Source organism: Enterobacter cloacae complex sp. P18RS, assembly GCF_014982105.1.
Classification (GTDB): Bacteria; Pseudomonadota; Gammaproteobacteria; order Enterobacterales; family Enterobacteriaceae; genus Enterobacter; species Enterobacter hormaechei_C.
Map to the genome: position 1 here is coordinate 56,633 of NZ_JADCKV010000006.1, position 57,671 is coordinate 114,303.

Genomic DNA, 57,671 nt, shown 5'->3' on the forward strand with positions numbered 1-57,671 from the left:
AGTGTGATGCCGCTCACTGACAGGACCGTTGCTGAACTATGGCAGAAGATCAAAACCCACCTGCTGACGAGCAGGATCAAAACAATAACGAGCGCAAGCGCCCGGGGAAAAAACCGTTAATTATCCTTGGCATCGTGGTCATCGTGATGGTGATTGTGGCGCTGGTCTGGTGGTTTTTAACCCGTAACGAAGAGACCACCGACGACGCCTTCACCGACGGCGACGTAGTGACCATTGCCCCAAAAACGGCAGGCTACGTCACCGAACTTCGCGTGCGGGATAACCAGCGCGTGAAGAAAGGGGATGTGCTGGTGGTGATCGATCCGCGTGATACCACCGCCCAGCGCGATCAGGCCCAGGCCCAGCTTGGGCTGGCGATTGCGCAGTTGCATCAGGCGCAGGCGCAGCTGGCGCTCTCGAAGGTGCAATATCCCGCCCAGCGCGATGAAGCCAAAGCCCAGGTACTGAAAGCCCAGGCGGATATGGCCAACGCGCAGGCGGAGTACCGCCGTCAGCGCGGCGTTGACCCGCGCGCGACCACGCAACAAAGTATCGATGCCGCGAACGCTCAACTGCGGAGTGCCCAGGCGGGTCTGGCCAGCGCGCAGGCGCAGCTGGAAGTGGCGGAGCAGGTTCAGCTGCAAATCCGCCAGCAGGAGACCAACGTCGAAGCCCGCGAACGGCAGGTCGATCAGGCCAGAGCGCAGCTGGAAACCGCCAACCTGAACCTCTCTTATACCGAAGTCCGCGCCCCGTTCGACGGTTTTGTCACCAAACGCAACGTCCAGCCCGGTACGCTGGTGCAGGCAGGTACGGCGCTGTTCTCGCTGGTTTCCCCGAACGTGTGGGTGGTGGCGAACTTCAAGGAGTCGCAGCTTGAGCGCATGAAGCCGGGCGACAAAGTGACCGTGTCCGTCGATGCCTGGCCGGATATGGAGCTGGAAGGCCATATCGACAGCATCCAGCAGGGCAGCGGCTCGCGCTTCTCCGCCTTCCCGTCGGAAAACGCCACCGGTAACTTTGTGAAGATCGTTCAGCGCGTGCCGGTGAAAATCGTCATTGATAAAGGGCTGGATCCGAACAAGCCGCTGCCGCTGGGGCTGTCGGTTGAACCGAAGGTCACCGTGGAATGACGGATCACAGCCACGATAACTGGAAGCCCGCCAGTAACCCGTGGGCGGTGGCGATTGTGGTCACCCTGGCGGTGTTTATGGAAATTCTGGACACCACCATCGTCAACGTGGCGTTGCCCCACGTCGCGGGGTCGCTCTCGGCCAGCTATGACGAATCCACCTGGGTGCTCACCAGCTACCTGGTGGCGAACGGCATCGTGCTGCCGATCTCGGCCTTTCTGAGCCGTCTGTTTGGCCGCAAGCAGTTCTTCCTGATCTGCATTGTGATGTTCACCATCTGCTCGTTCCTGTGCGGCATCGCCACCGAGCTATGGCAAATCATCCTGTTCCGCGTGATGCAGGGCTTCTTTGGCGGCGGGTTGCAGCCCACCCAGCAGTCGGTGCTACTCGACTACTTCAAGCCGGAGGACAGGGGTAAAGCCTTTGGCCTTTCATCCATTGCCATTATCGTCGCGCCAGTACTCGGCCCTACGCTGGGGGGCTGGATCACCGATAACTACTCCTGGCGCTGGGTGTTCTTTATCAATATCCCGGTAGGGATTGTGACGGTGCTGGCTATCTATCAGCTGCTGGAAGATCCGCCGTGGGAGAAAAAGTCGGAAGAGAAGCTCACCGTCGACTGGACGGGGATCGGCCTGATCGCCCTCGGTCTTGGCTGTTTGCAGGTGATGCTCGACCGGGGCGAAGATGATGACTGGTTCTATTCGAACTTTATCCGCACCTTCGCAGTACTGACGCTGGTCGGCATTATCGGCGCGATCTACTGGCTGATGTATGCCAGAAAGCCGGTGGTGGATCTGCACTGTATGAAGGACCGCAACTTTGCGATCTCCAGCCTGCTGATGGCGGGGATGGCGATGATCCTGTACGGCAGTTCGGTGGTTATTCCTCAGCTGGCGCAGCAGGATTTGGGCTATACCGCCACCTGGTCCGGGCTGGTGCTCTCGCCCGGCGCGGTGCTGATTGTGCTGACCATCCCGCTGGTGCTGAAGCTGATGCCGGTGGTGCAGACGCGCTGGATCATCGCCTTCGGCTTTACCTGTCTGGCGGTGTCGTTCTTCTGGTCCCGTACGCTGACGCCGGATATCGATTTCGAAACGCTGGTGCTGTTCCGCAGCGCGCAGTCGATTGGACTGGGGTTCCTGTTTGTGCCGCTGACCACCATCGCCTTTATCTCGATCCCGAGGCGGCTTAACGCCGACGCGGCGGCGCTGTTTACCATGTTCCGCAACGTGGCCGGCTCGATTGGGATTTCGCTCTCGACGGCGGCGATCACCGAGCGCTCGCAGGCGCACAGCGCGCATCTGGCTTACCACGCTTCGCCGTTTAACGAGCAGTTCCAGCTGGCGATTCGCGAAAGCGCCCAGGCGATCCAGAACTTCACCACTCAGGTGGGCGATCCGACCGGCATTGCCACCGGGCGGATGTACCAGACGATGATCGAGCAGTCGCGCTTTCTGGCCTACATCGACGTCTTCACCATTCTGAGCGCGGTGGCCCTATTACTGATTCCGTTTTGTTTGTTGCTCTCGCCGGTTAAGAGCGAGGGGAGTGCAGGAGCACACTGATGATACACAGACGTTTACACCCCCTGATGATAATGATGCTGCTGGTGGGCTGCGCCGTCGGGCCGGACTACCAACAGCCTGCACCGCCCGCCACCACGCACTGGAACGATAAGGGCGACAGCGCGGTGAAATCGCAAACTTCCTCCGCGGCCACTAACCCGCGCTGGTGGACAACCTTCGGCTCGCCGCAGCTCGACAGCCTGATTGAACGCGCCATCGCCGGGAATCTGACGCTACAGCAAACGGTATTACGCATTGCCGGCGCGCGCGAACAGATTAACCAGGCCGGCGGGGCGTTTTTCCCGTCGGTGAATGGCAATGTGCAGGCGACGCGCCAGCAGCTTGGGCTGGAAGGGGAGCTGAAATCCCACGGCGTGTATGACCAGTTGAATAATGTCGATCCTGAACTGCGGGGCGCGTTAGGCCCGCTGACGCAGCCGATAAACCTCTATCAGGGCAGCTTCGACGCCCAGTGGGAAATCGACCTGTGGGGCAAGGTGCGCCGTCAGGTAGAAGCGGCTGAGGCGCAGCAGCGGGCGGCGATCGAGCAGCGTAACGATGCGCTGGTCTCGCTGGAAGCCGAAGTGGCGCGGGCGTGGCTACAGCTGCGTGGGGCGCAGAGCATCATTGCCACGCTTAATACGCAAATTGAAAGCGCACAGCAGACGCTGGATCTGACCGAAAGCCGCCAGCGGGGCGGGCTGTCGCCGCAGATGGACGTGGAAAATGCCCGGGCGCAGCTGGGCAATCTTGAAGCGCAGCTGCCGCAGTATCAGGCGCAGGAACGCCAGGCGATGAACGGACTGGCGATCCTGCTCGGCAAACCGCCGGGCGCGCTGGATGCCGAACTGCAATCCGTGCAGCCGATGCCTGCCCTGCCAGATATTGTGCAGACCGGTATTCCGTCGACGCTGGCCCGCCGTCGCCCGGACGTGCGCGAAGCCGAGGCGAATCTCCATGCCGCCACGGCGCAGATTGGCGTCTCGGTGGCAGAGCTGTTCCCGAGCTTTACACTCTCCGGACAGTTTGGCCTGCGCAACAGTGAATCTAACTGGCTGACCGACTGGAGCAGCCACTTCTACAGCTTTGGCCCGCAGGTTTCCATACCGATTTTCCAGGGCGGTCGGCTGGTCTCCAGCGTCAAGGTGGCGCGCGCGCAGCAGGGGGCGGCAGTGCTGGACTATCGCCAGACGGTACTGACGGCGCTCGGCGACGTTGAAAACGCGCTGGTGAGCTATCGCACCGACCAGCAGCGTGAAGCGGGCCTGGCGAAAACCATCGACGCGCTGCAAAACGCCTTTGATCTCGCCAGCGACAGCTACCGGCAGGGGATCGCCAGCTTTATTGACGTGCTGGACGCCCAGCGTCAGCTCGCTCAGGCCGAACAGCAGCGGGCGCAGGCGCAGGTGCAGAGCGCGCTTGACCTGGTGGCGCTCTACAAAGCCCTCGGCGGCGGCTGGGAGCCGTATCAGCAGGTACGGCTGCCAGACTACAGCGTCTTTGGCGACGCCCCGCGCGGATAGATTCAGAGGATTGGGCAAGAAACGGACAGGAACGCCACATTCGCGATGGCTGGGGGGCGGGTATAACTAACAGACATCCAATCGACATGCGAGGAAAGCGTTATGCGTTATCAAAAACTGGGCAATACCGGACTGTTTGTTTCTGAACTCTGCCTCGGCACCATGACCTTCGGCGGTGAAGGCGGCATGTGGGGCAAAATTGGTCAGCTTCAGCAAAGCGACGCCGAGCAGCTGGTGGGCCGCGCGCTGGACGCCGGGATCAATTTTATCGACACGGCAGATGTCTACTCGGAAGGGCGTTCAGAGGAGATCACCGGGCAGGCGCTGAAGAACCTGAAAATTCCGCGCGAAAACGTGGTCGTTGCCACCAAGGTGTTCGGTGAAACCGGCACAGCGGGGGTGAACTCGCGCGGTAGCTCGCGCTATCACATCATCAGCGGCGTGAAGGAGAGCCTGCGTCGCTTGCAGCTGGATCATATCGATCTCTATCAGCTACACGGTTTCGACCCCGCGACCCCCATCGAGGAGACGCTTTACGCGCTGGATAATCTTGTGCAGCACGGTCACGTACGCTATATCGGCGTCTCGAACTGGGCGGCATGGCAGATTGCCAAAGCGCTCGGCATCTCTGAGCGTCTGGGGCTGGCGCGTTTTGCCTCATTGCAGGCGTACTACACCATCGCCGGGCGCGACCTTGAGCGCGAACTGGTGCCGATGATGCAGAGCGAAGGCGTCGGGTTGATGGTATGGAGCCCGCTGGCGGGTGGTCTGCTGAGCGGAAAATACGATCGCGACGGGCAGAGCGCGGCCGGTAGTCGTCGCCTGGCGTTCGACTTCCCGCCAGTGAATAAAGATCGCGCCTTCGACTGCGTGGACGTGATGCGTACCATCGCCGAAAGTAAAGGCGTTTCCGTGGCGCAAATCGCGCTGGCGTGGCTGCTGCACCAGAAGGCGGTGACCAGCGTCATCATCGGGGCGAAACGGGTCGATCAGTTGGATGACAACATTGCCGCAACCGGCATTCAGCTGAGCGATGATGAGCTGAAACAGCTGGATGCGGTCAGCGCGCTGCCGCGCGAGTATCCTGGCTGGATGCTGGAGCGCCAGGGCGAGTACCGTCGCAATCAGTTAGCGCAACAATAACCTTTCTTTCCCCGGTGGCGCTTGCGCTTACCGGGGCTGCGTTCCCTTGTAATGACATATTAACGTTATGTCACTACACGAAATACCAATGGGCTGTTCTCTTCTTCCGCTGTTTCAGTATGCCAGCTTTACGAACGCACAGGGCGGTACCCGGGAAGAATCACTCCGGGCCAATGCGTGCGTTTCATTAATGCGCGCATCCGTGTATTAAGGATTGCCTTAATCCTCTCCAAATGATACTAATTATCATTCTTATTATAAAAATAATGGCAGTTTAAAATATCTGGCAAGGATGTGAGCTTAACGATCGATCACTTTTACGTTAGGCATGTATTAGGGAATGGGTATGAGAATTATCAAGATCTTCTGGCCGCTCACTGCGCTCCTGGCAGGGTTGAACAGTCAGGTATCACTGGCAAAATCCTCCGATGATAACGACGAGACCCTGGTGGTGGAAGCCACCGCTGAGCAGGTACTCAAACAGCAGCCGGGCGTGTCGATTATTACCAGCGAAGATATTAAAAAGAACCCTCCGGTCAACGATCTCTCCGATATTATTCGCAAAATGCCCGGTGTCAATCTGACCGGCAACAGCGCCTCGGGTACACGTGGTAATAACCGCCAGATCGACATTCGCGGCATGGGGCCGGAGAACACCTTAATTTTAATTGATGGTGTGCCGGTGACGTCGCGCAACGCCGTGCGTTATAGCTGGCGTGGAGAGCGTGATACCCGCGGCGACACCAACTGGGTGCCACCGGAACAGGTTGAGCGTATTGAAGTGATCCGCGGCCCTGCGGCGGCACGCTACGGTTCGGGCGCAGCGGGCGGGGTGGTGAACATCATTACCAAACGCCCTACCAACGACTGGCACGGTTCGCTGTCGTTATACACCAACCAGCCGGAAAGCAGCGACGAAGGCGCTACGCGTCGCGCCAACTTCAGCCTTAGCGGGCCGCTGGCTGGCGATGCGCTGACCATGCGCCTGTACGGAAACCTGAATAAAACCGATGCCGACAGCTGGGATATTAACTCCTCGGCCGGTACGAAAAACGCGGCCGGGCATGAAGGGGTGCGCAACAAAGATATTAACGGCGTTGTCTCGTGGAAATTAAATCCGCAGCAAATTATCGATTTCGAAGCCGGATATAGCCGCCAGGGGAATATCTATGCGGGCGATACGCAAAACAGTTCTTCCAGTGCCGTCACTGAAAGCCTGGCGAAATCCGGCGAAGAGACGAACCGCCTGTACCGGCAGAATTATGGCATTACACATAATGGTATCTGGGACTGGGGTCAAAGCCGTTTTGGTGTCTATTACGAGAAAACCAATAACACCCGCATGAATGAAGGATTATCCGGAGGCGGTGAAGGGCGTATTTCGGCGGATGAAAAGTTCACGACCAATCGCCTGAGCTCCTGGCGAACCAGCGGCGAGCTTAATATTCCGCTGAATGCGCTGGTCGATCAAACGCTGACCGTGGGTGCGGAGTGGAGCCGCGATGAGCTCGACGATCCTTCCTCTACCAGCCTGACCGTGGATGACAGTGATATCGGCGGCATTTCTGGCTCGGCTGCGGATCGCAGCAGTAAAAACCATTCCCAAATCAGTGCGCTGTATATTGAAGATAATATTGAGCCGGTTCCCGGCACGAATATCATTCCCGGCCTGCGCTTTGATTATCTCAACGATTCCGGCGGTAACTTCAGCCCCAGCCTGAACCTCTCGCAGGAATTGGGGGATTACTTCAAAGTCAAAGCGGGGATTGCCCGAACCTTTAAAGCACCAAACCTGTATCAATCCAGCGAAGGTTATCTGCTCTACTCGAAAGGCAACGGTTGTCCAAAAGATATTACATCGGGCGGCTGCTACCTGATCGGTAATAAAGATCTCGATCCGGAAATCAGCATCAATAAAGAAATTGGGCTGGAGTTCGCCTGGGAAGATTACCATGCCAGCGTGACCTACTTCCGCAATGACTACCAGAATAAGATCGTGGCCGGCGATAATGTTATCGGGCAAACCGCTTCCGGCGCATATATTCTCCAGTGGCAGAACGGCGGGAAAGCGCTGGTGGACGGTATCGAAGCCAGCATGGCGTTCCCGCTGGTGAAAGATCGTCTGAACTGGAATACCAATGCCACCTGGATGATCACCTCGGAGCAAAAAGACACCGGTAACCCGCTGTCGATCATCCCGAAATACACCATTAATAACTCGCTTGACTGGACCATCACCCAGGCGTTCTCTGCCAGCGTCAACTGGACGTTATACGGCAGACAAAAACCGCGTACTCATTCGGAAACTCGTAGTGAAGATACTGGCGGTCTGTCAGGTAAAGAGCTGGGCGCTTATTCGCTGGTGGGGACGAACTTCAATTACGATATTAATAAAAATCTGCGTCTTAACGTTGGTGTCAGCAATATCTTAGATAAACAGATCTACCGATCTTCCGAAGGGGCGAATACCTATAACGAGCCTGGCCGGGCTTATTATGCCGGTGTTACCGCGTCATTTTGATCGTAGTGTTACAGGTGTACTGCCCGCGTCAAGGCGGGCAGTGTTTAGCGGCTTAATGAATGACAGCCTGCTGTGTTACCTGCGTTTTCACCACTGATATCTAACAGCGCTCCGCGGAAGGAGGCGTTGAACATCGGCCCGTGTCCCAGGTTTGGGAAATCCCAAAAGGCGGCATTGACGCCTTTATCTTCCAGCGTGGCGAGGGTGGCATGAATTTTCGTCAGCACTCCGGCAGCATGCGTTTCCCGGTTATCGCCCGGCGTCGCCGAACCTTCCATTATCATCAGGCGCCTGGCGCAGTATTGCGACGGCTCAACCGCCGTGATGCGGCTCAGTAGCGCATCATGGCCTCTGCCCAACGACGGGCTGGCGCTGTAATACGTCCGGAAATAAGGGGAAGACAGCCAGGCATCCAGCACGAACAGGCCGCCGTAGGAGTGCCCCCACAGGCCGCGACGCTGCCGATCGATATTCAATCCCTGTTCCACCTTTGGCGCTATACGCGTTTCCAGTAACTGGCGGAAGTCGTTGCTACCCCCACTCTTACGGCTAAAACGCCCGTTGCGGGTATCCGTTTTGCCGCTTTCTGCTGCTGGCGTATAGTCGTAGGCCCTGCCGTTGAGATCGAAGGGGAGGTTGGTCTGATACCCGACAGCCACAATCACCGGCGGTGATTTTTCTGCCAGCTGTTTGAGCAGGTCGTCGTTCAGGCGGTCCATAACTGCGTTGCCGTCGAGCATATATAAAATCGGGTAGCCCGACGCCGGTGCGGCTTTATTTGGCACGGCCGTCCATACCCGATAATGGCGGCTGCCATCGGCGGAGTCGAACGAGTTGACGCTGAAATGGTAAAACGCGGAGCCTTTATCGGCGATATTCGGCCCCAGTGGCTGCATATCCGGCTTTGCGAAAGCGTGCGCACTCCAGATAAGGGTGAGACCAGAAAGAAGAGTGACAAGCGCCTTGCGTGAGCGTGTTGGGCGATACTCGCGGGCATACATCTGATGTTTATTCCTTTTCCGCAGGTGACATTTTCTTTATTCAGGAAGACTGTACAGTTGCCTGAAAGTGTTCGCGGGTCAAGTCAACCCTGGAGTAAACCAAGCCCGTCAATCAGTGCGCCGCGCCACCATGCGTAATCGTGACCCCCGGTATACATTGCGCAATGGCTGTCGACGCCAGCGGTAAGCAACTGCTGATGCAGCCGCTGAACGTGGGGTACCGTCGAACCTTCCAGCGATCCTACGCACAGGCGGATGCGCACGCCCTGCGGCGGGGCAGAAAGCAGATGTTCGCTCACCCATGACGTATCGGTTTCGCTGAACACGTTTGGCCGGCTGGCACCCTCTGGCGTCCACCACATCGAAGGGGAGTGGCTGAGCGCCAGCCCGAACGTTTCCGGTGCGTAACGAGCGGCCATGAGCGCACTGACCCCGCCGAGGCTCTGTCCGGCCAGCACGGTGCGCGAACGGTCTGCCCATCGCCGCTGTGGGTGTTCGGCGCGGATCGTCGGCAACAACTGGCCGGCGATATCCTTTATCAGCTCGCTGCGCCCGCCGAGTATCGCAGTTCGCTCGTGTTCATCGATATTGTCGATGCCAAGTACAGCCACAGGCACGATGCGTCCGTTGTTTATGGCGGCGTCAATTGCCGCGCATACGCCAAGGTGATCGAACCAGGTTTCACCATCGGGCAGTACCACCAGGCCGAGGGGCTGCGAAACATCAACGTCCGGCAGATAGAGCCGAACCCGGCGCGATTCCCCGGCGAGAGTGCGCGCCGAGGTAAGCAATTGTCCGCTGGGTGACCCGCCGCGCCATTCGGACTGGGCGGGGGCTTTATCAAGCGCCAGCACCGACTCCTGTGTGCTTCCCCGAACGTTGATCCCCGGCGTTTTGTTTAGCGGATCGGCGTGCCCGACGAGGGTAGCAAAGCGGCCTCCGGACTGTGCAATCGTCTCGGCCGGGGTGCCGGGGGGGATTTCCACCAGCGAATAGGAGCCGCAGTAGCTTGCGGGTAAACGCAGTGTCAGAGTCCAGATATCCGTCGCGGGAAGGGCGGTCATCATCCCTTTCGCCACGTGCTCTTTATCCGTCACCCGATTCAGACGCAGATAAACGCCCTGTAGAGGGTGCCTGGCGCGCCATAGAAATGTCACATCACGCTCGTCTTTCGCTCCGTCGACTGGCGTCACCAGCGGTACATTTAGCGACTCAGCGTCTCGCCAGAAGTCAGAAAGGTTAGCAATGTGGCCTGCTGCCAGCTGGCTGCGCAGCCTGGCGATAGCAGAGGGATGTTGTTGCATGTTCAGCATTCACTCTCTTTGAATATGAAGGGTGTCAGTATAAATAGCTAAAGCGGCTATTCCGGGAACAGCCGCTTTAGCGCGTGTTTTGTAATGTCTTACGTGCGCAATTACTCTTCCACGATTTCCCCCGTGATGTCGTACTGGCGATGGGGAACAGAGCTGCCGACGCTGTCATGCCACAAGCGGGTGTAGAGGCCGCCGGCCGCTAACAGCTGTTCGTGGGTGCCGTATTCCGCAAGCTGCCCCTTATCGATAACGGCAATCAGATCGCAGCGCTGCGCGGTGGTCAGACGGTGCGCCACAATCAGCGCCAGGTGCTTCCCGGTGTGCGCGACGTCTGTTAACGATGACATCAATTGCTCTTCGGATGTGCGATCCAGGCGTGACGTGGCTTCATCGAGCAGCAGGATGTGAGCATTCGCCAGTTGTGCGCGGGCCAGCGCAATCAGCTGGCGCTGACCTGCGGACAGATCGGCACCGCCGTTATTCACCGGTGTGCGGAATCCCTGCGGCAGATTGCGCACCGTCTCATACAGCCCTGCCCGTTGAGAGGCAATCTCAACGTCGTCATTGGTACTGGATGGCCGTGAATAACGAATGTTTTCCGCGATATCACCACTAAATAACGCCACATCCTGATCGACCAGCCCAATCTGGCGACGGTAATCGGCAAGCGAGGCATCATCAATCATCCGATCGCCAATGCTGATCCTGCCGTGGGTGGGGGAATACAATCCGGCGATCAGCTTAATCAGCGTTGACTTACCCGCACCGCTGCGACCAACGACCGCGACGACCCTTCCCTCAGGGATTGTCAGGGTAAGTTTGTTCAGCGCGGGTTCAGGGCTGTCGGGATAACTGAACGTGACCTCATCAAGATGCAGCGCGCCGGTGGCGGGCGGTGCGGAAGAGGGCTCGATGTTCTCTGTGCCTTCGGTCGCCAGTAGTTCATTGATATGTTTGCCGCTGGCCGTCGCCTGCTGCCAGGCGTCGACAATTCCTGATAACTGCTGCACTGGCCCATAGAATTGCCCCAGCAGCAGGAAGAAAGCCGCCAGCACCCCGGCGGTCATTTCGCCTTCGGCGACCCGCGATGCACCCACCAGAAGAACGGCGGCATAGGAGGCCTCGGTGCAGAAGGTCAGGAACGGGAAATAGACGGCAAGGTATTTTTGCGCACGTACGCGGGTCGCACGGAACCGATCCGATAACGCGCGCAGCCGGGCGGCTTCCTGTTCCTGCTGGCCATGCGATTGCACAACGCGCAAGCCGGAGACTTTCTCCTGCAGGGTGCTGTTGACTTTGCCTATTTCCAGCCGCGCCTGCGCATAAGCAGGGGAGCTGAGGCGGCGATAAATCCAGGTTGCCAGTGCGACCACTGGCACCGCGCTTAATGCCGTCAGCGCCAGGAGCGGGTCGAGCCAGAACATGGCGGCGGCGATGGCGAACATTGTCACCAGGCTGGTGGCTGCACCGGCAAGGCCGTTTTGCAGAAAGCGGGCGAGAGAGTCCACATCTACGGTCATGCGGGTCAGACGCGAATCGACATGCTTTTCATGCCAGGGGAGACCAAGACGCAGCATATGGCCGAAGCTGCGCAAGCGCACCGTATGCTGGACTGACTCTGCCGCTCTGGCGGCGAAGACAGTCTGTAGTGAATAACAGCACCAGCTCACGGCCACCAGGCACAGGGCGAATAGGGCACAGAGGCCGATAGTCGACATATCGCCTGTGGCAACGCCGGAGTCAATGCCGCGCTGCAGCAGTATCAGTACCCCGACGCCTGCCGCCGAATCGAGGGCGATCAGCAGGGCGGCGATGACGAACATCCACGCCACGGGCTTCAGCAGCGACGTAACTTTGCGGCCTTTACCGGCCAGCGCCTGCTGTACTGCATTTTCCGGCACGCGCGTCATACGGGCGACAAAGCCTTTATCCCCCGTCTGCGCCGCATCGTCTTGTGCCGCTGGTACGGTCGGCCACAATCCGTTAGGCCCACTGTGGGAAGGCGCGAGGAAATCGCCGTCGCCGGTCATCAGCGCGCGGAACGCCGGACAGCGCGCTTCAAGTTCTGCCTGGGTTCCGGTGTCCACCACCCGGCCCTTATCCAGCACCACAATCCGGCTGGCTAACTGAAGCGTCGAACGGCGTCGGGCAATCACCAGCAGCATATGCTTTTCGTCAGCATAGCGACTCAGCGCGGTGTTGATCTCCGCTTCAGTACCGGCATCGACCGCCGAGGTGGTGTCATCGAGGATCAACACTTCCGGCGCGGTAATGAGCGCCCGTGCCAGCGCGATTCGCTGCCTCTGTCCGCCGGAAAGATTCGTACCGCGTTCGGTTAATTGGGTATCGAAACCTTTCGGCAGGGCGTTGATAAAATCGCTGGCTCCTGCTGCCCTCGCCGCGAGGCGAATGTCGTCCGCCGTTGCCTGAGGGTGCCCGTAGGCGATATTTTCCGCCACCGTACCGGCAAACAGAAAAGCATCCTCAAACACAACGCCTACCCGACGACGAAGCGCCTCCAGCCTGAGATCGCGGAGGTTCTGTCGGCCTGCGCTGGTGTTGAGCCATATCTCTCCGGCGCTGGGATCGTAAAAACGCGCCAGCAGCATCAGCAGCGTGGATTTCCCGGAACCCGATGCGCCCACTACCGCCACCGTTTCACCGGCGTGCAGGGAAAAGGAGACATCGCTGAGGATGCGTCTGCCGCCACGGTACTCGAAGCTCATATTCTCCAGTTGCAGCCCGATAACCTGACCGTTAACCGCCTCCGTCCCGTCTTCCATCTGCGAACGGGTGTCGATCAGAGCAAACACGCGCTCCACGGACGCCTGGGTGCGCTGGGCGATAACCAGAAACGATGCCAGTACACGGGTTGGCCCGGTCAGCATCGCGAGGAAGCTGGCAAACGCCACGAAGGTGCCGAGATCGATGCGCCCGTGCATAACCGACCAGCCGCCGTAGCACAGCAGGACGATTTGCCCGAGCACCGGTAGCGCCAGCATGGTGGCACCTGGCATCGCCTGCGAGATGGCCGCGCCGATGCGTACCCGCACCATCTGCCGCGACTGGCGATCCAGCCAGCGCGTTTCACGCAGCTCCGCCACGCAGGATTTTACCACTGAGATCTGCGCCAGCACCTCGCGCATATGTTCGGTGAGATTTGCCAGTCGGTCCGAGGCCAGCCCGGTTTGCGCAAAGACCCGGCGACGCGCGCGCAGCGCAGTGATAGCCAGGCATGTCAGTACGCACACGACGATGAGCGTCATGGCGGGTGACATCCACAGCATCACGGCAATGCCGGCAATGTAATAAGTGAACACCGCCAGCGGCACCGGGCACATCTGTAGCAGGGTATGCACCTGCTGCAGATCGCTGTTGGTCCGTGAAATCACCTGCCCGGTGCGCAGTGCGTCCTGGCCTGCGCCGTCAAGTTTTTGAATACTGTCGAATGCCCGTCCTCGCAGGGTGTGCTGCACCCAGAGCGAGAGCTCCCCGGCATAACCGCGGCGCACGTAGTTACCGATGAAATCAAAAAAGGCAATCAGCAATAGCCCGCAGGCCAGCCACGGCAGACGAGTCGGATTGCCCGCCAGCGCGTCGTTCACCGCTTGCCTTGTCAGCAACGGCGTCAGCGCGGCCAGCAGAATGGTCGAGACCGACGCTACCACTACGATGATGCTAAGTTTCTTACGTTCCCAGCACACGCGTGCCAGGCGAACTATCCAGGACCGCGCAGGAGTGGGAGAGTGAGTCGCAGGCATTAAGCCTCCTCCGTCTGTAAACAATAGGATCCAAGTCGGATCGCTGTGCAAAAAAAAGCGCCAGCCCGATCCGGTCCCGCATTGTTACGGGCGTATCTCCTGGATGCGTGCTGGCGTATGATCGTCATGACGGCGTAGTGGCTACCCTTTCTGTACCCTCGCGATCAGGCTTTTCGCCACCTCGCTCGGACAGGGTTGCGCTGCCATTTCCGCCGCTACCTCTTCAGAGGCGTCGCGAAGCGCGCGATTGTCGAGGAAAGCATTGATCATGCTGCTCGACAGGCCGTCGTCGCCGGGGATGATCCCGCAGCCGCGTTCGACAACAGCGCGGGCATTTACCGGGCGATCGGCACCCTGGCCGAAGACGATCTGTGGAATACCGGCGTGCAGCGCCGTCAGGGTATTGCCCGCGCCACCATGATGAATGAAGCCATCTGCGCCGTTCAGGAAGGCTCCCATGGGTATCCAGTCGACCAGGCGAACATTTGAGGGCAGTGAGCGCAGATCCGACCGCGCATTGGCCGAAAGATGCAGGATGATCTCGGCATCGACTTCACTGGCGGAATCCATCACCCAGGCGATCAGGTCAAGGCCGTCGACCATCGGTTTGACGGTACCGAGACTCACCAGCAGACGTTTACGGTCGGGCGTCCTCTCCCACCACGGTTCCCACACCGCGCCGCCGTTGTACGGGACGTACTGCATGGGAATAATGGGTTCTCCGTCGTTTTCAAGAATGCTCATGCTCGGTGGTGTTACGTCGATCCAGGCCATATCGCGCGGTGCGGCCCCAACGCCGTGGCGATGATAGGCGTCCGCGAGCGAACGCGTTACGCCTTTGATATGCCAGGGCGTATGGCCGAAGCCGACGGTTTGCATTACGACCGGTATATCGTATTTGGCGGCAATCAGAGGCCCGATGACGCCGAGCGGCGGGTAGATGATGAGATCGGGCCGCCAGTGTCCGGCAAACTCCACCAGGTGGTCGGCCATCTCTTCGCTGAAGAATGAGAAGTTGCCCATTTTTGTGCCGATGTTGCTTTCTTTTCGCTGTGCCTCGCGGCGGCGATAGTCAGCTTCAGAATCAAAACCGGGTGCGGCGTCAAATACCACCAGCCCTGCTTCTGCCGCTTTTTGGGCGAATTTTCCTCCGCTGGCGATCAGCACTTCATGGCCGTTAACGCGAAACGCCTGTGCCAGAGACAGCACAGGATACAGCAGCCCATAGAGAGGCGGGCCTACAAACAAAATACGCATGAGAAAATCCCTCTCCGCTTGACGAACTAAATCAGGAAGTCGACGCAGTCATATGCCAGCAGCAGGACGTTAATTTTCGTTAAGCCTGCTTTGACAGACGCTGCGTCCTTTTTGAGTTTCATCAGCCTTACGAACGGTCCTGTCGCTGACTATTCCGTGACGTAGGCTGGTGAATCGGGAATTCCTTGTCCCGGCTTCCATTAACGCTTACGCGCCGTTGTCCTTTTGAACAGCCCAGGCGGCGTCGTGATGCCACGCCGCGGTGTTCAGATGCATTTGTTGAGTGTGAGACCGTTCAACAAACCTGGAGAGGCTTGTTTCCTGATACCTCTGTATACCTTGCCAGATAAACCATCAGTGCAAATGCTAATGATAATAATTACTATTATCATATGTGAGTTGCAACTATAATTAAGCACTTAATGCACAATGAATCGATTATGGGAAAAATCGCAGGTGGGGCTCAGCAAAAGGGGACTCTGTGGATTTAGGCACAAAATCCCACGCTTGCGGCGGTTTACAGGCGGACCTGGTGATTCTGTGTAATTGATGGCGGGGGTCTACGATGACGCTACTTCACCAAATAGCGCGGGTTTACCTCCCGTAAATACTGGCGATGTTACTATGATGCCTGATTCACTGCTGTTTATCGTTATGGAAAACCTGCGTAATGTTAACAAAATTCCCTCCCCGACGCGTAATGACCTGTGCTGCGGCTCTGCTAATTATTTTTAGCATCGCCTTGTTCTTCTTCCTGAGAAGCCCCGAGGTTCCTGAGTATGTTACCGCTCCAGTACGCATCGGCGATATTGAAAACGCCGTACTTGCTACCGGTCGAATTGATGCGATTGAGCGGGTCAACGTTGGGGCACAGGTTTCTGGCCAGGTTAAGTCGCTGAAGGTGAAGTTAGGCGATCGTGTCACTAAAGGGCAGCTCATCGCTGAAATTGATGACGTGCCGCAGCGGAATGATTTACGCAACGCAGAAGCTGCTCTCAACGTGGTAAAAGCGGACCTTCAGGCTAAGCAGGCGCAGTTGAAGCAAGCCTCATTGCGTTTTAAGCGCCAGCGCCAGATGTTAAATGAGGATGCCAGCTCGAGAGAAGATTTCGAAACGGCTGAAACCACGCTGGCCAGTACCCGCGCTGAGCTATCGGCACTGAACGCCAAACTCGTCCAGGCGCAAATTGATGTCGACAAGAAAAAGGTCGATTTGGGTTATACAAAAGTTGTTGCTCCCATGGACGGCATTGTTATTGCCGTTGTCACCCAACAGGGCCAAACGGTTAACTCCAGCCAAAGTGCGCCGACCATTATCAAACTCGCACGTCTGGACGTGATGACAATTAAAGCCCAGATCTCTGAGGCGGATATCACGCGAATTTCACCGGGACAGAAAGCCAGATTCACCATTTTCTCTGAGCCGGATAAGCATTATGACGCCACGTTACGTACCGTTGAACTGGCACCTGAGTCGGTTATGAAAGATGATAGCCTTGCCAGCAGTAGCTCAGCCTCAGGGTCAGGCACGTCAAATGCTTCGGTGTACTACAACGCGCTGCTGGATGTCCCCAATCCAGAAAATCGACTGCGAATTGCCATGACAGCACAGGTGACCTTGCTGGCTGGAGAAGCTAAAAATACGTTACTGGTGCCGATTCAGGCTGTGCACAAGGTGAGTGGCAACAAACAGCAGGTGCAGATATTGACCAGTGATAACCGGCTGGAAACCCGTGAGGTCAAAACCGGCATTACTAACAGTGTGGATATCCAGATCCTGGACGGTGTAAAAGTCGGGGAACATGTTGTGTTATCGCAGCCGGGTGAAAAAGCGCCCGGGGAAGGGTTTGTATCTTGAGTAATATCATAGAACTCAAGGGCATCAGCCGCACCTACAGGAACGGTGGACAGGAGCTCACCGTGCTTAAAGGGATTGATTTGACTATCGCTGCTGGGGAGATGGTCGCGATCATCGGCGCCTCCGGTTCCGGTAAGTCAACCCTGATGAATATTATGGGCTGTCTCGATGTCCCTGATTGTGGCGATTACTTTATCAGCGGTCAAAATGCCGCCCAGCTTTCACCTGACGATCTGGCAAGGATCCGCCGTGAGCACATCGGTTTTATCTTCCAGCGTTATCATTTAATGCCCGACCTGAGCGCGTTAAGTAACGTTGAAATTCCGGCGATTTATGCCAATAGTGAGCGCGAAAAGCGCCGTCTGCGCGCGGCGACATTGCTTGGAAGACTCGGGCTGGAAGGTCGTGAACATCATAAACCGGGAGAGCTTTCAGGCGGCCAGCAGCAGCGTGTGAGTATTGCCCGCTCGCTGATTAACGGCGGTGAAATCATTCTGGCGGATGAACCCACCGGCGCGCTGGATACGCAGTCCGGTCAGGAGGTACTGTCAATACTCAGTGAACTGAATCAGCGTGGCCATACCGTGGTTATGGTGACACATGATATGAAGGTAGCGCAGCATGCTAACCGTATTATTGAGCTGCGTGACGGTGAAATTATTTCTGATACCGGCAGTCGTGTTACCTCCGGGGTTGCCCTTAAACGACCTGACAGCGTTCAGCAAAGCTGGTGGCAAAGTATTGTTGACCGTACCCGTGAATCCCTGCACATGGCGTTAAAAGCGATGAATGCGCATCGCCTGCGCACGACGTTAACCATGACGGGCATTATTTTTGGTATCGCCGCGGTTGTTACGGTGGTGGCACTGGGAGAAGGCGCGAAACAGCGAACCCTTGATAATATCAAGGAGCTTGGAACCAACGTGGTGAGCATCTACCCGGGAAGGGATTTCTTTGACGACAGCACTGAAGCCATTCGTACACTGGTCCCGGCAGACGCCGAAGCATTAGCAAAGCAGGGGTTTGTTGACAGCGTCAGCCCCGAAGTTAACGCTTCCGACAACATTCGCTTTCTGGGTAAATCCGCTACCGCCACGATCAATGGCGTTGGGCGCGATCATTTTCGCGTAAACGGTATTGAACTGTTGCAGGGATCAACTTTCCAGGACGATCGAAATGCCTCGCAGGAAGTCATCATTGATGAAAACGCCCGCAAGGCGTTATTTGACGATGCGGGACTCAAGGCACTTGGGCAAATCGTTTTTCTGGGTTCCGTGCCTGCACGGGTTGTCGGCATCGCCAAAGGGAACAGCCGAAGCTATGCGCCTAATCGCATTAACGTCTGGATGCCTTACAGCACGGTGATGTATCGAATGACAGGAAAACCGGTGTTGACCAGCATCAGCGTAAGGCTTAAGGATGATGTTGCCAACGAGGCAGCGGTCAGCGCTATTTCTCAGCTTCTCACTCAACGCCACGGCGTGAAAGACTTCCAGCTTTATAATTTCGAGCAGATTCGACAATCAATCGAACGGACCTCAATGACCTTTAGCATCCTGATTCTGATGGTGGCCTGCATCTCGCTGATGATCGGCAGCATTGGGGTGATGAATATCATGCTGGTGTCGGTCACGGAACGGACCCATGAGATTGGCGTACGAATGGCGGTCGGTGCGCGTCAGGGCGATATCATGCAGCAGTTTATGATTGAGGCTGTGCTGGTATGTCTAATAGGAGGAGTGTTAGGTATTGCACTGTCGTATGCCGCCGGAGCGCTGTTCACCGCGCTGGCAGGGGGCATTTTCACCGCCATTTATTCGTGGCAGGCCGCTGCTGCCGCATTCTTCTGCTCAACTTTAATCGGCATGATCTTTGGTTATCTCCCTGCCCGCAAGGCAGCAAGGATGGATCCGGTCGTTTCACTGGCCAGCGAGTAACCCATGAAAATATTATCCCCTTTAACGGTATGCCTTGCTGTCCTGCTTAGTGCTGGCTGCGCCGACTCTCTGAAAAGCGACTATCAGCCTCCTGAGGTGAAATACCCTGCCAACTGGTATCAGGCGGATGCTGCGGAGGAGAGGATGCCGTTCGACTGGCAGGCCTTTAACGATCCAGACCTCGACGGCTGGCTGCGGCAGGTGATGGTGCGCAATAACGATGTCGCTGGAGCGGTATTGCGTGTTTATCGCGCCCGCCTGGAAGAAGAGCGGATTGGCATCACAAACGATCCGGGACTAAAAGGTTCGCTCGCGCTTGACGGTAAAAAACAGCTGAACAGCTCAGCCCACTGGAGCAGGGGCAGCGTTGCCAGTATTAATACCAGCTATGAGCTGGATCTGTGGGGCAAAATAGCGCGGCAGCGCGATGCGAAGGCGTGGGCACGTTTTGCCTCGGAAGAGGATCTGCGTTCTGCACGCCTGACGCTGCTTTCAAATGCCAGTAATAATTACTGGCGCTTAGGCTTTATTAACCAGCAGTTGTCTGTCCTGCAACAAAGCATCGACTATGCAAAAGAGACGCTGCGCCTGGCTAACGCGCGCTATGCCGCGGGCGGTGCCTCCTCTCTGGATGTTGTGGATGCTCAGCAGGGCGTGCTTTCGCAGGAAAACAGGCTGGCGGCGTTGAAGAATGAACGTTTACAGGCGCTCAATCAGCAAGCCGTTTTGCTTGGAACCGCGCCGGGCAGCGCGATAGTCGAACCGAAAGCGTTACCAATGGGACCACTGCCGCAGGTCAGTGGAAAGATCCCGGTCAACGTGCTGCGGCATCGACCCGATATCAGCGCTAAAGAGTGGCGGGTACGGGAAGCATTGGCCACCGTTGATGTCCAGCGTACTGCATTTTATCCAGCGTTTAGTCTGACCGGCTCGCTTGGCACCAGCAGCAGCAGCCTTATGGCCTTCCTGGAAAATCCTGTAGGCTCTGTTGGAGCAAACCTGACCCTGCCGTTCCTGGAATGGAGAGAAAGGGGCATGGACGTGAAGATTGCCCGAAACGACTACGAGCAACGGGTTCTGGAGTTTAAACAGGAACTTTACAAGGCGATGAGTAGCATAGAAGATGCGCTTGCTTTGCGTCATCAACTCCTGGAACAGGAGACGCTTCTACGTGAAGGCCTGGAACTGGCGAAAAAATCAGAGAGGTTAAACGAAGTTCGCTATCGCCAGGGCGCGGTGCGAATTTCTTTCTGGCTTGATGCTCAGGAGAAACGCCGTCAGGCCGAACTGGCACTGTATGAAAATCGCTTTAACCAGTTAAATAATCTGGCAAAAATCTATATGGAGTTCGGCGGTTCGGTATCTTTCCCCTGAATTGCGCAGACTCATTTACGTCTGGCAGCAATATGACTTGCTGCCAGGGCGCAGTTCGCAAGACATCCCTCGTCATTATTCAAACCCATCTCACAAAAATCGTTCCTCCCCTTTGATCGAAATTTCATCTCCGGCTATATGACTAGTCATATCATTTAAATGACTAGTCATATAGGAGGAAACCATGAATCAATCACTGCCAGCCAACTTCTTATGGGGCAACTCGGTGTCGAGCATGCAGACGGAAGGGGCCTGGAATGAGGGCGGAAAGGGGATGTCGGTGTACGACATTCGCGAAGCCGGTGAAAATATCTCTGACTGGAAAGTGGCCACCGACTCCTACCACCGCTACAGGGAAGATTTCGACCTGATGCAGGATCTGGGCATGAACTGCTACCGCTTCCAGATCTCCTGGAGCCGCGTCTGCCCGCAGGGTGAAGGCGATTTTAACGACGAGGGTATCGCCTTTTACGACCGCTTTATCGACGATCTGATCGCCCGCGGTATCGAGCCGATGGTCTGCCTCTACCATTTCGATATGCCGCTGGCGCTGGCACAGGAGTACAACGGATTTAACGATCGTCGCGTCGTGGAGGCGTTTATCCGCTACGGCAAAAAGATGATCGACTGCTTTGGTGACCGGGTGAAGTACTGGCTGACCTTTAACGAGCAGAATATTTTCCACATGCCGATAGCCTTTCGCATCTCCGGCTATATGAAGGGGGAGGAAACCCTGCGCGAGCTGTACGAAGTGCAGCATCACACCATGGTGGCGCACATGGCGCTGACCGAGTACCTGCACCAGACTAAGCCGGGCAAGCTGATGGGCGGCATGCTGGCGCACCAGCTGATTTATCCGGCCACCTGCAAACCGCGTGACATCTTCTGCGCCCAGCAGTACGACGAATTCCTCAACCAGAACCTGCTGCGCGTCTTCGCGGGCCAGGGCTACAGCCCGGCGGTGATGGCGGTGGTGGAGCAGGAAGGCTTCGGCGATATCTACCGCGCAGACGATCTCGCGCTGTTTGCGCGCACGAAGAACGACTTTATGGCCTTCAGCTACTATGCCAGCAAAACGCTGGACAGCGATGCCATCCCGGAAGGCACGCCGGTGAACTATTACCTGCTGCACGGCGAGAAAAACAATCCGTACCTGAAGGCCACCGAGTGGAACTGGCAGATCGATCCGCTGGGCTTTCGCACCATCATCACCCGCTATGCCAACGACTGGCGGATGCCAGTATTCCCGATTGAGAACGGCATTGGGGTGATTGAGTCCTGGGATGGCGTAAACCCCATAGAGGATACCTACCGCATCGACTACCACCGGGCGCATATCGAGGCCATGAAAGAGGCGATGTTCGAGGACGGGGCAGAGGTATTGGGCTATCTCGGCTGGGGGTTGATTGACATTCTCAGCTCGCAGGGTGACATGCGCAAGCGCTACGGCGTGGTCTACGTCAACCGTGAAAACCACGACCTGAAAGACCTGAAGCGCGTGCCGAAGAAGAGCTATGCGTGGTTAAAACATGTTATCCATACCAACGGACGCGAGATGTAAGCCGTACGCTGCCGGGCCGTTTTTGTGACTGATTGATGGGAACTATCCGCTATGTCTGAAACAAAAATAACACCGCACATGCAGTCTTTTGTCGATAAATTTGTTGAGTTCTCGGCGCGCCTGGCAAACCAGATGCATCTTCGCTCCCTGCGCGATGCCTTCGCCACGGTAATGCCGATTTTCATCCTCGCCGGTCTGGCTGTGCTGGTGAATAACGTGGTGTTCCCCTGGATCTTAGAGGGCGACACGCTCACGCAGTTTAAGGTGTGGGGCGAGGCGATCATCAACGGCACGCTGAACATCGCCGCGCTGCTGCTGGCGCCGATGATCGCCTGGTCGCTGGCGCGCAACAAAGATTTCGACAATCCGGTCTCGGCAGTGGTTATCGCCGTCAGCAGTTTCATCATCATGATGCCGATGCGCTTACAGATTACCCCCGTCGGCAGCGACGCCACGGTAAACGTTACCCAGGTGCTGACGTTCGCCAATATCGGCTCCACCGGGATTTTCGCCGGGGTGCTGATTGGGCTGCTCTCAACCGAGCTGTTTATCGCCATTTCACGGCTGAAGGCGCTGCACATTTCGCTGGGGGAGAACGTACCGCCAGCGGTGAGCAAATCCTTTACCGCGCTGATCCCGACGATCCTCACGCTCTCCCTGTTTGCGGTGCTGGCGGCTATACTGGCGAACGTGCTGCACACGGATCTGATCCATCTCATTACGACATTTATTCAGCAGCCGCTGCGGCTGATCAACACCAGCCTGCCCGGGACGATCTTCATTTACAGCTTCGGTAACTTCCTGTTCACGCTCGGTATTCATCAGTCGGTGGTCAACAGCGTGGTGCTGGAGCCATTCCTGCTGATCAATACCAATGAGAATATGCTGGCCTTTGCCAACGGCCAGCCGATCCCGCACATCATCAACAACATCTTTGTGCCGACCTTTGGCATGGTGGGCGGGACGGGCAGCACAATCTCATTGCTGATTGCTATCTTCATCTTCTCAAGACAGAAATCAGCGAAGCAGGTGGCGCGTCTGTCGCTGGCGCCGGGTCTGTTTAACATCAACGAGCCGGTGATTTTCGGCCTGCCGATAGTCTTTAACCTGCCGCTAATGATCCCGTTTGTGCTGCTGCCCGCTATCGGGATTTACTTTGCGTGGCTCTGTACCACGCTGGGGCTCATGTCGCGCTGCGTGGTGATGATCCCGTGGACGACCCCGCCGATCCTCAGCGCCTGGCTGGCAACGGCGGGGGACTGGCGGGCGGTGGTGGTGCAGTTGGCAATCATCGTATTTGGTGTATTCTTCTACCTGCCTTTCCTCAAAGTTGCCGAGCGAGTGGCGTTGAAAAACAGCGGGACAGAACACTAATTTAAGGAAGGACGATGGCGGCGAAGTACATCACCATAGCGCGGGAAATTAAGAAACGCATTATCACCCAGCAGTACGCCGCCAATGAACCTCTGCCGGACCAGTTTGCGCTGGCGGCGGAGTTCAGCACCAGCCGGATGACCATTCAGCAGGCGATGCGTCAGCTGATCGTAGAAGGGCTGGTCTATACCCGACAGGGGCAGGGCACGTTCATCCGCAAAAATTTCCTCCAGCTTTCCCAGTGGGATCTCTCCGGCAGCGACTACTTCGGGGCGACCAAAACCTGGGAACATTTAGGCACGGTGACGAGTCAGGTGGTGCACTTCGAACTGCGCTTCCCGAACGAGAAAGAGCAGGCATCGCTGATGATAAATCCGGATACGCCGATCTATGACTTTATCCGTCTGCGTTTACTGAACGGTGAGCCGATGTCTCTGGACGCTACGGTAATGCCGCTCAATCTGGTGCCCGGTCTGAACAAAACCCATCTTGAAAGTTCGGTATTCCGGTATGTACAGGAGACGCTGGGGCTGAAGATCATGGGATCGTATCGGGTGGTGCGGGCGCTGAAGCCCAGTGCGCTGGATATGCAACACCTTGTCTGCGAGCCAACCGACCCGGTGCTGGAGGTAGAGCAGGTGATCTATCTTGAAGATGGTACGCCGCTGGAGTACGCCCATTGTCACTATCGCTATGACCATGGCGGCATCGTTATCGTGAATAACGGATAAAAAAAAGCGGGCCCCGCGGCCCGCTTTTTTTATTCTCACGATTAGTTCAGACGCACCGGCATACCGGAACGGTTCTGAATCGCCTGGTCAACAATGGTCGTGTCAACATCCGCCTGAGAGGTGACAGACTGCACCGCGCTGGTCAGCTTAATCGGTACGATTTCGTTGTTGTTGATCTGATCTTCGCTGGTGGACAGCGGGTTATGCACTTCAATGTAACGGCTGCCGTCCGGCTCTGACGTCGCTTTCACCGGTTCGTTAATGAACTGCACGCGCGTACCGACCGGCACGTTATCGAACAGGAATTTGATGTCTTCATTACGCAGACGCACGCAGCCGTGGCTTACGCGCAGGCCGATACCGAAGTTGGCGTTAGTACCGTGGATGGCATACAGACGTCCAATGTACAGCGCGTACAGACCCATCGGGTTATCCGGGCCGGCAGGCACAACGGCTGGCAGCGGTTCGCCGGCAGCAATGTACTCAGCGTGCATTTTGGCGGTCGGCGTCCAGGTTGGGCCCGCTTTCTTACGCTCCACTTTGGTGGTCCAGTTCAGCGGAGTGTCTTTACCCAGCTGACCGATACCGATAGGCAGCACGATCACGGTGTTGGTGCCTTTCGGGTAGTAATACAGACGCATTTCGGCGCTGTTAATCACGATACCTTCGTGCACGGTATCCGGCAGGATCAGCTGCTGTGGAATGTTGAGTACGGTACCCGCTTTCGGCAGATACGGGTCAACGCCCGGGTTCGCCTCCAGCATGTTCGACAGACCGAGCTGATACTGCGCCGCGAAGTATTCCAGCGGCTGAGAGTTCCCTTCCGGCACCGTCACCACCTGGTTTTCACCCACCAGACGGCTTCCGTCTGTCGGCAGGGGATACGTCACCGCAGACGCGGTCTTACAAAAACCTACTACGGCTAACGCCGCCGCAAAAAGCGTTGTTAATTTCATGTTCATGTTATGCGAGGTATCTAAGCCATTCTGGCGATGAGTTGATAAGTCTGAATCGGTAATGGGAGCGCATTATATGTGCATTCCCGTTAACTGGGAATTCAGATGTGTACGAAATCACATTTTTTTCGATTTTGTTAAAGTTTAGTGGATTACCGCAACAGGGGATCTCAATTCGGAATTGTGGCATAATGCCGCGTTTATCACACTTTTCGCAGGAATCTCTCCGTGTTAGTTACCAGCAACGTCACTATGCAGTTTGGCAGTAAGCCGCTGTTCGAAAACATTTCCGTCAAATTTGGCGGCGGCAACCGTTACGGCCTGATTGGTGCCAACGGTAGCGGAAAATCCACCTTTATGAAGATCCTCGGCGGTGACCTGGAGCCAACGCTCGGTAACGTGTCGCTCGACCCTAACGAGCGCATCGGTAAGCTGCGTCAGGATCAGTTCGCCTTCGAAGAGTTCACCGTGCTCGACACCGTGATCATGGGGCACGCGGAGCTGTGGGAAGTGAAGCAGGAGCGCGATCGTATCTACGGTCTCGCTGAGATGAGCGAAGAAGACGGTTACAAAGTGGCCGACCTGGAAACGCAATACGGCGAAATGGACGGCTACTCTGCGGAAGCGCGTGCGGGCGAACTGCTGCTGGGCGTCGGTATTCCGGTTGAACAGCATTACGGCCCGATGAGCGAAGTCGCGCCAGGCTGGAAGCTGCGTGTGCTGCTGGCACAGGCGCTGTTCTCTAACCCGGACATCCTGCTGCTCGACGAACCGACGAACAACCTGGACATCGACACCATCCGCTGGCTGGAGCAGACGCTGAACGATCGCGACAGCACCATGATCATCATCTCGCACGACCGTCACTTCCTGAACATGGTGTGTACCCACATGGCGGATCTGGACTACGGCGAGCTGCGCGTTTATCCGGGCAACTACGATGAGTACATGACGGCGGCAACCCAGGCGCGCGAGCGTCTGCTGGCCGACAACGCCAAGAAGAAAGCGCAGATTGCTGACCTGCAATCCTTCGTCAGCCGCTTCAGCGCCAACGCCTCTAAATCGCGCCAGGCAACGTCGCGTGCCCGTCAGATCGACAAAATCAAGCTGGAAGAGGTTAAAGCCTCCAGCCGTCAGAACCCGTTCATTCGCTTCGAGCAGGACAAGAAGCTGTTCCGTAACGCGCTGGAAGTGGAAGCCCTCACCAAAGGCTTCGATGAAGGCCCGCTGTTCAAAAACTTCAACCTGCTGCTGGAAGTGGGCGAGAAGATTGCCATCCTCGGCGCCAACGGCGTGGGTAAATCCACTATGCTGAAAACCCTGGTCGGTGAACTGCAACCGGATAACGGTACCGTGAAATGGTCTGAAAACGCGCAGATTGGTTACTACGCGCAGGACCATGAATATGAGTTTGAAAACGATCTGACCGTCTTCGACTGGATGAGCCAGTGGAAGCAGGAAGGCGACGACGAGCAGGCGGTACGCAGCATTCTGGGGCGTCTGCTGTTCAGCCAGGACGACATCAAAAAGCCCGCCAAAGTGCTCTCCGGTGGTGAAAAGGGCCGTATGCTGTTCGGCAAGCTGATGATGGAAAAACCGAATATTCTGGTGATGGACGAACCGACCAACCACCTGGATATGGAATCTATTGAGTCGCTGAACATGGCGCTGGAGATGTATCAGGGCACCCTGATCTTCGTCTCTCACGACCGTGAGTTCGTTAGCTCGCTGGCGACCCGCGTGATCGAAATTACGCCAGAGCGCGTGGTGGACTTCACCGGTAACTACGAAGATTACCTGCGCAGTAAAGGTATCGACGGCTAAAAAAAAGCCCGGTGACGCTTCGCTTACCGGGCCTACGGATCAGTTTGTAGGCCGGGTAAGGCGAAGCCGCCACCCGGCATTGTTCAGAGCACCCACTCGCCCCCTTCAACTCCGTTCACCCGCAGCGTACGTTTTTCCCCCGCCGGTAATGACACCTTCAGCGCCTTCCATGCCGGACGATAGTCGCCGCGCGCATTCACCTTCAGGTTGATACTTGCGCCGTCGCACACCATCTCCCATTCCACCCACAGCGCATTGCCGTCCTGGTAGCCCCAGCTTTCGCCGTCATCCTCAAACAGCAGCCCGGCGGTGGTGCCGACGCCTTTCACCGGGAACAGTTTCAGCTCACGGGTATCGTCTTTATCTGCGCTCACGTGACGGATGCGCTCGCTGAGCGGCAAACCGGCCCCGGCGCGTACCAGCAGCGGCAGCTTTTCCAGCGGCGCATCAAGGACGATCGCCTGGCCGCCCGCATACCACGCGTGGGTGTAAAAATCGTACCAGCCCGTTTCGTTATCCGGCAGCCAGACGCGGCGCTCGCGCTGCCCGGCTTCGACGACGCTGGCCACCAGCAGGTCACGGCCCAGCAGGAAGTCGTCGCACTCTTCAAACGTCTGCGCATCGTGCTCATGATCGAGGAAGGTCGGGCGCAGCATCGGCTCGTCGTCGGCGTGCGCCTGCCAGAGCAGGGTGTAGAGATACGGCAGCAGGCGGTAGCGCAGTTCAATGGCGCTGCGAATCGCAGGCGTGACGCCCGGGTACATCCACGGCTCGTTCACCGTGTGATCATCGTTCCACGAGTGAATGGTAAAGCGCGGGTGCATCACGCCGTTCTGTACCCAGCGCACGAACAGCTCGGCATCCGGCTTGTCGCCGGAGAAACCGCCGACGTCGTGACCGACGTTGAACAGTCCGGACAGGCTCATGCCCAGCCCCATGCGGATGTTATAACGCAGGGTGTCCCAGTTGGTGCGGTTGTCGCCGCTCCAGGTCTGAACGTAGCGCTGCATCCCGGCGCAGCCGGAGCGGGAGATCAGATACGGACGTTTCTCCGGCGCAAAGCGCTGCTGCGCTTCCAGCGAGGCGCGCATCATCAGCAGCGGCATCACCGGGCGAATGTGCTTGATGGCGATCTCCTGACCGAAGCCATAGCAGCGCGCTTCCCCGTCCCACACTTCATACTCGTTGTTGTCGTTCCAGGTGGAGTCGATGCCCATCTCCAGCAGCTGCGTGGTCACGCCGTTCTGCCACCACTGCACCGTCTGCGGGTTGGTGAAGTCGAGATGCGATCCTTCGTCATCCCAGAAGCTGGAACGTTCAGGCGCATCGGTTTCTGAATCACGAATGAACAGGCCGCGTTCCGCCACTTCGCTGTAGCGGGGATGATCCTGCAACAGACACGGCTTGATGTTGGCCGCAAGCCGCAGCCCCGCGTCGTGGAACGCCTGGCTCATCACCTTCGGCTGCGGCACTTTGTCGTAGTTCCAGTTAAAGACGTAGCGCTTGCCGTTAATCGAGGTATAGCCGGAGGAGAGCTGGAACGAGTCGCACGGAATGGCATGCTCATCGCACAGGCGGATGAAGTTCATCAGCTGGTTTTGCGCGTCCGGCGCGTCGGTGTAGTGCATGGTCGAGCCGCTGTAGCCCAGGCTCCACTTCGGTCCGAACAGCGTTTTCCCCGTCAGGCGCACGAAGGCTTTCGTCACGTCCAGCACGCGCTTGCCGGTGAAGAGGTAGTAGTCAATATCGCCCGCTTCCGCCTGCCAGCGGCGGTAGGCGGTGTGATAGTTGTCGATCTCGTTACCCAGATCCAGCCAGCAGTTGCTCAGGTTATCGTAGAACAGACCGTAGCTCACGTCATCGCGACGGGTGAGGGTGAACGGGATGTGCTTGTAAAGCGGATCGGTGCTGGCCGCGTTATAGCCCATCGCGTCCAGGTTACGCATCTCATAGCGTTTGCCGTTGCGCTGTAAATCACCCGCTTTCTCACCCAGACCGTAAAAACGTTCATCCTTACGACGGCTAAGATAGTGCGCCACGCCGTCACCGTGGGCGTTCAGCAGGTAGGCGCTGGTCGGGCGGTCATTGACCAGCGGCTGCCACTCGCCCGCCTCATTGCGGTAGTGCCACTCCAGCCACAGCGGCTGGTGGACGGTGACGCGCAGCTGTTCAGTCGCTACGGTTAACGTGTCGTCCTGCTGCGTCAGCGTCCAGGCAGGGCAGGTGAAGCCGCTGACATCGTCACGACGGCGGCCTTCCCACGGCACATCTTGTTCCGGCGCGATGCTCCAGGTGCGGTTCAGCGCCAGCTCGCCTTTACGTTTGATCAGCACGCGGAACAGGTTCTCTTCCAGCACGTACAGGCACAGGCGGTGCTGGTTATCGATTAGCAGTTCCAGATGATTCGCCGACTGCGTATCGACGGTCCAGTTTTTCAGGGTTTTCATATGCAATACATCCACTATCAGGCGCGCTTGGCGCGACGTTCAGCAATAAATGCCACCAGGAAGACAGCGCCAAGCAGGTCAAAGAAGCCCATGGCGATAAAGAGCGGGTTAAAGCCGATTTTGTCGGCGGTCACCCCAATCAAAAGGGAGAACAGGAAGCTGGCGATCCACGCCGCCGAGCCGCGCATGCCGTTGACCGTCGCCATCTGGCCTTTGTCGAACGACTCCACGACCAGCGCGCTAAGCATGCAGGAGATGATCTGGTGCCCGAAGCCGCCGATGGAGATCAGCACGATGGTGATATACGGGTCGCGGGTCACGGCCACGACGGCCAGAGAAATCATCAGAAACGCGCCGGTGACGGAGCTGGCTACCACCGAGTTGACGCGGGTGCAGCCAAACCAGCGGGTGTAGAGCCGGGTGAGGTAGCCGCTCGCCACGCTGCCGAGGTCGGCGGCCAGGAACGGCAGCCAGGCGAACATCGCGATCTGCTTCAAATCCATACCGTGCTCTTTGGCGAGGTACAGCGGCACCCAGAAGCTCAGCACGGCCCAGGCCGGTTCCGCCATAAAGGCCGGGATGGCGATACCGTAGAAACGTTTGTTCTTCGAGACGGTTTTCAGCGCGGTCAGGAAGGGCAGTTTGACCGGCGCAGGTTCGTTATCCTGCTTGATAAACGCCAGTTCATCGCGGCTCAGGTTCGGGTGCTGTTCCGGGTTGTGATAAAACGCCCACCACAGGATCACCCACAGCAGCGCCAGCACGCCGGTAAACATAAACGCACCCTGCCAGCCGAACGACGCGTGGGCAAAGTAGATGATAGGCGGGGCCAGCATGGCCCCAATGGAGAAGCCTACCCCCGCCCAGCCTGCGGCAACAGGGCGCTCTGATTTCGGGAACCATTCACCGATGGTTTTGGCGTTCGCTGGCGTGGCGGCGGCCTCAGAGGCACCCATAAAGAAGCGCAGAATCGCCAGGTGCAGCCAGCTTCCGGCACCCGCGTGGAAGATACACATCAGCGCCCAGATCCCGGCGCAGACCATAAAGCCGATTTTCAGGCCGATAACGTCAATCAGCCAGCCGCACAGGGGCTGGAAAATGGTGTAGGCGATCTGGAACGCGCCGACGATCCAGGAGTACTGCTCGGTGGTGATCCCGAGGCTCTCTTTCAGTTCAGGGGCGAGAATACCTAACGAATTACGGGTGATGTAGTTAACGGTCACGCCGAGAAGAAACAGCACCAGTACGTACCAGCGCAGGTTCCTGATGACGCGACGTGTTTTGCTTGTCGCTACGGTGTTATTGATGTCCTGACTCATTTTCTTCTCCACAAGACGGACGGTAAGGGGACAAAGGTTCAGGTGTCACACAGCGTCAGGCGTTTGAAAGTTATCTGTTTTAGAGCGCTAAGCTGCTATACAACTAGTATGGAAGTTGTGTGACAGGTTCACCTTAAGAAAGAAATTGGGCAGGGAATAGTGGATTTTGTGCAAACTTTCTCATAACCGAGGTTTAATTTTCGGCATTATGGCCTTCTCGCAAGTTATTACCTGATAAACAAGTTGTGAGAATTTTTTCATTTCACATCCGGAGCCAGATCACAAAATGGACAAAAGGCTTAAAATCACCGAAATCGCCGCCCGGACGCAGCTCTCCATCAGCACCGTTTCTCGCGTGCTGGCGGGGAAGGCAAACACCAGCGAAAAAGCACGGTCAAAGGTGCTGGCGTGCGCGCGGGAGCTGGGGGTAATGGACGGCATGGCGGCGGGGCGTCTGCTGCTTAACAGCCTGGTGGTGTTTGCCCCGCAGCGGGCGTTTGACGAGCGGTCCGACATCTTTTACTACCGCGTCATCCAGAGCGTGAGCAAAGGGCTGGCCTCGCACGAGGTGCGTCTGCGTTACTGTGCGCTGGAGGAGAACGACAGCGATGCCCAGCTGTTTCTGGCCCGCATGAACGAAGTGGACACCCAGGCGGCGATCCTCCTTGGTATCGACGATCCGCATATCCACGATCTGGCGGTAGACGTGGGCAAACCCTGTATGCTGATTAACTGCCGGGACCGCCACATGCGCCTGCCCGCCGTCGCGCCGGATCATCGCGCGATTGGCGAGCGGGCGGCAGAGTACCTGTTCGAGATGGGGCACCGGGAGGTGATGAACGTGCTGTGCCTGCGTCGCTACACCATGGAGCTGCGCCTGTCCGGGATCCGCGACGCGTGGCACGGTCATAACCTCAGGTTCAGCGACAGGCGCGACCTGCTGATGGTGTCCAGCTTCAGCGCCAGAGAGACGGAGCAGCTGGTAAGCGAGTGGCTTCACCAGCAGAAAGGGAAGGACCTGCCAACGGCGTTCCTGGTTGGTGGTGATTTTATGGCGGCGGGGACCATCAGCGCGCTGCAAAAACACGGTCTGCGCGTGCCGCAGGATGTCTCGGTGATGAGCATCGACGGCTTTAATCTCGCGGCGATTCAGGATGTGCCCTTAACCGCGGTACATGTTCCGCGTGATGAGCTGGGAACGGAAGCGGTGCATATGCTCCAGCAGCGGCTGATGCGCCCGGACGCGCCGGTGGGAACATTGCTGCTAAACGGCACGCTGACCGTGCGGGAGTCGGTCCGGCGGATACGTCAGGGGAAACGACGTACCGCCGTAGAGCGGGAAGGGCTGTACGACGGTTAAGCCATGCCCAGCGCGCGCCTGCCGTGGATGTTGAGATCGGCCACGGTAAAGCGGCCCTGCCAGCTTTTCTCATAATCCTCGCGCGGGAAATCGCCCGGTGACGCGCCGGTTTCCAGCGCTTCCTTGACCTTTTTCGCATAGGCGAGATTCTTCTCGCACATTGGCGCGGCAGGAATATACATCACGTTGCCCCAGCCCTGCTGATTTTCCACCGGCGCGACGGAGTGGATCACATCGCAGTGCCACCACACGGAATCACCGGCTTCCAGCGCCGGAATGCTGGTTAACGCTTCGATCAGCAGCGGATGCCACTTCTCAGAAATCGGCAGCACGCGCCCCGGCGCCACGCCGCACAGCTCGTCTTCCGGCACGTCGTCCAGCAGCGGACGCAGCAGAATATAGGCCATTGCCTCCGGGATCGGCACCACGTGCAGCAAGCCCTGTCCGGGGATCATGTCCGACAGCGCCGTCCAGCCCTGGAAGGTGCGGAACACCGAGCATTTGGTGGTGTTATCGACGGTGTACTCTTCCACTTCGGTACGATGCGCGGCATTCCACGGATCGTATTTCTCAACGTTGCCGTCAAACACGCGGGCAAAGACCTGCTGATAAGCGGGCAGCAGCCAGCGCTCCAGCGCGCCAGAATCGGTGTGTGCGCCAAGTCCTTTCGAGGTGGTTCCCGGCGGGCGGCGGCGGATGCGGTCAGGGTAAATCACGCTCACGTCCGGGTCGAACCACTGTTTACCGTTGCTCTCAAATGTCCATAAACGGTTCAGGAATGACTGTACCTGCGCCATCTCTTCACTCTGGCGCGCCTGCATTTGCGCCTGAGACCAGTAGATCGGATAAATCTCCGGACGAGAGGCCGTTAAGGTGCCGAAGAAGTTATCGCCGGGTCCTTTGTACACCTCGTCAAATTTGTTCAGATCGAGGTAGTCGAGCATCGACTGATCCCACGCCAGCGCCTGCTCGCGCGGGAAGTGGCCTTTGATCACCGCGCAGCCGCGACGTTTAACGGCTTCGCGCTGTTCGGCGGTGATCGTGCCGTTTTTCACGTCGGCAAAAGGGATCACTGGCCAGACGGTTTCGCCTTTGTTTTTGAGAGCGTTGATTTCCGCCACGCGGGTGGCGATTTTATCGCTGAGCCGGTCGAACACCGCCTGCACGTCGCCGATCTGCGCGCGTAATTCACGTTTCATCTGACGGATTGCCGCTTTATGGTCCGCTGGCAACGTTTCGCTGGTAAAGGTCATAACTGCCTCGCATCTTTCATTCGAAAGTAAAAGTGTCTACAAGTGATACTTTAAGTTAAAAAAAAGTTAATGCAAGTTTAAAACCTTGACGGGTGCCACAGGATGGGAAAAGAGTGAGAGGCCGGAGCGAGGCTCCGGCAGGTAGGGGGATCAGGCGCCGAACGGGGAGTGCGCGTCGAGCACGGCCTGAATCACATTCAGCGCGCCCTGATGGTTGTTATCGTCGGTAGTGTAACGGCTGACCTCTTTAATGGTGTCCGCCGCGTTGCCCATCGCAAAGGAGTATTTCACCAGCTTCAGCATTTCCGCATCGTTGCCGCTGTCGCCAATGCCGACGCACGCCTGAGGTGAGACTTTCCAGCGTTTAAGCAGGCGGCTGATGCCGTTGGCCTTGTGCAGGCCGGGGATAATCAAATCGACAAAACCGAAGCCGCTGGTGACCGGCTTCATGATGCCGTCCAGGGAGACATGCAGTTTATCAACCAGATTCGGGATATCGCTGTCCGGCAGGTTCAGGGAGAATTTAAACAGCACGTCGTCAATTTCGCGGTAATCGCTGATGGGTTTTAAGCGATGGTAGTGTTTCGACATCAGCTTCACGAACGCTTCTGGTGCTTTATCGCTGACGTACGCGCTCTCCAGCCCGCAGGCCACAAAGTTCAGCCCTTTGTCTTTCAGCAACTCGCCAATGACGATCTGCGACTCATGACGCGTCAGTTCGCCGTGGAAAATCTGTTCGCCGTGATCGAAGACCAGCGCGCCGTTTTCCGCGACGAAGGAGATCTGATCTTTCAGCTCCGGGAAGAAGGAGATGAGCTGGTAATACTGGTTGCCGCTGGCGACAACAAATTCAATGTCGCGGGCTTTAAGCTGCTCAAACTGTGCCTGGAAGCGGTCACGATCGTACTGCTTGGCATCATCAAGGAAAGTTCCGTCCATATCGGTGACGATAACTTTTACGGTCATACTGTGCTCCTGGGTCACTGCGTTTGAAACATTCTAATAACAAGGTGACGGGGAGCACAAATTTAATTTCATTCGAAAGTCAAAGCAAAACGGCAACCGAAGTTGCCGTTTTTAGTGTTTTCTCCCTCTCCCCGTGGGAGAGGGCCGGGGTGAGGGCATCAGGGTGCGCATTTCCCCCTCACCCTAACCCTCTCCCTCAAGGGAGAGGGGATAAACCGTTACAGCGTATGCTCAGTACGAGCGATAATATCGTCCTGCGCATCCGGCGACAGGGCGGTGAAGAACGCCGAGTAACCCGCGACGCGCACCACCAGGTCACGATACTGATCCGGGTGTTTCTTCGCTTCCAGCAGCGTTTCGCGGGAGACGATGTTGTACTGAATGTGCCAGCCTTTATGCACCTCGAAGAAGGTGCGCAGCAGCACCATCAGCTTCTGGCGATCGCTGTCGTTTTCCAGCGTCGACGGGTTCAGCTTCTGGTTTAGCAGCACTCCGCCGAGAATCGCTTCCGTCGGCAGTTTACCCACGGAGCCAATCACCGCCGTCGGGCCGAGGTGGTCGGTACCGGAGGCCGGGCTTGCCCCTTCCGCCAGCGGGGTGTGGGCTTTACGGCCGTCCGGCGTTGCCATGGTTGCTGCGCCAAACGGCACGTTTGCGGAGATAGACGACGTGCCCGCATAGTAGTTACCCCCAATCGGGCCGCGGCCGTAGCGTGGGTTATGGTACTGCTTCAGCTCTTCAATGTAGGTTTCGTAGGCACGGGTCAGCAGCAGGTCCACGCTGTCGTCGTCGTTGCCGTACTTCGGCGCGCCGTTGATCAGGCGCTGGCGCAGCTGCTCGTGGGTCAGCCCCTCGAAGTCATCCGCCAGCGCCGCCGCCAGCTGTTGCTGACCGATAACGCCCTGGTCAAACACCAGCTTCTTCACCGCTGCCAGGCTGTTGCCGAGGTTGGCGATCCCCACCTGTAGGCCGGAAACCCAGTCATACTTCGCGCCGCCCTGCTTAATGCTTTTCGCGCGTTCGATACAGTCGTCCACCAGCGCCGAGCAGAGAATATCGTGGACATTCTCTTCCAGCATGGTGTCCACCACGTACTCGATCTCAATGGATTTGCGGGTGTAGTAGCGGATCTGGTTATCCCACGCCGCCATGACCTCATCAAAATTCCCGAAGTTACCGGCAGAAAGCGCTTTTTCCTGCGGCAGGAACACCTGGCCGCTGGTGGCGTCGCGACCGCCTTCCAGCGCCGCCAGCATCACGCGGGCGAAGTTGATAAAGCTCATGCCGGTGCAGCGATAGCCCCACTTGCCGCCGACGGCGGTTTCGATGCAGCCAATCGCCGCATAGTCATACGCGTCCTCTCGTTCCACGCCGAGCTTGATAAATTCCGGGATGACGATTTCATCGTTGTTAAACGCCGGCATCCCGAAGCCGCAGCGGATCACCTGCACGCAGGCGTCGAGGAAGTCGTTGCTCATGCCCGCGTGGTAGCGCACGCTCAGGTTCGGCTGGGTGGAGCGCAGACGGCCGCAGGATTCGAGAATGGCGTAAGAGAGCGGGTTGACCGCGTCCATCGGTTCACCGTTGACCAGCTTCTGGCCGCCGATGGTGACGTTCTGATACAGCGGGCTGCCCGCAGAGGCTTTGGAGTGCGAGCCGGAGCGGATTTTGTTCACTTCCAGCAGCTTCAGCCAGCAGCTGTGCAGCAGCTCAATGGCGTGCTCGCGATCCAGACTCTGGTCCAGCTCCACGTCGCGGCGGTAGTACGGGTAAAGGTACTGGTCCATACGGGCAAAGGAGACGGAGTGACCGTTGGACTCAATTTGCAGGATTAGCTGAATGAAGTAGCACAGCTGTAGCGCCTGCCAGAAGGTTTTTGGCGGCTCGTGAGCAATCACGTCGCAGTTTTCCGCCATGGCCAGCAGCTCGTCGCGGCGGCTGTCGCGGGTTTCTGTCGCGGCCATTTCACGCGCCAGGTCGGCAAAGCGTTTGATGTGCAGGCTTACGGCTTCCAGCACGATATCAATGGCTTTCAGGAACTGGTCGCCGTGCAGATCGTCCAGCACCGTCAGGTTGATGCGCGCCCGGCGCTCGGCCACTTTCGCGCGCAGGCCGTCAAGCCCTTTCTCCAGCACCAGCGGGAAATTCACCGCCAGGTGTGCGTCACCGGAGGTCATGTTGCCTTCCGCTTTGATGATGCCGGTTTCCAGCAGGCCTTTCTGCTCGTCGGTGAACATGCCGTAGCAGCGGTCCTGCACCGTCTGGCCGCGCCACCACGGGCAGATCTCATGCAGCACGCGCTTGTTCTCTTCGCTCACCGCAAAGCCTGCGCCCGGGCGGTCCGCCAGATCGTCGATCTCTTTCTCAATCCAGGAGACGGTGTATTCCGGGAAAATCGGCGCGGCGCGCACTTCGCTTGCCTGGTTACCGATAATCAGCTCGTCGTGTTTGATCCAGATGGTACGTTTTGCCAGGTGGTGGGCGAGGGCCAGTGCGCGACGTACCGGGATCGGCTTGTCCAGATGCTGCTGATACATTTCGGTATAATGCTGTGCGCGCTCGGTACAGACCGGCGGCTTAACGATATGCACCAGCGCCGTTTTGTGCGCCTTAATGCGCTCGCTGAGGGTGTTGAGATTCAGGGTTGTCATAGGTTTATCCTCGTAAGGTCGCGGTTAACCCTTTCTGGCAGGCGTACTGCTGCGCAAAGTCCAGCAGGGCAGGGTTATCCAGCGGTTTGTCAGGGGCAGAGTAGGGTTGGCCGAGCAGGGTGTATTTGTTCATGCCCAGCGTGTGATACGGCAGAAAATGAATATCGTGAACGCCGAGTTCGTCGGCGGCGAAATTGGTAATGGCGGTAACCGACGTTTCATCGGCGTTAAAGCCCTGGATCAGCGGCACGCGAATGGTGATTTTTTTCCCGGCGGCAGCCAGGCGCTTCAGGTTGTCCAGGATCCGTCTGGCTGAGCCATCGGTCCACTGTTTGAATACGTCACTGTCCACATGCTTCAGGTCCGCCAGGAACAGATCGACATACGGCAGTGACGGCTCGATATAATGCCAGGGGACGTGAAGGCAGGTTTCAACGGCGGTATGAATGCCTTGTTCATGGCTGGCTTTAAACAGGGCATGTGCCAGCTCCGGGTTCATGAACGGCTCGCCGCCGGAGAGGGTGATCCCGCCGCCGCTGCGGTCGTAGAAGGGCTTGTCGCGCAGCACGGTGGCCATAATCTCCTCCACCTGCTTCTCTTCACCGCAGACGGTAAGCGCCTGGGTCGGGCAGCAGTCGGTAAGGGCAGTGAGCGTCTCGTCATTAAGCTTCTCACGATGAATGACCAGCCCGTTCAGCGCGCGTTCAACACACCCCGGCGCGGCCTGCTGACACAGGTCACAGCCGTCCAGGCACAGGCGGGCATCAAACAGGACGTCCCGCGTGCGGGAGCGGCTTTCCGGGTTCTGACACCAGCGACAGCCCAGCGAGCAGCCTTTCAGGAATACCACGGTTCGAATACCGGGACCGTCATGGGTGGAGTAACGCTGTATATTGAAGATCATTTTCTTGCCCTCGAATTACATATGAATATTAAATTACTTTCGAATGAAAGTCATCTTGATATGGGTCAATTCCTGAGCAGGTTTTGCTGTGATAGGGTAAGTGCAGGCTAATTTTGAGGGTGACATCATGGAACTTTATCTCGACACATCTGACGTTGCGGCAGTCAAAAAGCTGGCGCGTATCTTCCCGCTGGCGGGCGTGACCACTAACCCAAGCATTGTGGCGGCGGGTAAAACGCCTCTGGAAGAGCTGCTGCCCGCGCTGCACGACGCGCTGGGCGGCAAGGGCCGGCTGTTCGCTCAGGTGATGGCGAAGACCGCCGAGGGAATGGTGGAAGACGCACGTAAGCTGCGCGCGATAATCAATGACCTGGTGGTGAAAGTGCCCGTGACCGCTGAAGGGCTGGCGGCGATCAAAATGCTGAAAGCAGAAGGGATCCCGACGCTGGGTACGGCGGTGTACGGCGCAGCACAGGGGATGCTCTCCGCACTGGCGGGGGCTGAGTATGTGGCTCCTTACGTGAACCGCGTGGACGCGCAGGGCGGGGACGGGATCCAGACGGTAGTCGAACTGCAACAGCTGCTGACCCTGCATGCCCCGCAGTCAAAAGTGCTGGCGGCGAGCTTTAAAACCCCGCGCCAGGCGCTGGACTGCCTGCTGGCAGGGTGCGAGTCCATCACGCTGCCGCTGGACGTGGCGCAGCAGTTTATTACCTCTCCGGCCGTGGATGCGGCAATTGTGAAGTTTGAGCAGGACTGGCAGGGGGCGTTTGGACGGACGTCTATTTGACGCTGTTGCCGGGTGGCGCTGACGCTTACCCGGCCTACGCTCGGGCCGTTGTAGGTCGGGTAAGGCGAAGCCGCCACCCGACTTTTTTATTTGCTGCACACCTCACACCCCGGGTTACGCATCAGCTTCATCTCGCGAAACTGGCAGGTCATCGCGTCATACATCACGATTTTACCCGCTGCGGGCGTGCCGTAGTGCGCCAGCACTTTGATCGCCTCCATCGCCTGCAAGGAACCGATAACGCCAACCAGTGGCGCCATCACGCCCGCCTCGACGCAGGTCAGCGCATTCTCGCCAAACAGACGGCTCAGGCAGCGGTAGCAGGGCTCTCCTTCAGCGTAGGTGAAGACGGTGATTTGTCCCTCCATGCGGATGGCCGCGCCGGAAATCAGCGGCGTTTTATGGGCAAAGCAACCCGCATTGAGCTGGTTGCGAATGGCGACGTTATCGGTGCAGTCCAGCACCAGGTCATGCCGTGCAATCTGGGCAAACAGCGCGTCGTCATCCAGCATCGCGTCAATCAGGGTGAACTGAACGTTGGGGTTAATGCGCGCCAGCGCCGTGCGTGCTGATTCCACTTTAGGCTGACCGACCGTCGCGTCGCTGTGCAGCGTCTGGCGTTGCAGGTTGGACACCGACACGGTGTCGAAATCCAGCAGCGTCATGCTGCCGACGCCCGCCGCAGCCAGGTATTGCGCTGCCGCGCAGCCCAGCCCGCCAAGACCCACAACCAGCACGCTGGCCGCTTTGAGCGCTTCCTGGCCCTCGAAATCAAACCCGCGCAGCACGATTTGGCGGTTATAGCGCATCATCTCCGGGTCGCTCAGTTCCACCGTCATGTCAGCCTCCGAACAGGTGGTTAAAGCGTTCCACTTCAACCCATTCGCCCGCCTCAACGTGGCCGCGATCGCGCTCCAGCACGATAAAGCAGTTACCCTGACTGAAGGAGCTAAAGATGTGCGAACCCTGATGCCCGGTGGTGCTCACCTCCAGCTCGCCGTCGGCGTTGCGCGCCAGAATGCCGCGCTGGAAATCGAGACGGCCCGGTGATTTTTTGAGGCGCGTTGCCGCCCGCACGCGCACACGCTCCGGCAGCGGGCTGGCATTGTTGCCTGAAAGCTTCGCCAGCAGCGGGATCACCAGCTGGTAGAAGGTCAGCGCGGCAGAGACCGGGTTACCCGGCAGGCCACAGAACCAGCTGTGCGGAAGTTTGCCAAACGCGAACGGTTTGCCCGGTTTAATCGCCAGCTTCCAGAAGGCGATTTCGCCCAGCTCTTCAAGCAGGGTTTTGGTGTAATCCGCTTCGCCAACCGATACGCCGCCGGAGCTGATCACCACGTCGGCAGAGGCGTCAGCGTCGATAAACGCCGCGCGCAGTTTTTGCGGATCGTCAGGAATGATACCGAGGTTAATCACCTCACAGCCCAGCTGCTCAAGCATCAGGTGCACCGCCAGACGGTTGGTGTCGTAAATCTGCCCCTCGTTCAGCGGCTGACCCGGAAGCTGTAGCTCGTCTCCCGTGGAGAACACCGCCACGCGCACTTTGCGGACCACGTCAATCTCCGCGATGCCAAGCGATGCCAGCACCGGCAGTTCGGCGACCGTCAGCTTTTGCCCGGCGGCAAAGACCGTTGCGCCCAGGGTAATGTCTTCCCCGATGTGGCGGATATTCTGTCCCGCTTTGACGCTGGCGGTAAAGCGCACGCCGTCGTCCGTTTGTTCGGTCTCTTCCTGCATCACCACGGCTTCACAGCCCTTTGGCACCGGTGCCCCGGTCATAATGCGCACGCAGGTGCCCGCTGGCCACTCACCGTTAAACGGCTGCCCGGCAAACGCTTTACCTGCCACCGGCAGCGGCTGACCCGTTTGCAGATCCGCCAGACGTACGGCATAGCCGTCCATCGCCGCGTTATCGAACCCCGGCACGTTCAGCGGCGAGACGATATCGCGCGCGGCAATACGGCCAAAACAGCGCACAAGCGGCAGTGTCTCAACGTCGTGCAGTGGAGTAATGCGGTCAAGCATCTGCGAGAGTGCCGTCTCAAGCGGCATCAGTCCGGCGGTAAAATCCATGGTGGGCTCCTGCGGAGTAACAACGAAAGCGCTCATTATGGCAGAAAAGTGCGGCTAACTGTATGACCCGATGGGTGTACGCTTTACATCACAGTTGCGTCTTTCTATATTCAAAAATCATCTGAAGATTCGTCGACGATAATGATATTTATAGAAAAAGCAGCCAGCCAGGCTGATGGGTGATGCGAAATGAGTAAAGCGGTTATCGCAATTCATGGCGGTGCCGGGGCAATCACCCGTGCACAGCTCAGTCCCGAGCAGGAGAAGCGTTATATTGATGCGCTGAACGCCATTGTGGAAACAGGCCAGCGGATGCTGGAAGTGGGCGACAGCGCGCTGGACGTGGTGACCGAAGCAGTACGTCTGCTGGAGGAGTGCCCGCTGTTTAATGCCGGTATTGGCTCGGTCTTTACGCGCGATGAAACGCACGAGCTGGATGCCTGCGTGATGGACGGCGTCACCCTGAAGGCGGGCGCGGTAGCAGGCGTCAGCCGTCTGCGTAATCCGGTGCTGGCCGCGCGTCTGGTGATGGAACAAAGCCCGCATGTGCTGCTGGCCGGGGCGGGGGCGGAAAAATTTGCCGTCGAGCACGGGATGGACACGATCTCGCCCGATCTTTTCTCCACCGAGGAGCGTTACCGGCAACTGGTGGACGCCCGTACAGCGGGGATGACGCAGCTGGACCATGCCGCGCCGCTCGATGAACGCAGCAAAATGGGCACGGTAGGCGCGGTGGCGCTGGATAAAGCCGGTAACCTCGCCGCCGCGACGTCGACAGGCGGTATGACCAACAAACTTCCCGGTCGCGTCGGCGACAGCCCGCTGCCGGGGGCCGGGTGTTACGCCAATAACGCCACCGCGGCGGTGTCATGCACCGGCACCGGCGAAGTGTTTATCCGCGCGCTGGCGGCCTACGACATTACCGCGCTAATGGATTACGGCGGATTAAGCCTGAGTGAGGCCTGCGAGCGGGTAGTGATGGAGAAACTGCCGGCGCTGGGCGGGATTGGCGGCTTAATTGCGGTGGATCGGGAGGGCAACGTGGCTCTGCCGTTCAACAGTGAAGGGATGTACCGGGCGTGGGGGTATGCCGGCGATGCGCCCAGCACAGGCATTTATCGTGAATAAGGGGGCATTGCGTGCCGCACCGTGAAGAGCTGGACAACTGCGAAGTGCTGGCTGTCCACCAACTGAATATTGCGTTTCAGGAAGAGCGGCAGTTCATCCCCGCAGTACAGAATTTATCGTTTTCGCTCAGGCGCGGCGAGACGCTGGCGATTGTTGGCGAATCAGGTTCCGGTAAATCCGTTACCGCGCTGGCGCTGATGCGTCTGCTTGAGCAGACGGGCGGGCAGGTCACCAGCGAGCGGATGCTGTTGCGCCGTCGCAACCGTCAGGTTATCGATCTCAACGAGCTGAGTGCGTCCCAGATGCAGGGGGTGCGCGGGGCAGATATTGCGATGATTTTTCAGGAGCCGATGACCTCCCTGAACCCGGTTTTTCCGGTGGGCGAGCAGATTGCCGAATCTATCCGCCTGCATCAGGGACTGAGCGGTGATGAGGCGCTCAACGAAGCAAAACGGATGCTGGAGCTGGTGCGTATCCCTGAGGCGCACGCGATTTTGTCCCGCTATCCGCATCAGCTTTCCGGCGGCATGCGCCAGCGGGTGATGATTGCGATGGCGCTGTCGTGCCGTCCGGCGGTGCTCATTGCGGACGAACCCACCACGGCGTTGGATGTCACCATTCAGGCCCAGATCCTGCAACTGATTAAGGTATTGCAGCAGGAGATGGAGATGGGGGTGATTTTCATCACCCACGATATGGGGGTGGTGGCGGATATTGCCGATCGGGTGCTGGTTATGCATCAGGGCAATGCCGTGGAAACCGGCACGGTGGAGCAGGTCTTTCATGCGCCGGTGCATCCTTATACCAAAGCGCTGCTGGCGGCGGTCCCGCGTCTGGGGGCCATGAATGGCAGTGATTTTCCGCGCCGTTTTCCGCTGTTCTCACAGACCGAACAGGGCCAGCAGGAAGACGAAACCGAGCAGGATACGGTGGTTCCCGGCAGGCCAATCCTCGAAGTGCGTGACCTGGTGACCCGTTTCCCGCTGCGTAGCGGGATCCTCAATCGCGTGAAGCGCGAAGTGCATGCGGTTGAAAACGTCAGTTTTGATCTCTGGCCGGGCGAAACGCTGGCGCTGGTGGGGGAGTCCGGCTGCGGTAAATCCACCACCGGGCGGGCGCTGCTCAGGCTGGTGGCGTCGCAGGAGGGGAGCATCACCTTCAACGGTGAGCGCATCGACACGCTCCCTAACAGTAAATTGCAGGCGGTGCGCCGGGATATTCAGTTTATATTCCAGGATCCTTATGCGTCGCTCGATCCGCGCCATACGGTGGGGTACTCGATTATGGAGCCACTGCGGGTGCATAACCTGCTCGACGGTGAAGCCGCGCAGCGCCGCGTCGCATGGCTGCTGGAGCGCGTGGGCCTGAAGCCGGAGCATGCCTGGCGTTATCCGCACGAATTTTCTGGCGGTCAGCGTCAGCGTATCTGCATTGCGAGGGCATTGGCCCTCAATCCGAAAGTGGTGATTGCGGATGAGTCCGTGTCAGCGCTGGATGTCTCTATCCGCGCGCAAATCATCAATCTCCTGCTCGATTTACAGCGGGATTTGGGCATTGCGTTTCTGTTTATCTCCCACGATATGGCGGTGGTGGAGCGGATCAGCCATCGCGTGGCGGTGATGTACATGGGGCAAATTGTTGAAATCGGCCCCCGTCGGGCGGTGTTTGAAAACCCGCAGCACCCTTACACCCGCAAGCTGATGGCTGCCGTACCGGTTGCCGATCCTGAGCATCGTCACGCCCAGCGCGTGCTGTTGCAGGACGAAATGCCGAGCAATATTCGTAAACGGGGCGAAACCCTGGAGCGCGTGGCGCTGCGTGAGGTGGGACCCGGTCATTTTGTCGCACCACCGCGTCAGGGCAATGCATTCTCGCGGTTATAACTTACAACAGGCAGGAGAACACAATGGTTCCTTTTGTTGCTCGTAAATGGCTGCTGGCCGCGAGCGTGACGGCTGCGCTGGCCGCCGCCCCCGCGTTCGCGGCGAAAGATGTGGTGGTGGCTGTGGGGTCTAACTTCACGACCCTGGATCCGTATGATGCCAACGACACTCTTTCTCAGGCGGTGGCAAAATCCTTCTACCAGGGGCTGTTCGGCCTGGACCGCGAAATGAAGCTGAAAAACGTGCTGGCGGAAGGCTATACCGTGTCGGACGACGGGCTGGTCTATACCGTTAAGCTCCGTACCGGCGTGAAGTTCCAGGATGGCACCGACTTCAACGCCGAGGCGGTTAAGGTCAACCTGGATCGTGCCAGCAATCCGGAAAACGGTCTTAAACGCTACAACCTGTATAAAAATATCGCCCAAACCGAGGTGGTTGATCCGGCAACGGTGAAGATCACCCTCAAAGAGCCGTTCTCGGCGTTTATCAATATCCTGGCGCATCCCGCGACGGCGATGATTTCGCCCGCCGCCCTGAAAAAATACGGCAAAGAGATTGGCTTCCACCCGGTGGGGACCGGACCGTACGAACTGCTCACCTGGAACCAGACCGATTTTGTGAAGGTGAAAAAATTCGCCGGATACTGGCAGCAGGGGCTGCCGAAACTGGATACCATCACCTGGCGGCCGGTAGTGGACAACAACACCCGCGCCGCAATGCTGCAAACCGGCGAAGCGCAGTTTGCCTTCCCGATCCCGTACGAACAGGCGGCGCTGCTGGCGAAAAACAGCAAGCTGGAACTGGTGGCCAGCCCGTCGATTATGCAGCGCTACATCAGCATGAACGTCACGCAGAAACCGTTTGATAACCCGAAGGTGCGTGAAGCCATCAACTACGCCATTAACCGCCAGGCGCTGGTGAAGGTGGCCTTTGCCGGCTATGCCACCCCGGCGACGGGCGTGATGCCGCCAACCATTGAGTACGCGCAAAGCTATCAGCCGTGGCCTTACGATCCGGCGAAAGCGCGGGAACTGCTGAAAGAGGCGGGCTATCCGAACGGCTTTAGCACTACGCTGTGGTCGTCGCATAACCACAGTACCGCGCAGAAGGTGCTGCAATTTACCCAGCAGCAGCTGGCGCAGGTGGGCATTAAAGCCAGGGTTACGGCGATGGATGCCGGACAGCGAGCGGCGGAAGTGGAAGGCAAAGGACAGAAAGAGAGCGGAGTGCGGATGTTCTACACCGGCTGGACGGCTTCAACCGGAGAAGCGGACTGGTCCCTGTCGCCGCTGTTTGCTTCCCAGAACTGGCCGCCAACGCTGTTCAATACCGCGTTCTACAGTAATCCGCAGGTGGATAAAGATCTGGCCGATGCCCTAAAAACCACCAAACCGGAAGAGAAAGCACGCCTGTACAAAGAGGCGCAGGACATTATCTGGAAAGAGTCGCCGTGGGTGCCGCTGGTGGTGGAAAAACTGGTCTCAGCCCACAACAAAGCGCTGACCGGTTTTTACATCATGCCGGATACGGGCTTTAGCTTTGATGACGCGGATTTGAAATAAAACTCATGCTGAATTATGTGTGTAAACGCCTGCTGGGGCTTATCCCGACGCTGCTGATTGTGGCCGTGCTGGTGTTTTTGTTTGTCCATATGCTGCCCGGCGATCCGGCGCGTTTGATTGCCGGACCGGAAGCGGATGCGACGGTTATTGAACTGGTGCGTAAACAGCTCGGTCTTGACCAACCGCTGTACAGGCAATTTCTGCGTTACATTGGCAATGTCCTTCAGGGCGATTTCGGCATCTCAATGGTGTCGCGTCGTCCGGTGTCGGAGGAGATTGCCAGCCGCTTTATGCCTACCTTCTGGTTAACGATTGCCAGTATGAGCTGGGCGGTTGTCTTTGGCCTGGGGGCGGGGATTGTCGCCGCCGTCTGGCGCAACCGCTGGCCGGATAAGCTCGGTATGGCGCTGGCGGTCACCGGCATCTCTTTCCCGGCGTTTGCGCTGGGCATGCTGCTGATGCAGATTTTCTCCGTCGAGCTGGGCTGGTTGCCGACCGTCGGGGCCGACACCTGGAAGCACTACATTCTGCCCTCTATGACGCTAGGCGCGGCCGTTGCGGCGGTTATGGCCCGGTTTACCCGCGCCTCGTTTGTCGACGTGCTGAGCGAAGATTACATTCGCACCGCGCGGGCAAAAGGGGTGAGTGAGAAATGGGTCATTCTGAAGCATGGTTTTCGTAATGCGATGATCCCGGTGGTCACGATGATGGGGCTACAGTTCGGCTTCCTGCTGGGGGGCTCTATCGTGGTTGAGAAGGTCTTTAACTGGCCGGGGCTGGGGCGCCTGCTGGTCGACTCGGTCGATATGCGTGACTATCCGGTTATTCAGGCTGAAGTCCTGCTTTTCTCGCTGGAGTTTATTCTTATCAACTTAGTGGTGGATGTGCTTTACGCCGCCATTAACCCGGCCATCAGGTATAAGTAAGATGCGATTACTGAACTGGCGTCGCCAGGCCATTTTAAACGCTATGCCGGGGATCAGGCCGGACCATATTCGCACCCCGTGGGTTGAGTTCTGGCGTCGATTCCGTCGTCAGCCCGTCGCTATGGTCGCCGGGTTGTTTGTGTTACTGCTGATCCTGGTGGCGATTATCGCCCCCTGGATAGCCCCGTTTGATGCGGAAAACTACTTCGACTACGACCGGCTGAACGATGGTCCGTCGATGATGCACTGGTTTGGCGTGGACTCGCTCGGGCGCGATATATTCAGCCGCGTGCTGGTAGGGGCGCAGATCTCACTGGCGGCCGGGGTCTTCGCGGTGCTGATGGGCGCAGCAATTGGCACCGTGCTGGGGCTGGTGGCCGGGTACTACGAAGGCTGGTGGGACCGCATCATCATGCGTATCTGCGACGTGCTGTTTGCCTTTCCCGGTATTCTGCTGGCGATTGCCGTGGTGGCGGTGATGGGCAGCGGCATGGCGAACGTCATTATCGCCGTGGCGGTATTCTCGATTCCCGCTTTCGCGCGTCTGGTACGTGGCAACACGCTGGTGCTGAAGCAGCAGACCTTTATCGAGTCGGCGCGCAGCATGGGAGCCAGCGATGCCACCATCCTGTTCAGCCATATTCTGCCGGGAACGGTCTCGTCTATCGTGGTCTATTTCACCATGCGCATAGGCGTGTCGATTATCTCGGCGGCCAGCCTGTCGTTTCTGGGGTTAGGGGCACAGCCGCCGACGCCGGAGTGGGGCGCGATGCTGAACGAGGCGCGGGCGAATATGGTGATTGCGCCACACGTGGCGATCTTCCCGAGCCTGGCGATTTTCCTGACCGTGCTGGCGTTTAACCTGCTGGGGGATGGGCTGCGCGACGCGCTGGATCCGCGGATAAAAGGGTAGTGCTGTGGAATGTGCCGGGTGGCGGCTACGCCTTACCCGGCCTACAAAAGGGAAGCTGGGTGTTTAAACCCGGCTACCCCACAGGTCATACTCATCCGCGTTTTCAACCTTCACGCGAATAATATCACCCGGCTTAACCTGTGTTTCGCCGTTCAGGTACACCGCGCCATCGATTTCCGGTGCATCCGCCATGCTGCGGCCAATCGCGCCTTCTTCGTCCACTTCGTCGATAATCACCAGAATTTCGCGGCCCACTTTCTCCTGCAAGCGTTCAGCAGAGATCTGCTGTTGCAGCTGCATAAAGCGGTTCCAGCGCTCCTCTTTTACCTCTTCCGGTACCTGGTCCGCCAGCTCGTTGGCCGTTGCGCCTTCAACCGGGCTGTACTTGAAGCAGCCGACGCGATCCAGACGCGCCTCTTTCAGGAAGTCGAGCAGCATCTGGAAATCTTCTTCGGTTTCACCCGGGAAGCCGACAATAAAGGTGGAGCGCAGGGTCAGATCCGGGCAAATCTCACGCCACTGCTTGATGCGCGCCAGTTGGCGATCCACGGAGCCAGGACGTTTCATCAGCTTCAGAATGCGCGGGCTGGCGTGCTGTAGCGGGATATCCAGATACGGCAGGATTTTGCCTTCCGCCATCAGCGGGATCACATCGTCAACGTGCGGATAAGGGTAGACGTAGTGCAGGCGCGTCCAGATCCCGAGCTTAGCCAGCTGCTCGCACAGGCCGACCATGCTGGTTTTCACCGGCTCGCCGTTGTGGAAACCGGAGCGGTGTTTGACGTCCACACCGTAGGCGGAGGTGTCCTGGGAGATGACCAGCAGCTCCTTCACGCCCGCGTCGGCCAGGCGTTTGGCTTCTGCCAGCACCTCGCCAATCGGACGGCTCACCAGATCGCCACGCATCGACGGTATGATGCAGAAGGTACAGCGATGGTTGCAGCCTTCGGAAATTTTCAGGTAGGCGTAGTGGCGCGGCGTCAGCTTCACGCCCTGTTCCGGCACCAGGCTCAGGAACGGGTTGTGCTTTGGTTTGGGGACGTAGTGATGAACATGTTCCAGCACCTGCTCGTAGCTGTGCGGGCCGGTGATCTCCAGCACTTTCGGGTGCACTTCGCGGATTTGGTCCACTTTCGCGCCCAGGCAGCCGGTAACAATCACTTTGCCGTTTTCCGTCAGGGCTTCACCGATCGCTTCCAGTGACTCCTGCACCGCGCTGTCGATAAAGCCGCAGGTGTTAACGATCACCATATCGGCGTTGTCGTAGCTTGGCACCACGTCATAGCCTTCGGTGCGCAGTTCGGTCAGGATGCGTTCGGAATCCACCAGGTTTTTCGGGCAGCCCAGGGAGACGAAGCCGATTTTCGGCTGGTGCGTAACATTGCTCATAGGTTAAAAATTCATCAATTATGGAGTTATCAGGGCGGGATTTTACAGCGTATCGCGGGGGATTTATACACTCTTGATGGCGCAGTTGAGGCGGGCAATCGTTGTAACATTGTAAAGAATGTTAATCAGTTATCGTTTATTGATCTCAGGCATTACATTGTACAAAAAATGACCTTATCCTTAATAAGGTAACATGGCTGACAGGGGAGGAAATAGCATGTCCGTTGACAGACTGAAACGCGATCTGCTTAACAAGCTGATCAACGCCCGAATCGACCTGGCCGCATATCTGCAACTCCGCAAGGCGAAAGGGTATATGTCAGTCAGCGAAAGCGAAAATCTGCGTGATAACTTCTTTGAACTTTGCAATTTCATGCGTGAAAAAGCACCCATCCTGAAAGCGCACTACGCTGAAAGCGAATTAGTGGCGCTGCGCCGCGCCGCCGAGGTGCTCTCCATCGCCGGAGTCTGTTTGATGAACGGACGTCACGACTGCCCGAATTTTATTGCCGTTAACGCGGAGAAGCTTGAAAACTGCCTGACCACGCTCGCGCTTTGCATCATGTGTCTGAACAAGCCGGAAACGCTTGCCCGGCACTGAACCCGGGGGAGGCAACTCCCCCTTCTGATTAAGCTTTTGTAAAAGTGGTAACGCACCCGGGAACAGTGGCTAATCTTTAAGCCATATGTCGATAAAGGAGTGCGTTATGCCTCGATCCTCGTTGATTTTCCTTCCAGTCTTGTTATTCCCGCTTTCACTGCTTGCAGCGCCTGAGACGGTTAAGGTCGACGTGCTACAGACAAAACTGGATCACCCCTGGTCGCTGGCGTTTCTGCCAGATAACAAGGGGCTGCTCATCACGCTCAAAGACGGGCAGCTTAAGCACTGGCAGGCTGGAAAAGGGCTCTCCGATCCGATTGTCGGCGTGCCGAAAGTGTGGGCGAGCGGCCAGGGCGGACTGCTGGACGTCGCGCTGGCCCCGGATTTTGCACAGTCACGGCGGGTCTGGCTCAGCTTCGCCGAGGCAGGTAATGATGGCAAAGCGGGTACCGCGGTGGGCTACGGGCGGTTGAGCGATGACCTTTCGCGCATTGAGGGCTTCCAGGTGGTGTTCCGACAGATGCCGAAGCTCTCTACCGGCAACCACTTTGGCGGACGGCTGGTGTTCGACGGCAAAGGCTATCTCTTTATTGGCCTGGGTGAAAACAACCAGCGCCCGACGGCGCAGGAGCTGGACAAGCTTCAGGGCAAGGTGGTGCGCCTGACGGAGGACGGAAAAGTGCCGCCGGATAATCCGTTTGTGAACACCGCCGGTGCGCGCCCTGAAATCTGGTCCTATGGCATTCGCAACCCGCAGGGGATGGCGATGAATCCGTGGAGCGACACGCTGTGGCTCAACGAACACGGACCACGCGGTGGGGATGAGATTAACATTCCTGAGAAGGGCAAAAACTACGGCTGGCCTCTGGCGACGCACGGGATCAATTACAGCGGCCTGAAAATCCCGGAAGCGAAAGGCGAGCACGTTGAGGGCACCGAAAAGCCGCTGTTTGTCTGGAAAGTATCGCCCGCCGTCAGCGGCATGGCGTTCTACAACAGCGACGTCTTCCCGCAGTGGAAAAACAAGCTGTTTATCGGCGCGCTGAAGGAGAAAGACGTCATCGTGCTGAGCGTGAAGGGCAATAGCGTGACGGAGGACGGACGCATTCTGGGCGATAAAGATCAGCGTATTCGCGATGTGCGCGTCGGGCCGGATGGCTATCTGTACGTGCTGACTGACGAGACGGACGGGCAACTGCTGAAAGTCAGCCCGTCCAGGTCGTAATCAGGTCAGCGGGATCATCACCACGTTGCGATACGCCGGGCGCTCGCTAAGCTGCTGGATCCAGCGCTCCAGGTGAGGGCGCGGGCTCCAGCTAAGACCCATGTTAGTGAGGTTCCAGACGAAGGGGGCGACGGCGATATCGCCCACGCCGAAGGTGTCGCCGGAGAACCAGGCGTGCTTCGCCAGTTCGTCGTCCATCATCGCGAACAGGGATTCGCAGGCGTCCTGGGCGGCATGAATGGCGGGATAATCACGTTCGGCTTCCGGCGTGCGGACAAGCCCCATCAGGATCACCCGGTGCGTGGGGGAAAGCGTCTGGTTTGCCCAGTCCATCCATTTTTCGCCCTGCGCGCGCCGGGCCGGATTTTCCACCCACAGGCGACCCTGGCCGTATTGCGCGGCGAGATAACGCACGATGGTGTTGGACTCCCACAGCGTGGCGTCTGTCTCGTCATCGCGCAGCAACGGCACCAGTCCGTTTGGGTTCATCGCCAGATAGTCGGCGTCTTTATTCACCCCGAACGCCATGCCAGCCATGATTTGGTTGAACGGTAAATCCAGCTCCTCCAGCGTCCAGAGCACTTTCTTCACGTTAGTCGAATTGTTCCTGCCCCACAGCGTAATCATATTTACTCCCGATGAGATGTGAATCCGAGTCAGCTTTTCGCCATGGTGAGATAAACCTAACAATTACGCAACAGATGCTAAAAAAAACGCCGCAATCAAAGCGTATCTGAATGTTATTGCATAAACTTTAAAAACTTTACCTGGAACAGGTTTCTTTGAACGCTGTAGTGCGCTATTACTCATCGCTTCTTGCGACACGGTGATTGTGACGTGATTTTTAGAATGGACACTCGGGTGGCATTTATGACGCAAAAAACTTCTTCTCTGCGCAGCCTGGCGGCAGGCTCGGCGCTGCTTTTCCTTTTTGCCCCAACGCTCCATGCGGCGGAACAGACGGCGCCCGAAGCGCCGCCTGTCGATGCGCGCGCCTGGATCCTGATGGATTACGCCAGCGGGAAAGTGCTGGCGGAAGGTAACGCCGACGAAAAACTCGACCCGGCGAGCCTGACGAAAATTATGACCAGCTATGTTGTGGGCCAGGCGTTGAAAGCGGGCAAGATCAAGCTGGATGACATGGTCACCGTCGGCAAAGATGCCTGGGCGACGGGTAACCCGGCGCTGCGCGGCTCGTCCGTCATGTTCCTGAAGCCCGGCGATCAGGTCTCCGTTTCCGATCTGAATAAAGGGGTCATTATTCAGTCGGGAAATGATGCCTGTATTGCGCTGGCCGATTACGTCGCAGGCAGTCAGGACTCATTCATTGGGTTGATGAATGGCTACGCGCAAAAACTGGGTCTGACCAACACCACCTTTAAAACCGTTCACGGCCTGGATGCGCCCGGTCAGTTCAGTACCGCGCGCGATATGGCGCTGCTGGGCAAAGCGCTGATCCATGACGTGCCGGATGAGTACGCCATCCATAAAGAGAAAGAGTTTACCTTCAACAATATCCGCCAGCCTAACCGTAATCGTCTGCTCTGGAGCAGTAACGTTAACGTGGACGGCATGAAAACGGGGACGACCGCCGGGGCCGGATACAACCTGGTGGCTTCTGCGACGCAGGGCGACATGCGCCTGATCTCGGTGGTGCTGGGGACGAAAACCGACCGCATTCGTTTTAATGAATCCGAAAAACTGCTGACCTGGGGTTTCCGCTTCTTTGAAACCGTCACGCCGATTAAGCCGGACGCCACCTTCGTCAGCCAGCGCGTCTGGTTTGGGGATAAAAGCGAAGTGAACCTGGGGGCAGGTGAAGCGGGTTCTGTCACCATTCCACGCGGTCAGCTGAAAAACCTGAAAGCCAGCTATACCCTGACCGAGCCACAGCTGACCGCGCCGTTGAAAAAAGGCCAGGTGGTCGGGACGATAGATTTCCAGCTTAACGGCAAATCCATTGAGCAGCGTCCGCTGGTGGTGATGGAAGCGGTGGAAGAGGGCGGCTTCTTCAGCCGGATGTGGGACTTTGTGTTAATGAAGTTCCACGGCTGGTTTGGCAGCTGGTTCAGCTAGGTTTTTGCCGGGTGGCGCTGCGCTTACCCGGCCTTCGTTTGAGCCGTTGTAGGCCGGGTAAGGCGAAGCCGCCACCCGGCACAACCTCAATACATCAACTTCACCTGCTGCGCCTTTGCATACGACACCAGCTCGTCATCCGGGCGGCAATCACTGACGATGGCGTCAAAGCGCGACAGTTCCCCCATCCTTGCCGGACGAACCTTGCCAAATTTACTGTGATCAACCACCAGCACATGCTGCTGTGCGGCGTTGAGCGCCCACTGTTTCACCGGTAACTCTTCAAGATTAAAACAGGTTGCCCCCTGTTTCACATTCACACCCGCCGCAGAGTAAAAGGCGATATCCGGACATACATTGCTCAGCGTGTCCTGAATATTCAGCGGTTTGAAGATGGCGTTGCTGGCATGAAACTCGCCGCCGCACAAAATCACCCGGCACGCCGGTTTCTCCTGCAAGGCCAGGAAGGTGTTTAGCGAATAACAGACGGCGGTAAAGGGAACGGTGCTGTCGATGGCCTCGATGATCCACGGGGTTGTCGTACCGCAGTCAAAAAACAGCGTTTGATGCGGCTGCACCAGCGAGGCGGCGAGCCGCGCGGCTTTGCGCTTCTCTTCCACCAGGCGTGTTTTTTGATCGCTTAACAGATAATGGCTGGCGCTACGCGGCTCCAGAACAATATACCCGCCAAGCAGCACAACGGGGGCGCTGTCGCTGTTCAGATCGCGACGAATGGTCATTTCAGACACGCCAAGCAGGGTAGCGGCTTCCTTAAGATGCAGCTTATCGCTGCGCTTCAGCGCCTGAAGCAGCTGAGCAATGCGGTCATCGCGACGTGTTTCCATAGATCCTCGGGCTAAAAAAGTGAGCCCCCGCAGGGCGGGGGCTCAAGTGTAACCTGACGGACCGGGGTTAGTCACGTATCCAGCCTTTGCGGATCGGAAGGGCAAACAGAACGCGATAGGCCTGTGATAATCCACGATAAAGCGCCGGACCAAAGAGGCTCCACAGGATGGCTGCGCTGACGCAGCCCATCAGCCCCACCAGGAAACCGCCGACCATATCCAGCGGCCAGTGCACGCCCAGGTAGACGCGGGACCAGGCGATGGCGACCGCCACCCCCATCAGCACCATGCCAGACCACAGGCGATGCCAGAACAGGAAGGCCAGCGCAAAGGTGAAGATCACCGTGCCGTGATCGCTCGGGAACGAGTCATCCGGCGCATGGTGCAGGAAGTTGTAGCCGACGCGATCGACAAACGGACGATCGTGCGGGAAGGCGTGGCCCAGCACGTAGCTTGCCAGCACGCTCACGCCGATCGCCATCGCCATTTTGATCACCAGATGGCGCTGGGCGGTGACCTGTGTACGAGGTCCCCATAACCAGAGGATCACCGCCAGCGCCGGTACAATGCTGATCACATCTTTCGCAATGAAGGTGGCGAGATCGATCATCCATTTCGGTGATGCTGGCGTGGCGTTGAGCAGGTAAAACAGTTCGTAGTTCAGATTTTCTAACATAATCTCGTTACTCTTTAGCAAACCAGGTGGAAACCAGCCCGTAAACCAGCACCTGGGAAAACCAGACCCACCACCCGGCCCACAGGTTGTGAGAGAAAAAATGCGCGCCGCGCATGACCTGGCCGAATCCCATCAGCAGCCCCATAACAACGCCTAACGCGACAAAGGACCATGCCAGGCGCGGACGTTCACGCCAGAAGGCAAAAAACAACCCCATCACCATAAACCCGCTTGAGGCGTGGCCGCCGGGAAAGCAGCGTCCCGGTCCGCTGTCTGCCGGAACGGCGCTGAACAGGGGATACGAGACGGCTTTGCCGCCATACTCCACCAGATCCCACGGACAGCTGTGGTGGCTTATGCTTTTCAGCACCCCAACTACCAGCGCCCCCAGCCCCATCAGAAGCGCGGCCGTCACCAGCCGGGCATTGCGTTTGTAAGCGCCGTAAATCAGCGATGCGGCAGCCAGCGCAATGGTCACATATTTCGCCAGCCGATGGTTCAGCAGATCCAGCAGCGGGTTTTGCTGTAGCGGGAAATGGTGCGTCGCCGCGTCATACCAGAAGCCGGTTATCCATCGGTCAAGCGATTCATCGCGCGAAAGCCAGGTAAAAAGCAGCGCAAGGACGATCAGCCCGAAAAGCTGATAACCATAAAAGCGGGCAGACAAACGGTAAAGGCTTTTTGTCTTATTTGTCGGTAACTTAGATAATTCTGAAGGGCTGACGGCGTGTGTCATAGTTTCGGTCAATAACGTGAAATAGCACTATCATAGGGAGGGCAACTTAAGGAAACCTTAAACAACAACGATAAGTGCCTTATTTCTGTGTTTTCACGTGATTATGCTATCTCAGACAGCGGCAATTCATTACACTCATCGCGATTTTTTCATACTAAAGAGATTGCATGATAAACCGTTCTTCTTCCGGTAATCGTCTGGGTCGTCAGGCGTTACTTTTTCCTCTGTGTCTGGTGCTTTACGAATTCTCTACCTACATCGGCAACGACATGATCCAGCCAGGCATGCTGGCTGTGGTTGAGCAGTACAACGCAGGTATTGAGTGGGTACCTACATCCATGACCGCCTATCTGGCGGGCGGCATGTTTTTACAGTGGCTTTTAGGGCCGCTGTCGGATCGTATTGGCCGCCGCCCGGTGATGCTGACGGGCGTGGTGTGGTTTATCGTCACCTGTCTCGCCACGCTGCTGGCGCAGAACATTGAGCAATTCACGCTGCTGCGTTTCCTTCAGGGCGTGAGCCTGTGCTTTATTGGCGCCGTGGGCTACGCCGCTATTCAGGAGTCGTTTGAGGAGGCGGTATGTATCAAAATAACCGCGCTGATGGCGAACGTGGCGCTGATTGCGCCGCTTCTGGGGCCGCTGGTGGGAGCCGCATGGGTCCACGTTGCGCCGTGGGAAGGGATGTTCGTCCTCTTTGCCGCGCTTGCGGCCATCTCTTTCTTTGGGCTGCACCGTGCGATGCCGGAGACCGCCACCCGCCTGGGCGAAAAGCTCTCGCTTAAAGAGCTGGGGCGTGACTATAAGGCGGTGCTGCAAAACGGCCGTTTTGTCGCGGGCGCGCTGGCGACGGGCTTTGTCAGCCTGCCGCTGCTGGCGTGGATTGCCCAGTCGCCGGTCATTATCATCAGCGGCGAACAGCTTAGCAGCTATGAGTATGGCCTGTTACAGGTGCCGATTTTTGGCGCGCTGATTATCGGTAACCTGGTGCTGGCGCGTCTGACGTCGCGACGTACCGTGCGTTCGCTGATTATTATGGGTGGCTGGCCCATAGCGGCAGGGCTGATTATCGCGGCGGTGGCGACCGTAGTCTCGTCCCATGCGTACCTGTGGATGACGGCGGGGCTGAGCGTTTATGCGTTTGGTATTGGCGTGGCGAATGCCGGCCTGGTGCGCCTGACGCTGTTCGCCAGTGAAATGAGTAAAGGCACGGTGTCTGCCGCGATGGGGATGCTGCAAATGCTGATTTTCACCGTCGGTATTGAGGTGAGCAAGCATGCCTATGCTTTCGGCGGTAACGGACTGTTCAGCCTGTTTAACCTCGCCAACGGCGTACTGTGGATTGCCCTGATGGTGGTATTCCTGAAAGACAAACGCGTCGGAAACGCCCTGCAACCGTAATCCTTATTCCCTCTCCCGGTGGGAGAGGGTTAGGGTGAGGGCACCAGAGCGCACGGAATCAATTAAACGGCGCCTCCCCGTCCAGCACCCTATCAATTACGTCCAGCACCCCTTCGTCATTATTGTTCGGCGCTTCATAGCGGGCCACCGCCTTAATGTGCGGTCTGGCATTGGCCATCGCGAAGCCATACCCTGCCTGGCGCAACATCTCCACGTCGTTACCGCTGTCGCCAAAGGCCACCACTTCACTGTCCTCAATGCCCCAGCGCGCTTGCAGGATCCGCAGGCCGTTAGCTTTGTGTACGCCGGGGATAATCAGGTCGATACTACCGTGTCCCGTGGTCACCGGCACCATGATGTCGCCAAGCTTCTCATGCAGCAGCGCCTGAATGCGCGGAATTTCGTCGTCAGAGACGTTTAGCCCGAATTTGAAGAAAATATCGTTGAGGTTGTCAAAGCTGCTGACGCTTTCAAGGCGGTGATAGTATTTCGCAGCAATCTCTTTGAAGAGGTCGTTATACGTTTTCAGCGTGTAGGCGCTGTTTTTTCCGCAGGCAATTATCTCAATGCCGGGCACGTCGTTTAACAGGGTGGCGACGGTCAGAAAATGCTCTTTCGACAGTTCGCCGTTAAACACGTCTTCGCCCGCATCCACCACCCAGCCGCCGTTTTCGGCGACGAAGGCAATTTCATGGGCGATCTCCGGGAAAAATGAGATCAGCTGGTAGTACTGGTTTCCGCTGGCGACCACAAAACGGATGCCTTGCGCTTTCATGCGCGCGTACTGCGCCAGAAAACGCGCGCGGTTATAGGTTTTCGCATCGCTCAGGAAGGAGCCATCCATGTCGACTGCAATCAGTTTAACGCTCATATCCCTTCTCCATTGACGTTGTTTCTGCTTCCGGTTTTGCCACCGCTCGCGCCACCAGGGCGGCAATAATGACTAACCCTAATACCACCAGCATCGCGCTGCGTAACCCGTAGTGCTCACCGAGGAATCCAAGCAGCGGCGGGCCCACCAGGAAAGCGAGGTAGCCCGTGGTCGCCACGACGCTCACGCGCGTCGGCGCGTCGGGGCCGGTATCGCTGGCAGCGGAAATGGTCAGCGGGAAGCCAAGGGAGGCGCCCAGTCCCCACAGGATCACCGACACGCCGGCAATCCAGTCCACATCCACAAAGATAATCATCGCGATGCCCAGCCCACCCAGCAGGGCGCTGGCACGGACAACAGCCACGCGGCTGTAACGGTCGATAAACCAGCCCCCGGTAAAGCGTCCGACGGTCATGCCGAGCGTAAACCCGGCGTAAATCAGCGAGCCGGAGGTGGGGCTAAATCCGTGCCCGTCTACCATCAGCAACGGTAGCCAGTCGTTGGCGGATCCTTCAGCAAACGCCATCGCCAGTACCACCACGCCAATCAGCATCAGCTGGAAATCGCGATAGAAGGGCAACCCTTTTGCCGCAGACTTCTGTTCGTCCGAGGCATTTTGTCCTGTGCCTGCGGGAATAGCCCTGATGCCGGTGAGGATCGGGATAATGCAGACCAGCGCCGCGAGTAAAATGTGCACATTGGCCGCAATGCCCAGCGCCGTCAGCGCCATCCCCACGCCCGCGCCCGCCAGCGTGCCGAGGCTGTAAAAGCCATGCATCATCGGCAGCACCGTTTTGTTCATCGCCTTTTCAACGGCGGCCCCCTCGACGTTAATGGCCACT

43 protein-coding genes (1 of these 43 cut by a window edge) are annotated in these 57,671 nt (G+C 57.8%); 23 read left to right on the forward strand and 20 right to left on the reverse strand.

What is annotated here, in order from left to right:
* Positions 1–38 precede the first annotated feature (38 nt).
* From INF61_RS02700 to iroN, 5 genes are all read left to right on the forward strand, one after another.
* Positions 39–1,133, forward strand: a complete 1,095-nt coding sequence (locus INF61_RS02700) for an HlyD family secretion protein (RefSeq protein WP_032653048.1) — start codon at positions 39–41, stop codon at positions 1,131–1,133.
* Positions 1,130–2,701, forward strand: coding sequence for a DHA2 family efflux MFS transporter permease subunit (locus tag INF61_RS02705; RefSeq protein WP_015571056.1), 1,572 nt, complete (start codon positions 1,130–1,132; stop codon positions 2,699–2,701). The genes INF61_RS02700 and INF61_RS02705 overlap by 4 nt, the downstream gene beginning before the upstream one ends.
* Positions 2,701–4,224: an efflux transporter outer membrane subunit gene (locus INF61_RS02710; protein WP_017693763.1), complete on the forward strand. Its 1,524-nt coding sequence runs from the start codon at positions 2,701–2,703 to the stop codon at positions 4,222–4,224. Before INF61_RS02705 ends, INF61_RS02710 begins: the two co-directional genes overlap by 1 nt.
* A 102-nt stretch (positions 4,225–4,326) precedes the next feature.
* Positions 4,327–5,367 carry an aldo/keto reductase gene (locus INF61_RS02715; RefSeq protein ID WP_015571054.1) on the forward strand — a complete coding sequence of 347 codons (1,041 nt, stop codon included), beginning with the start codon at positions 4,327–4,329 and terminating at the stop codon, positions 5,365–5,367.
* A gap of 346 nt (positions 5,368–5,713) precedes the next feature.
* Complete coding sequence (iroN, locus tag INF61_RS02720) at positions 5,714–7,888, forward strand: siderophore salmochelin receptor IroN (protein WP_023296162.1); 2,175 nt, start codon at positions 5,714–5,716, stop codon at positions 7,886–7,888.
* Between the two features lie 44 nt (positions 7,889–7,932).
* Here iroN and INF61_RS02725 read toward each other — a convergent pair whose 3' ends face one another.
* The 4 genes from INF61_RS02725 to iroB all read right to left on the reverse strand — a co-directional run bounded on the left by INF61_RS02725 (position 7,933) and on the right by iroB (position 15,220).
* Complete coding sequence (locus tag INF61_RS02725; protein WP_047740609.1) at positions 7,933–8,889, reverse strand: alpha/beta hydrolase; 957 nt, start codon at positions 8,887–8,889, stop codon at positions 7,933–7,935.
* 83 nt (positions 8,890–8,972) lie between these two features.
* Positions 8,973–10,202, reverse strand: coding sequence for an esterase family protein (locus INF61_RS02730; RefSeq protein ID WP_045615134.1), 1,230 nt, complete (start codon positions 10,200–10,202; stop codon positions 8,973–8,975).
* Positions 10,203–10,303: 101 nt separating this feature from the next.
* Positions 10,304–13,963, reverse strand: a complete 3,660-nt coding sequence (gene iroC / locus INF61_RS02735) for a salmochelin/enterobactin export ABC transporter IroC (RefSeq protein ID WP_193547502.1) — start codon at positions 13,961–13,963, stop codon at positions 10,304–10,306.
* A 141-nt stretch (positions 13,964–14,104) separates the two neighbouring features.
* Entirely contained in the window at positions 14,105–15,220 is a 1,116-nt protein-coding gene (gene iroB / locus INF61_RS02740; RefSeq protein ID WP_017384908.1) for a salmochelin biosynthesis C-glycosyltransferase IroB, read from the reverse strand.
* A gap of 670 nt (positions 15,221–15,890) precedes the next feature.
* Between iroB and INF61_RS02745 the strand changes: the two genes are divergently transcribed.
* The 6 genes from INF61_RS02745 (at position 15,891) to INF61_RS02770 (ending at position 24,055) form a co-directional block, all read left to right on the forward strand.
* A complete protein-coding gene (locus INF61_RS02745) occupies positions 15,891–17,078 on the forward strand; it encodes an efflux RND transporter periplasmic adaptor subunit (protein WP_023303343.1) in 1,188 nt (395 codons plus the stop codon).
* Positions 17,075–19,015: a MacB family efflux pump subunit gene (locus INF61_RS02750; protein WP_023303344.1), complete on the forward strand. Its 1,941-nt coding sequence runs from the start codon at positions 17,075–17,077 to the stop codon at positions 19,013–19,015. The genes INF61_RS02745 and INF61_RS02750 overlap by 4 nt, the downstream gene beginning before the upstream one ends.
* A gap of 3 nt (positions 19,016–19,018) precedes the next feature.
* Positions 19,019–20,389 (forward strand): efflux transporter outer membrane subunit, encoded by a 1,371-nt coding sequence (locus tag INF61_RS02755; RefSeq protein WP_032620024.1) that lies wholly within the window; start codon positions 19,019–19,021, stop codon positions 20,387–20,389.
* Positions 20,390–20,573: 184 nt separating this feature from the next.
* Positions 20,574–21,950, forward strand: coding sequence for a glycoside hydrolase family 1 protein (locus tag INF61_RS02760; RefSeq protein WP_193547503.1), 1,377 nt, complete (start codon positions 20,574–20,576; stop codon positions 21,948–21,950).
* Between the two features lie 51 nt (positions 21,951–22,001).
* Complete coding sequence (locus tag INF61_RS02765; RefSeq protein WP_193547504.1) at positions 22,002–23,324, forward strand: PTS transporter subunit EIIC; 1,323 nt, start codon at positions 22,002–22,004, stop codon at positions 23,322–23,324.
* 14 nt (positions 23,325–23,338) lie between these two features.
* Positions 23,339–24,055 carry a GntR family transcriptional regulator gene (locus INF61_RS02770; RefSeq protein WP_015571043.1) on the forward strand — a complete coding sequence of 239 codons (717 nt, stop codon included), beginning with the start codon at positions 23,339–23,341 and terminating at the stop codon, positions 24,053–24,055.
* 41 nt (positions 24,056–24,096) lie between these two features.
* Here INF61_RS02770 and ldtB read toward each other — a convergent pair whose 3' ends face one another.
* Positions 24,097–25,017, reverse strand: a complete 921-nt coding sequence (gene ldtB, locus INF61_RS02775; RefSeq protein ID WP_015571042.1) for a L,D-transpeptidase — start codon at positions 25,015–25,017, stop codon at positions 24,097–24,099.
* Between the two features lie 222 nt (positions 25,018–25,239).
* Between ldtB and INF61_RS02780 the strand changes: the two genes are divergently transcribed.
* Positions 25,240–26,835, forward strand: a complete 1,596-nt coding sequence (locus tag INF61_RS02780) for an ABC-F family ATPase (protein ID WP_023296172.1) — start codon at positions 25,240–25,242, stop codon at positions 26,833–26,835.
* Positions 26,836–26,918: 83 nt separating this feature from the next.
* Here INF61_RS02780 and INF61_RS02785 read toward each other — a convergent pair whose 3' ends face one another.
* Positions 26,919–29,282, reverse strand: coding sequence for a glycoside hydrolase family 31 protein (locus INF61_RS02785; RefSeq protein WP_193547505.1), 2,364 nt, complete (start codon positions 29,280–29,282; stop codon positions 26,919–26,921).
* Between the two features lie 17 nt (positions 29,283–29,299).
* The gene (locus tag INF61_RS02790; protein ID WP_017384901.1) at positions 29,300–30,601 is read right to left on the reverse strand and encodes an MFS transporter; all 1,302 of its coding nucleotides are present in this window, start codon (positions 30,599–30,601) and stop codon (positions 29,300–29,302) included.
* A gap of 286 nt (positions 30,602–30,887) precedes the next feature.
* Between INF61_RS02790 and INF61_RS02795 the strand changes: the two genes are divergently transcribed.
* Positions 30,888–31,961 carry a LacI family DNA-binding transcriptional regulator gene (locus INF61_RS02795; RefSeq protein ID WP_045906644.1) on the forward strand — a complete coding sequence of 358 codons (1,074 nt, stop codon included), beginning with the start codon at positions 30,888–30,890 and terminating at the stop codon, positions 31,959–31,961.
* Here the strand turns inward: INF61_RS02795 and INF61_RS02800 are convergent.
* The 4 genes from INF61_RS02800 to INF61_RS02815 all read right to left on the reverse strand — a co-directional run bounded on the left by INF61_RS02800 (position 31,958) and on the right by INF61_RS02815 (position 37,735).
* Positions 31,958–33,214: a DUF1479 domain-containing protein gene (locus tag INF61_RS02800; protein ID WP_017384899.1), complete on the reverse strand. Its 1,257-nt coding sequence runs from the start codon at positions 33,212–33,214 to the stop codon at positions 31,958–31,960. The genes INF61_RS02795 and INF61_RS02800 overlap by 4 nt on opposite strands.
* Positions 33,215–33,364: 150 nt before the next feature.
* Positions 33,365–34,180 (reverse strand): Cof-type HAD-IIB family hydrolase, encoded by an 816-nt coding sequence (locus tag INF61_RS02805; RefSeq protein WP_149500228.1) that lies wholly within the window; start codon positions 34,178–34,180, stop codon positions 33,365–33,367.
* Between the two features lie 218 nt (positions 34,181–34,398).
* Entirely contained in the window at positions 34,399–36,831 is a 2,433-nt protein-coding gene (locus INF61_RS02810; RefSeq protein WP_047740598.1) for a formate C-acetyltransferase/glycerol dehydratase family glycyl radical enzyme, read from the reverse strand.
* 4 nt (positions 36,832–36,835) lie between these two features.
* On the reverse strand, positions 36,836–37,735 hold the full coding sequence (locus tag INF61_RS02815) for a glycyl-radical enzyme activating protein (RefSeq protein WP_193547506.1): 900 nt from the start codon (positions 37,733–37,735) through the stop codon (positions 36,836–36,838).
* Positions 37,736–37,862: 127 nt separating this feature from the next.
* Here INF61_RS02815 and fsa point away from each other — a divergent pair, with 127 nt between their 5' ends.
* Positions 37,863–38,525, forward strand: a complete 663-nt coding sequence (fsa, locus tag INF61_RS02820; protein WP_017384896.1) for a fructose-6-phosphate aldolase — start codon at positions 37,863–37,865, stop codon at positions 38,523–38,525.
* A gap of 86 nt (positions 38,526–38,611) precedes the next feature.
* Here fsa and moeB read toward each other — a convergent pair whose 3' ends face one another.
* Together moeB and moeA are read right to left on the reverse strand one after the other, a co-directional pair.
* The gene (moeB, locus tag INF61_RS02825; protein ID WP_017693746.1) at positions 38,612–39,364 is read right to left on the reverse strand and encodes a molybdopterin-synthase adenylyltransferase MoeB; all 753 of its coding nucleotides are present in this window, start codon (positions 39,362–39,364) and stop codon (positions 38,612–38,614) included.
* Position 39,365: 1 nt separating this feature from the next.
* Positions 39,366–40,598, reverse strand: coding sequence for a molybdopterin molybdotransferase MoeA (moeA, locus tag INF61_RS02830; protein ID WP_022650670.1), 1,233 nt, complete (start codon positions 40,596–40,598; stop codon positions 39,366–39,368).
* A gap of 189 nt (positions 40,599–40,787) precedes the next feature.
* Here moeA and iaaA point away from each other — a divergent pair, with 189 nt between their 5' ends.
* Genes iaaA through gsiD form a run of 5 tightly spaced genes read left to right on the forward strand, consistent with a single transcriptional unit; the run spans position 40,788 to position 47,010 of the window.
* Positions 40,788–41,726, forward strand: a complete 939-nt coding sequence (gene iaaA / locus INF61_RS02835; RefSeq protein ID WP_032653073.1) for a beta-aspartyl-peptidase — start codon at positions 40,788–40,790, stop codon at positions 41,724–41,726.
* A gap of 11 nt (positions 41,727–41,737) precedes the next feature.
* A complete protein-coding gene (gene gsiA / locus INF61_RS02840) occupies positions 41,738–43,609 on the forward strand; it encodes a glutathione ABC transporter ATP-binding protein GsiA (RefSeq protein ID WP_023296179.1) in 1,872 nt (623 codons plus the stop codon).
* Positions 43,610–43,632: 23 nt separating this feature from the next.
* Positions 43,633–45,171 (forward strand): glutathione ABC transporter substrate-binding protein GsiB, encoded by a 1,539-nt coding sequence (gene gsiB, locus INF61_RS02845; RefSeq protein WP_015571028.1) that lies wholly within the window; start codon positions 43,633–43,635, stop codon positions 45,169–45,171.
* A 5-nt stretch (positions 45,172–45,176) separates the two neighbouring features.
* Positions 45,177–46,097, forward strand: a complete 921-nt coding sequence (gene gsiC / locus INF61_RS02850; protein ID WP_006809475.1) for a glutathione ABC transporter permease GsiC — start codon at positions 45,177–45,179, stop codon at positions 46,095–46,097.
* Between the two features lies 1 nt (position 46,098).
* Positions 46,099–47,010: a glutathione ABC transporter permease GsiD gene (gene gsiD, locus INF61_RS02855; protein ID WP_193547507.1), complete on the forward strand. Its 912-nt coding sequence runs from the start codon at positions 46,099–46,101 to the stop codon at positions 47,008–47,010.
* 63 nt (positions 47,011–47,073) lie between these two features.
* On the opposite strand, the gene rimO is transcribed toward gsiD, so the two are convergent.
* Positions 47,074–48,399 carry a 30S ribosomal protein S12 methylthiotransferase RimO gene (gene rimO / locus INF61_RS02860; RefSeq protein WP_063138460.1) on the reverse strand — a complete coding sequence of 442 codons (1,326 nt, stop codon included), beginning with the start codon at positions 48,397–48,399 and terminating at the stop codon, positions 47,074–47,076.
* Between the two features lie 217 nt (positions 48,400–48,616).
* Here rimO and bssR point away from each other — a divergent pair, with 217 nt between their 5' ends.
* Both bssR and INF61_RS02870 read left to right on the forward strand, forming a co-directional pair.
* A complete protein-coding gene (bssR, locus tag INF61_RS02865; protein ID WP_003858412.1) occupies positions 48,617–49,000 on the forward strand; it encodes a biofilm formation regulator BssR in 384 nt (127 codons plus the stop codon).
* 106 nt (positions 49,001–49,106) lie between these two features.
* Complete coding sequence (locus INF61_RS02870; RefSeq protein ID WP_017384889.1) at positions 49,107–50,225, forward strand: PQQ-dependent sugar dehydrogenase; 1,119 nt, start codon at positions 49,107–49,109, stop codon at positions 50,223–50,225.
* On the opposite strand, the gene INF61_RS02875 is transcribed toward INF61_RS02870, so the two are convergent.
* Entirely contained in the window at positions 50,226–50,852 is a 627-nt protein-coding gene (locus INF61_RS02875; protein ID WP_193547508.1) for a glutathione S-transferase family protein, read from the reverse strand.
* 243 nt (positions 50,853–51,095) lie between these two features.
* Here INF61_RS02875 and dacC point away from each other — a divergent pair, with 243 nt between their 5' ends.
* A complete protein-coding gene (gene dacC / locus INF61_RS02880; protein ID WP_023296184.1) occupies positions 51,096–52,301 on the forward strand; it encodes a serine-type D-Ala-D-Ala carboxypeptidase in 1,206 nt (401 codons plus the stop codon).
* An 86-nt stretch (positions 52,302–52,387) separates the two neighbouring features.
* Here the strand turns inward: dacC and deoR are convergent, their stop codons facing one another.
* The 3 genes from deoR to INF61_RS02895 all read right to left on the reverse strand — a co-directional run bounded on the left by deoR (position 52,388) and on the right by INF61_RS02895 (position 54,558).
* Complete coding sequence (gene deoR / locus INF61_RS02885; RefSeq protein ID WP_017384886.1) at positions 52,388–53,146, reverse strand: DNA-binding transcriptional repressor DeoR; 759 nt, start codon at positions 53,144–53,146, stop codon at positions 52,388–52,390.
* 67 nt (positions 53,147–53,213) lie between these two features.
* Positions 53,214–53,822 (reverse strand): undecaprenyl-diphosphate phosphatase, encoded by a 609-nt coding sequence (gene ybjG, locus INF61_RS02890; RefSeq protein ID WP_062938122.1) that lies wholly within the window; start codon positions 53,820–53,822, stop codon positions 53,214–53,216.
* Positions 53,823–53,829: 7 nt separating this feature from the next.
* A complete protein-coding gene (locus INF61_RS02895) occupies positions 53,830–54,558 on the reverse strand; it encodes a phosphatase PAP2 family protein (protein WP_045343709.1) in 729 nt (242 codons plus the stop codon).
* A 167-nt stretch (positions 54,559–54,725) separates the two neighbouring features.
* Here INF61_RS02895 and INF61_RS02900 point away from each other — a divergent pair, with 167 nt between their 5' ends.
* A complete protein-coding gene (locus INF61_RS02900) occupies positions 54,726–55,958 on the forward strand; it encodes an MFS transporter (protein WP_023303359.1) in 1,233 nt (410 codons plus the stop codon).
* A gap of 58 nt (positions 55,959–56,016) precedes the next feature.
* Here INF61_RS02900 and INF61_RS02905 read toward each other — a convergent pair whose 3' ends face one another.
* Both INF61_RS02905 and INF61_RS02910 read right to left on the reverse strand, forming a co-directional pair.
* Positions 56,017–56,829: a Cof-type HAD-IIB family hydrolase gene (locus INF61_RS02905; protein WP_017384884.1), complete on the reverse strand. Its 813-nt coding sequence runs from the start codon at positions 56,827–56,829 to the stop codon at positions 56,017–56,019.
* A protein-coding gene (locus tag INF61_RS02910; protein WP_149500234.1) for an MFS transporter crosses the window boundary here: on the reverse strand, positions 56,819–57,671 show its 3' portion. Its footprint extends 362 nt past the window's final position; 853 of the gene's 1,215 nt are visible here — the last part of the coding sequence; its start codon lies beyond the right edge, outside the window — the gene reads right to left on this strand; the stop codon is at positions 56,819–56,821. Before INF61_RS02910 ends, INF61_RS02905 begins: the two co-directional genes overlap by 11 nt.

Coding starts and splice junctions, on each gene's coding strand:
- INF61_RS02785 (WP_193547505.1), bottom strand. CDS start 29,282: ATGAAAACCCTGAAAAACTGGACCGTCGATACGCAGTCGGCGAATCAT.
- gsiB (WP_015571028.1), top strand. CDS start 43,633: ATGGTTCCTTTTGTTGCTCGTAAATGGCTGCTGGCCGCGAGCGTGACG.
- INF61_RS02705 (WP_015571056.1), top strand. CDS start 1,130: ATGACGGATCACAGCCACGATAACTGGAAGCCCGCCAGTAACCCGTGG.
- deoR (WP_017384886.1), bottom strand. CDS start 53,146: ATGGAAACACGTCGCGATGACCGCATTGCTCAGCTGCTTCAGGCGCTG.
- INF61_RS02805 (WP_149500228.1), bottom strand. CDS start 34,180: ATGACCGTAAAAGTTATCGTCACCGATATGGACGGAACTTTCCTTGAT.
- INF61_RS02795 (WP_045906644.1), top strand. CDS start 30,888: ATGGACAAAAGGCTTAAAATCACCGAAATCGCCGCCCGGACGCAGCTC.
- INF61_RS02755 (WP_032620024.1), top strand. CDS start 19,019: ATGAAAATATTATCCCCTTTAACGGTATGCCTTGCTGTCCTGCTTAGT.
- INF61_RS02710 (WP_017693763.1), top strand. CDS start 2,701: ATGATACACAGACGTTTACACCCCCTGATGATAATGATGCTGCTGGTG.
- iroB (WP_017384908.1), bottom strand. CDS start 15,220: ATGCGTATTTTGTTTGTAGGCCCGCCTCTCTATGGGCTGCTGTATCCT.
- iroC (WP_193547502.1), bottom strand. CDS start 13,963: ATGCCTGCGACTCACTCTCCCACTCCTGCGCGGTCCTGGATAGTTCGC.
- INF61_RS02770 (WP_015571043.1), top strand. CDS start 23,339: ATGGCGGCGAAGTACATCACCATAGCGCGGGAAATTAAGAAACGCATT.
- ybjG (WP_062938122.1), bottom strand. CDS start 53,822: ATGTTAGAAAATCTGAACTACGAACTGTTTTACCTGCTCAACGCCACG.
- ldtB (WP_015571042.1), bottom strand. CDS start 25,017: ATGAACATGAAATTAACAACGCTTTTTGCGGCGGCGTTAGCCGTAGTA.
- INF61_RS02730 (WP_045615134.1), bottom strand. CDS start 10,202: ATGCTGAACATGCAACAACATCCCTCTGCTATCGCCAGGCTGCGCAGC.
- INF61_RS02725 (WP_047740609.1), bottom strand. CDS start 8,889: ATGTATGCCCGCGAGTATCGCCCAACACGCTCACGCAAGGCGCTTGTC.
- INF61_RS02760 (WP_193547503.1), top strand. CDS start 20,574: ATGAATCAATCACTGCCAGCCAACTTCTTATGGGGCAACTCGGTGTCG.
- moeB (WP_017693746.1), bottom strand. CDS start 39,364: ATGACGGTGGAACTGAGCGACCCGGAGATGATGCGCTATAACCGCCAA.
- INF61_RS02800 (WP_017384899.1), bottom strand. CDS start 33,214: ATGACCTTTACCAGCGAAACGTTGCCAGCGGACCATAAAGCGGCAATC.
- INF61_RS02895 (WP_045343709.1), bottom strand. CDS start 54,558: ATGACACACGCCGTCAGCCCTTCAGAATTATCTAAGTTACCGACAAAT.
- bssR (WP_003858412.1), top strand. CDS start 48,617: ATGTCCGTTGACAGACTGAAACGCGATCTGCTTAACAAGCTGATCAAC.
- INF61_RS02790 (WP_017384901.1), bottom strand. CDS start 30,601: ATGAGTCAGGACATCAATAACACCGTAGCGACAAGCAAAACACGTCGC.
- INF61_RS02745 (WP_023303343.1), top strand. CDS start 15,891: ATGTTAACAAAATTCCCTCCCCGACGCGTAATGACCTGTGCTGCGGCT.
- gsiD (WP_193547507.1), top strand. CDS start 46,099: ATGCGATTACTGAACTGGCGTCGCCAGGCCATTTTAAACGCTATGCCG.
- INF61_RS02765 (WP_193547504.1), top strand. CDS start 22,002: ATGTCTGAAACAAAAATAACACCGCACATGCAGTCTTTTGTCGATAAA.
- iroN (WP_023296162.1), top strand. CDS start 5,714: ATGAGAATTATCAAGATCTTCTGGCCGCTCACTGCGCTCCTGGCAGGG.
- INF61_RS02715 (WP_015571054.1), top strand. CDS start 4,327: ATGCGTTATCAAAAACTGGGCAATACCGGACTGTTTGTTTCTGAACTC.
- INF61_RS02870 (WP_017384889.1), top strand. CDS start 49,107: ATGCCTCGATCCTCGTTGATTTTCCTTCCAGTCTTGTTATTCCCGCTT.
- INF61_RS02875 (WP_193547508.1), bottom strand. CDS start 50,852: ATGATTACGCTGTGGGGCAGGAACAATTCGACTAACGTGAAGAAAGTG.
- INF61_RS02815 (WP_193547506.1), bottom strand. CDS start 37,735: ATGATCTTCAATATACAGCGTTACTCCACCCATGACGGTCCCGGTATT.
- dacC (WP_023296184.1), top strand. CDS start 51,096: ATGACGCAAAAAACTTCTTCTCTGCGCAGCCTGGCGGCAGGCTCGGCG.
- fsa (WP_017384896.1), top strand. CDS start 37,863: ATGGAACTTTATCTCGACACATCTGACGTTGCGGCAGTCAAAAAGCTG.
- gsiC (WP_006809475.1), top strand. CDS start 45,177: ATGCTGAATTATGTGTGTAAACGCCTGCTGGGGCTTATCCCGACGCTG.
- INF61_RS02700 (WP_032653048.1), top strand. CDS start 39: ATGGCAGAAGATCAAAACCCACCTGCTGACGAGCAGGATCAAAACAAT.
- moeA (WP_022650670.1), bottom strand. CDS start 40,598: ATGGATTTTACCGCCGGACTGATGCCGCTTGAGACGGCACTCTCGCAG.
- INF61_RS02900 (WP_023303359.1), top strand. CDS start 54,726: ATGATAAACCGTTCTTCTTCCGGTAATCGTCTGGGTCGTCAGGCGTTA.
- INF61_RS02905 (WP_017384884.1), bottom strand. CDS start 56,829: ATGAGCGTTAAACTGATTGCAGTCGACATGGATGGCTCCTTCCTGAGC.
- iaaA (WP_032653073.1), top strand. CDS start 40,788: ATGAGTAAAGCGGTTATCGCAATTCATGGCGGTGCCGGGGCAATCACC.
- rimO (WP_063138460.1), bottom strand. CDS start 48,399: ATGAGCAATGTTACGCACCAGCCGAAAATCGGCTTCGTCTCCCTGGGC.
- INF61_RS02810 (WP_047740598.1), bottom strand. CDS start 36,831: ATGACAACCCTGAATCTCAACACCCTCAGCGAGCGCATTAAGGCGCAC.